Origin of the sequence: Paracoccus sp. M683, assembly GCF_007096355.1 — a bacterium.
In the GTDB taxonomy this organism is placed as follows: domain Bacteria; phylum Pseudomonadota; class Alphaproteobacteria; order Rhodobacterales; family Rhodobacteraceae; genus Paracoccus.
Genome location: NZ_VKDF01000012.1, coordinates 1 through 55,043 on the forward strand (window position 1 = coordinate 1; position 55,043 = coordinate 55,043).

57 protein-coding genes (1 of these 57 running past the window's edge) are annotated in these 55,043 nt (G+C 65.1%); 33 read left to right on the forward strand and 24 right to left on the reverse strand.

Annotation, left to right across the window (positions count from 1 at the left end; translation table 11 throughout):
- Positions 1-1,380: elongation factor Tu (gene tuf, locus FNJ84_RS17210; RefSeq protein ID WP_143794545.1), on the forward strand; the 1,380-nt coding region annotated here is incomplete at its 5' end.
- 95 nt (positions 1,381-1,475) lie between these two features.
- On the opposite strand, the gene FNJ84_RS17215 is transcribed toward tuf, so the two are convergent.
- The gene (locus FNJ84_RS17215; protein WP_143794546.1) at positions 1,476-2,336 is read right to left on the reverse strand and encodes a DMT family transporter; all 861 of its coding nucleotides are present in this window, start codon (positions 2,334-2,336) and stop codon (positions 1,476-1,478) included.
- Positions 2,337-2,453: 117 nt separating this feature from the next.
- Here FNJ84_RS17215 and FNJ84_RS17220 point away from each other — a divergent pair, with 117 nt between their 5' ends.
- From FNJ84_RS17220 to FNJ84_RS17230, 3 genes are all read left to right on the forward strand, one after another.
- Positions 2,454-3,845 carry a PLP-dependent aminotransferase family protein gene (locus FNJ84_RS17220; RefSeq protein WP_143794547.1) on the forward strand — a complete coding sequence of 464 codons (1,392 nt, stop codon included), beginning with the start codon at positions 2,454-2,456 and terminating at the stop codon, positions 3,843-3,845.
- A 110-nt stretch (positions 3,846-3,955) separates the two neighbouring features.
- On the forward strand, positions 3,956-4,648 hold the full coding sequence (locus FNJ84_RS17225; protein WP_143794548.1) for an alpha/beta hydrolase: 693 nt from the start codon (positions 3,956-3,958) through the stop codon (positions 4,646-4,648).
- A gap of 118 nt (positions 4,649-4,766) precedes the next feature.
- Complete coding sequence (locus tag FNJ84_RS17230; RefSeq protein ID WP_143794625.1) at positions 4,767-5,060, forward strand: ribbon-helix-helix domain-containing protein; 294 nt, start codon at positions 4,767-4,769, stop codon at positions 5,058-5,060.
- Positions 5,061-5,085: 25 nt separating this feature from the next.
- On the opposite strand, the gene FNJ84_RS17235 is transcribed toward FNJ84_RS17230, so the two are convergent.
- The gene (locus FNJ84_RS17235) at positions 5,086-6,141 is read right to left on the reverse strand and encodes an endonuclease/exonuclease/phosphatase family protein (protein WP_255471271.1); all 1,056 of its coding nucleotides are present in this window, start codon (positions 6,139-6,141) and stop codon (positions 5,086-5,088) included.
- On the reverse strand, positions 6,132-6,737 hold the full coding sequence (gene leuD / locus FNJ84_RS17240) for a 3-isopropylmalate dehydratase small subunit (protein WP_143794549.1): 606 nt from the start codon (positions 6,735-6,737) through the stop codon (positions 6,132-6,134). Before leuD ends, FNJ84_RS17235 begins: the two co-directional genes overlap by 10 nt.
- A 78-nt stretch (positions 6,738-6,815) precedes the next feature.
- Here leuD and FNJ84_RS17245 point away from each other — a divergent pair, with 78 nt between their 5' ends.
- Entirely contained in the window at positions 6,816-7,568 is a 753-nt protein-coding gene (locus FNJ84_RS17245; protein ID WP_143794550.1) for a hypothetical protein, read from the forward strand.
- A gap of 94 nt (positions 7,569-7,662) precedes the next feature.
- On the opposite strand, the gene leuC is transcribed toward FNJ84_RS17245, so the two are convergent.
- Positions 7,663-9,099 carry a 3-isopropylmalate dehydratase large subunit gene (leuC, locus tag FNJ84_RS17250; protein WP_143794551.1) on the reverse strand — a complete coding sequence of 479 codons (1,437 nt, stop codon included), beginning with the start codon at positions 9,097-9,099 and terminating at the stop codon, positions 7,663-7,665.
- A 246-nt stretch (positions 9,100-9,345) separates the two neighbouring features.
- Between leuC and FNJ84_RS17255 the strand changes: the two genes are divergently transcribed.
- The 7 genes from FNJ84_RS17255 (at position 9,346) to FNJ84_RS17285 (ending at position 16,490) form a co-directional block, all read left to right on the forward strand.
- A complete protein-coding gene (locus FNJ84_RS17255) occupies positions 9,346-10,701 on the forward strand; it encodes a mechanosensitive ion channel domain-containing protein (protein WP_185968580.1) in 1,356 nt (451 codons plus the stop codon).
- Between the two features lie 14 nt (positions 10,702-10,715).
- Positions 10,716-11,201, forward strand: coding sequence for a ribosome silencing factor (gene rsfS, locus FNJ84_RS17260; protein ID WP_143794553.1), 486 nt, complete (start codon positions 10,716-10,718; stop codon positions 11,199-11,201).
- 6 nt (positions 11,202-11,207) lie between these two features.
- On the forward strand, positions 11,208-11,675 hold the full coding sequence (gene rlmH / locus FNJ84_RS17265) for a 23S rRNA (pseudouridine(1915)-N(3))-methyltransferase RlmH (RefSeq protein WP_143794554.1): 468 nt from the start codon (positions 11,208-11,210) through the stop codon (positions 11,673-11,675).
- A 174-nt stretch (positions 11,676-11,849) separates the two neighbouring features.
- A complete protein-coding gene (gene gpmI / locus FNJ84_RS17270; protein ID WP_143794555.1) occupies positions 11,850-13,364 on the forward strand; it encodes a 2,3-bisphosphoglycerate-independent phosphoglycerate mutase in 1,515 nt (504 codons plus the stop codon).
- Complete coding sequence (locus FNJ84_RS17275; protein ID WP_143794556.1) at positions 13,361-14,539, forward strand: murein hydrolase activator EnvC; 1,179 nt, start codon at positions 13,361-13,363, stop codon at positions 14,537-14,539. The genes gpmI and FNJ84_RS17275 overlap by 4 nt, the downstream gene beginning before the upstream one ends.
- A gap of 14 nt (positions 14,540-14,553) precedes the next feature.
- On the forward strand, positions 14,554-15,984 hold the full coding sequence (locus FNJ84_RS17280; protein WP_143794557.1) for a S41 family peptidase: 1,431 nt from the start codon (positions 14,554-14,556) through the stop codon (positions 15,982-15,984).
- The gene (locus tag FNJ84_RS17285; RefSeq protein WP_143794558.1) at positions 15,981-16,490 is read left to right on the forward strand and encodes an RNA pyrophosphohydrolase; all 510 of its coding nucleotides are present in this window, start codon (positions 15,981-15,983) and stop codon (positions 16,488-16,490) included. The genes FNJ84_RS17280 and FNJ84_RS17285 overlap by 4 nt, the downstream gene beginning before the upstream one ends.
- 50 nt (positions 16,491-16,540) lie before the next feature.
- On the opposite strand, the gene FNJ84_RS17290 is transcribed toward FNJ84_RS17285, so the two are convergent.
- Together FNJ84_RS17290 and FNJ84_RS17295 are read right to left on the reverse strand one after the other, a co-directional pair.
- Positions 16,541-17,803 carry a lytic murein transglycosylase gene (locus FNJ84_RS17290; protein WP_143794559.1) on the reverse strand — a complete coding sequence of 421 codons (1,263 nt, stop codon included), beginning with the start codon at positions 17,801-17,803 and terminating at the stop codon, positions 16,541-16,543.
- Between the two features lie 89 nt (positions 17,804-17,892).
- Positions 17,893-18,231, reverse strand: a complete 339-nt coding sequence (locus FNJ84_RS17295) for a hypothetical protein (protein WP_143794560.1) — start codon at positions 18,229-18,231, stop codon at positions 17,893-17,895.
- A gap of 44 nt (positions 18,232-18,275) precedes the next feature.
- Between FNJ84_RS17295 and FNJ84_RS17300 the strand changes: the two genes are divergently transcribed.
- A complete protein-coding gene (locus tag FNJ84_RS17300; RefSeq protein ID WP_143794561.1) occupies positions 18,276-18,746 on the forward strand; it encodes a YbaK/EbsC family protein in 471 nt (156 codons plus the stop codon).
- Between the two features lie 75 nt (positions 18,747-18,821).
- Complete coding sequence (locus FNJ84_RS17305) at positions 18,822-19,646, forward strand: aldo/keto reductase (RefSeq protein WP_143794562.1); 825 nt, start codon at positions 18,822-18,824, stop codon at positions 19,644-19,646.
- Positions 19,647-19,662: 16 nt separating this feature from the next.
- On the opposite strand, the gene FNJ84_RS17310 is transcribed toward FNJ84_RS17305, so the two are convergent.
- Positions 19,663-20,460: an alpha/beta hydrolase gene (locus FNJ84_RS17310; RefSeq protein ID WP_143794563.1), complete on the reverse strand. Its 798-nt coding sequence runs from the start codon at positions 20,458-20,460 to the stop codon at positions 19,663-19,665.
- A gap of 60 nt (positions 20,461-20,520) precedes the next feature.
- Here FNJ84_RS17310 and kynU point away from each other — a divergent pair, with 60 nt between their 5' ends.
- The 4 genes from kynU to FNJ84_RS17330 all read left to right on the forward strand — a co-directional run bounded on the left by kynU (position 20,521) and on the right by FNJ84_RS17330 (position 27,095).
- Positions 20,521-21,708: a kynureninase gene (kynU, locus tag FNJ84_RS17315; RefSeq protein WP_143794564.1), complete on the forward strand. Its 1,188-nt coding sequence runs from the start codon at positions 20,521-20,523 to the stop codon at positions 21,706-21,708.
- A 67-nt stretch (positions 21,709-21,775) separates the two neighbouring features.
- Positions 21,776-22,894 (forward strand): efflux RND transporter periplasmic adaptor subunit, encoded by a 1,119-nt coding sequence (locus FNJ84_RS17320; protein WP_143794565.1) that lies wholly within the window; start codon positions 21,776-21,778, stop codon positions 22,892-22,894.
- Positions 22,891-24,003, forward strand: a complete 1,113-nt coding sequence (locus FNJ84_RS17325) for an efflux RND transporter periplasmic adaptor subunit (RefSeq protein WP_143794566.1) — start codon at positions 22,891-22,893, stop codon at positions 24,001-24,003. The genes FNJ84_RS17320 and FNJ84_RS17325 overlap by 4 nt, the downstream gene beginning before the upstream one ends.
- Entirely contained in the window at positions 24,000-27,095 is a 3,096-nt protein-coding gene (locus FNJ84_RS17330; RefSeq protein ID WP_143794567.1) for an efflux RND transporter permease subunit, read from the forward strand. The genes FNJ84_RS17325 and FNJ84_RS17330 overlap by 4 nt, the downstream gene beginning before the upstream one ends.
- Here the strand turns inward: FNJ84_RS17330 and FNJ84_RS17335 are convergent.
- On the reverse strand, positions 27,089-28,135 hold the full coding sequence (locus FNJ84_RS17335; RefSeq protein WP_255471272.1) for a TRAP transporter substrate-binding protein: 1,047 nt from the start codon (positions 28,133-28,135) through the stop codon (positions 27,089-27,091). The two genes, FNJ84_RS17330 and FNJ84_RS17335, sit on opposite strands and share 7 nt — an antisense overlap.
- Positions 28,136-28,254: 119 nt before the next feature.
- Entirely contained in the window at positions 28,255-29,058 is an 804-nt protein-coding gene (gene map, locus FNJ84_RS17340) for a type I methionyl aminopeptidase (protein ID WP_143794568.1), read from the reverse strand.
- A 104-nt stretch (positions 29,059-29,162) separates the two neighbouring features.
- Here map and FNJ84_RS17345 point away from each other — a divergent pair, with 104 nt between their 5' ends.
- From FNJ84_RS17345 to FNJ84_RS17355, 3 genes are read left to right on the forward strand one after another with little or no spacing between them, the layout of a single operon-like run.
- On the forward strand, positions 29,163-29,903 hold the full coding sequence (locus FNJ84_RS17345) for a molybdopterin-binding protein (protein WP_143794569.1): 741 nt from the start codon (positions 29,163-29,165) through the stop codon (positions 29,901-29,903).
- Positions 29,903-30,610 (forward strand): N-acetyltransferase, encoded by a 708-nt coding sequence (locus FNJ84_RS17350; RefSeq protein ID WP_143794570.1) that lies wholly within the window; start codon positions 29,903-29,905, stop codon positions 30,608-30,610. The genes FNJ84_RS17345 and FNJ84_RS17350 overlap by 1 nt, the downstream gene beginning before the upstream one ends.
- Positions 30,591-31,481 (forward strand): BadF/BadG/BcrA/BcrD ATPase family protein, encoded by an 891-nt coding sequence (locus FNJ84_RS17355; RefSeq protein WP_143794571.1) that lies wholly within the window; start codon positions 30,591-30,593, stop codon positions 31,479-31,481. Before FNJ84_RS17350 ends, FNJ84_RS17355 begins: the two co-directional genes overlap by 20 nt.
- On the opposite strand, the gene kynA is transcribed toward FNJ84_RS17355, so the two are convergent.
- The 12 genes from kynA to FNJ84_RS17415 all read right to left on the reverse strand — a co-directional run bounded on the left by kynA (position 31,478) and on the right by FNJ84_RS17415 (position 42,690).
- On the reverse strand, positions 31,478-32,299 hold the full coding sequence (gene kynA / locus FNJ84_RS17360; RefSeq protein WP_143794572.1) for a tryptophan 2,3-dioxygenase: 822 nt from the start codon (positions 32,297-32,299) through the stop codon (positions 31,478-31,480). The two genes, FNJ84_RS17355 and kynA, sit on opposite strands and share 4 nt — an antisense overlap.
- The gene (locus FNJ84_RS17365) at positions 32,296-33,915 is read right to left on the reverse strand and encodes an AMP-binding protein (protein ID WP_143794573.1); all 1,620 of its coding nucleotides are present in this window, start codon (positions 33,913-33,915) and stop codon (positions 32,296-32,298) included. Before FNJ84_RS17365 ends, kynA begins: the two co-directional genes overlap by 4 nt.
- Positions 33,916-33,930: 15 nt before the next feature.
- Positions 33,931-34,326 (reverse strand): RidA family protein, encoded by a 396-nt coding sequence (locus FNJ84_RS17370; protein WP_143794574.1) that lies wholly within the window; start codon positions 34,324-34,326, stop codon positions 33,931-33,933.
- Positions 34,319-34,708, reverse strand: a complete 390-nt coding sequence (locus tag FNJ84_RS17375; RefSeq protein ID WP_143794575.1) for a thioesterase family protein — start codon at positions 34,706-34,708, stop codon at positions 34,319-34,321. Before FNJ84_RS17375 ends, FNJ84_RS17370 begins: the two co-directional genes overlap by 8 nt.
- On the reverse strand, positions 34,708-35,841 hold the full coding sequence (locus FNJ84_RS17380) for an acyl-CoA dehydrogenase family protein (protein ID WP_143794576.1): 1,134 nt from the start codon (positions 35,839-35,841) through the stop codon (positions 34,708-34,710). Before FNJ84_RS17380 ends, FNJ84_RS17375 begins: the two co-directional genes overlap by 1 nt.
- A 51-nt stretch (positions 35,842-35,892) precedes the next feature.
- Positions 35,893-36,705, reverse strand: coding sequence for an enoyl-CoA hydratase family protein (locus FNJ84_RS17385; protein WP_143794577.1), 813 nt, complete (start codon positions 36,703-36,705; stop codon positions 35,893-35,895).
- A 2-nt stretch (positions 36,706-36,707) separates the two neighbouring features.
- Positions 36,708-37,139, reverse strand: a complete 432-nt coding sequence (locus FNJ84_RS17390) for a MarR family winged helix-turn-helix transcriptional regulator (protein ID WP_143794578.1) — start codon at positions 37,137-37,139, stop codon at positions 36,708-36,710.
- On the reverse strand, positions 37,136-37,861 hold the full coding sequence (locus tag FNJ84_RS17395) for an SDR family NAD(P)-dependent oxidoreductase (protein ID WP_143794579.1): 726 nt from the start codon (positions 37,859-37,861) through the stop codon (positions 37,136-37,138). Before FNJ84_RS17395 ends, FNJ84_RS17390 begins: the two co-directional genes overlap by 4 nt.
- A 136-nt stretch (positions 37,862-37,997) precedes the next feature.
- The gene (locus FNJ84_RS17400) at positions 37,998-40,283 is read right to left on the reverse strand and encodes a bifunctional salicylyl-CoA 5-hydroxylase/oxidoreductase (protein ID WP_143794580.1); all 2,286 of its coding nucleotides are present in this window, start codon (positions 40,281-40,283) and stop codon (positions 37,998-38,000) included.
- 42 nt (positions 40,284-40,325) lie between these two features.
- The gene (locus FNJ84_RS17405; RefSeq protein WP_143794581.1) at positions 40,326-41,015 is read right to left on the reverse strand and encodes a CbiX/SirB N-terminal domain-containing protein; all 690 of its coding nucleotides are present in this window, start codon (positions 41,013-41,015) and stop codon (positions 40,326-40,328) included.
- Positions 41,012-41,575, reverse strand: a complete 564-nt coding sequence (locus FNJ84_RS17410) for a DUF4202 domain-containing protein (RefSeq protein WP_143794582.1) — start codon at positions 41,573-41,575, stop codon at positions 41,012-41,014. Before FNJ84_RS17410 ends, FNJ84_RS17405 begins: the two co-directional genes overlap by 4 nt.
- Positions 41,576-41,685: 110 nt before the next feature.
- Entirely contained in the window at positions 41,686-42,690 is a 1,005-nt protein-coding gene (locus tag FNJ84_RS17415) for an FAD-binding oxidoreductase (RefSeq protein WP_143794583.1), read from the reverse strand.
- A gap of 28 nt (positions 42,691-42,718) precedes the next feature.
- Here FNJ84_RS17415 and mnmD point away from each other — a divergent pair, with 28 nt between their 5' ends.
- Positions 42,719-43,393: a tRNA (5-methylaminomethyl-2-thiouridine)(34)-methyltransferase MnmD gene (gene mnmD / locus FNJ84_RS17420; protein WP_143794584.1), complete on the forward strand. Its 675-nt coding sequence runs from the start codon at positions 42,719-42,721 to the stop codon at positions 43,391-43,393.
- A 6-nt stretch (positions 43,394-43,399) separates the two neighbouring features.
- Positions 43,400-44,383, forward strand: coding sequence for an alpha/beta fold hydrolase (locus FNJ84_RS17425; protein ID WP_143794585.1), 984 nt, complete (start codon positions 43,400-43,402; stop codon positions 44,381-44,383).
- A gap of 22 nt (positions 44,384-44,405) precedes the next feature.
- Here FNJ84_RS17425 and FNJ84_RS17430 read toward each other — a convergent pair whose 3' ends face one another.
- Positions 44,406-45,131 carry a rhomboid family intramembrane serine protease gene (locus FNJ84_RS17430; RefSeq protein WP_143794586.1) on the reverse strand — a complete coding sequence of 242 codons (726 nt, stop codon included), beginning with the start codon at positions 45,129-45,131 and terminating at the stop codon, positions 44,406-44,408.
- Positions 45,132-45,137: 6 nt separating this feature from the next.
- Positions 45,138-45,710 carry a hypothetical protein gene (locus tag FNJ84_RS17435; RefSeq protein ID WP_185968581.1) on the reverse strand — a complete coding sequence of 191 codons (573 nt, stop codon included), beginning with the start codon at positions 45,708-45,710 and terminating at the stop codon, positions 45,138-45,140.
- 38 nt (positions 45,711-45,748) lie between these two features.
- Between FNJ84_RS17435 and FNJ84_RS17440 the strand changes: the two genes are divergently transcribed.
- The 5 genes from FNJ84_RS17440 to FNJ84_RS17460 all read left to right on the forward strand — a co-directional run bounded on the left by FNJ84_RS17440 (position 45,749) and on the right by FNJ84_RS17460 (position 49,671).
- Positions 45,749-47,017 carry a 4-aminobutyrate--2-oxoglutarate transaminase gene (locus FNJ84_RS17440; protein ID WP_143794588.1) on the forward strand — a complete coding sequence of 423 codons (1,269 nt, stop codon included), beginning with the start codon at positions 45,749-45,751 and terminating at the stop codon, positions 47,015-47,017.
- Between the two features lie 15 nt (positions 47,018-47,032).
- Positions 47,033-47,278 carry an MFS transporter gene (locus FNJ84_RS17445; RefSeq protein ID WP_143794589.1) on the forward strand — a complete coding sequence of 82 codons (246 nt, stop codon included), beginning with the start codon at positions 47,033-47,035 and terminating at the stop codon, positions 47,276-47,278.
- A gap of 33 nt (positions 47,279-47,311) precedes the next feature.
- Positions 47,312-48,238 carry an ABC transporter ATP-binding protein gene (locus FNJ84_RS17450; protein ID WP_143794590.1) on the forward strand — a complete coding sequence of 309 codons (927 nt, stop codon included), beginning with the start codon at positions 47,312-47,314 and terminating at the stop codon, positions 48,236-48,238.
- Positions 48,235-48,996 (forward strand): ABC transporter permease, encoded by a 762-nt coding sequence (locus FNJ84_RS17455; protein WP_143794591.1) that lies wholly within the window; start codon positions 48,235-48,237, stop codon positions 48,994-48,996. The genes FNJ84_RS17450 and FNJ84_RS17455 overlap by 4 nt, the downstream gene beginning before the upstream one ends.
- Before the next feature lie 159 nt (positions 48,997-49,155).
- Complete coding sequence (locus tag FNJ84_RS17460) at positions 49,156-49,671, forward strand: HdeD family acid-resistance protein (protein ID WP_143794592.1); 516 nt, start codon at positions 49,156-49,158, stop codon at positions 49,669-49,671.
- Here FNJ84_RS17460 and FNJ84_RS17465 read toward each other — a convergent pair.
- On the reverse strand, positions 49,668-50,165 hold the full coding sequence (locus FNJ84_RS17465) for a hypothetical protein (RefSeq protein ID WP_255471274.1): 498 nt from the start codon (positions 50,163-50,165) through the stop codon (positions 49,668-49,670). The two genes, FNJ84_RS17460 and FNJ84_RS17465, sit on opposite strands and share 4 nt — an antisense overlap.
- Before the next feature lie 81 nt (positions 50,166-50,246).
- Between FNJ84_RS17465 and rimO the strand changes: the two genes are divergently transcribed.
- The 5 genes from rimO to FNJ84_RS17490 all read left to right on the forward strand — a co-directional run.
- Positions 50,247-51,611 (forward strand): 30S ribosomal protein S12 methylthiotransferase RimO, encoded by a 1,365-nt coding sequence (rimO, locus tag FNJ84_RS17470; protein WP_143794593.1) that lies wholly within the window; start codon positions 50,247-50,249, stop codon positions 51,609-51,611.
- Between the two features lie 114 nt (positions 51,612-51,725).
- A complete protein-coding gene (mobA, locus tag FNJ84_RS17475; protein WP_143794594.1) occupies positions 51,726-52,337 on the forward strand; it encodes a molybdenum cofactor guanylyltransferase MobA in 612 nt (203 codons plus the stop codon).
- Positions 52,334-52,837 carry a molybdopterin-guanine dinucleotide biosynthesis protein B gene (gene mobB, locus FNJ84_RS17480; RefSeq protein ID WP_143794595.1) on the forward strand — a complete coding sequence of 168 codons (504 nt, stop codon included), beginning with the start codon at positions 52,334-52,336 and terminating at the stop codon, positions 52,835-52,837. Before mobA ends, mobB begins: the two co-directional genes overlap by 4 nt.
- A gap of 25 nt (positions 52,838-52,862) precedes the next feature.
- Positions 52,863-53,426 (forward strand): invasion associated locus B family protein, encoded by a 564-nt coding sequence (locus FNJ84_RS17485; protein ID WP_221932006.1) that lies wholly within the window; start codon positions 52,863-52,865, stop codon positions 53,424-53,426.
- A 110-nt stretch (positions 53,427-53,536) separates the two neighbouring features.
- A protein-coding gene (locus tag FNJ84_RS17490; protein WP_143794597.1) for an ABC transporter substrate-binding protein crosses the window boundary here: on the forward strand, positions 53,537-55,043 show its 5' portion. 92 nt of this gene lie beyond the right edge of the window; 1,507 of the gene's 1,599 nt are visible here — the first part of the coding sequence; the start codon lies at positions 53,537-53,539; its stop codon lies off the right edge, out of view.

The following is a 55,043-nucleotide window of genomic DNA, read 5'->3' on the forward strand; positions in this document are numbered from 1 at the left end:
ATGGCAAAGGCAAAGTTTGAACGTAACAAACCGCATGTCAACATCGGGACGATTGGTCACGTTGACCATGGCAAGACGACGCTGACGGCTGCGATTACGAAGTATTTCGGCGAATTCAAGGCCTATGACCAGATCGACGGGGCGCCGGAGGAAAAGGCGCGCGGGATCACGATCTCGACGGCGCATGTGGAATATGAATCGCCCACGCGTCACTATGCGCATGTGGACTGCCCCGGCCACGCCGACTACGTCAAGAACATGATCACCGGCGCGGCGCAGATGGATGGCGCGATCCTGGTGGTTAACGCCGCAGACGGCCCGATGCCGCAGACGCGCGAACACATCCTGCTGGGCCGTCAGGTCGGCATTCCCTACATGGTCGTCTACCTGAACAAGGTCGACCAGGTGGATGACGAGGAACTGCTGGAACTGGTCGAGATGGAAGTGCGCGAGCTGCTGTCCAGCTATGACTATCCGGGCGATGACATTCCGATCATCAAGGGCTCGGCTCTGGCGGCGCTGGAAGGCCGTGACCCGGAAATCGGCGAGAACTCGATCCGTGCGCTGATCGAGGCCGTTGACAGCTATATCCCGACGCCCGAGCGCGCCGTTGACCAGCCGTTCCTGCTGCCGATCGAGGACGTGTTCTCGATTTCGGGCCGCGGCACGGTTGTGACCGGCCGGATCGAGCGCGGCGCTGTGAACGTGGGTGACGAACTGGAAATCGTGGGCATCCGCGACACCAAGAAGACCACCTGCACGGGCGTTGAAATGTTCCGCAAGCTGCTGGATCGCGGGGAGGCTGGCGACAACGTCGGCGTTCTGCTGCGCGGCATCGACCGTGACGGCGTCGAGCGTGGTCAGGTTCTGGTGAAGCCGAAATCGGTGACGCCGCACACCACGTTTGAAGCCGAAGCCTACATCCTGACCAAGGAAGAGGGTGGCCGTCACACGCCGTTCTTCGCCAACTACCGTCCGCAGTTCTACTTCCGCACGACGGACGTGACCGGGACGGTGAAGCTGCCGGAAGGCACGGAAATGGTGATGCCGGGCGACAACCTGAAGTTCGAGGTCGAGCTGATCGCCCCGATCGCGATGGAAGAAAAGCTGCGCTTCGCGATCCGNATCCTGACCAAGGAAGAGGGTGGCCGTCACACGCCGTTCTTCGCCAACTACCGTCCGCAGTTCTACTTCCGCACGACGGACGTGACCGGGACGGTGAAGCTGCCGGAAGGCACGGAAATGGTGATGCCGGGCGACAACCTGAAGTTCGAGGTCGAGCTGATCGCCCCGATCGCGATGGAAGAAAAGCTGCGCTTCGCGATCCGCGAAGGCGGCCGCACGGTCGGCGCCGGCGTGGTGTCGAAGATCATCAAGTGATGACGTCGGGTGCGTGCTTGCACGCACCTTGCCGGGACAAGAACAAGGGCCGCTCCGAAAGGGGCGGTCTTTTTCGTTACGGCGGCTGCGGGCGATCAGGCATAACGCCGCGCGCCCGCCACGCAGGTGACGACCAGCAGGGTAACGACGATCATGGATGCGTCGACCGGCTCGCCCAGCAGAAGGCCGGCGAGAAGCAGCCCGAAGAACGGTTGCAGCAATTGCAACTGCCCCACTTTCGCAATGCCGCCAAGCGCCAGGCCGCGATACCAGAAGACAAAGCCGATCATCATGCTGAAAACGGACACATAGCCCAGGCTCAGCACGCCCTGAGTGGTTGCCGCCTGGAACCCCTGCGGCCATGTCAGCCAGACCAGCGCCAGCATCGCGGGCAGTGACAGCAGCAGGGCCCAGGAAATCACCTGCCAGCCGCCAAGGCGCCGCGACAACACCGCCCCCTCGGCATAGCCCAGCCCGCACAGGACGATCGCGGCCAGCATCAGCAGATCGCCGGCCATCGTGCCGCCATCGCCCTGCGTCCAGGCATAAAGGGCGACAGCCAGACTGCCCGCGCCGGAAAAGATCCAGAAGACGGGGCGGGGCCGTTCACCGCCCCGAACCACGCCGAAGATGGCGGTGGCCAGCGGCAAAAGCCCGATGAACACGATCGAATGTGCCGAGGTGATCTGCTGCAAGGCCAGTGCCGTCAGCAGTGGAAATCCAAGAACCACCCCGATCGAGACGATGCACAAGCCACCCAGATCGGCCCGCGAGGGTCGGCCCTGCCGCAACAGCACCAGCAGCAGTCCGGCCAGCATTGCTGCGATGACCGCGCGGGCCGAGGTCAGAAACATCGGCCCGAAATCAGCGACCGCGACCCGTGTTGCCGGCAATGACCCGCTGAAAATCAGCACGCCAAGAAACCCGCTTGCCCAACCGTCATATGCCTTGTTCATCAACTGCCCCTTTGCTTTGATGCGCGGTATAGGCGGAATGCGCTGGCCAGGGCAGGGACGAAGCAATACAATTCAGCCAAACTGTATTGCCTTAATCACCCATACGATTGGACGGCCATGGCGCAGGCCCCACGCACCGAAAAGGTCATGCAGGCGATCCGCAGCCGGTTGGCCATGCGGACGTTGCTGCCGGGCGAGCGGCTGCCCTCGATCCGTGCTTTTGCGGCAACGATGGGGGTTTCGCCATCGACCATTGTTGAAGCCTATGATCGGCTGGCGGCCGAGGGCATCATTCACGCACGGCCGGGTTCGGGTTTTTATGCTTCGGGGGTGGCGCCATCCATGCAGATGCGCGAGCCGGGTCCCAGTCCCGCGCGTGAGGTGGACCCGTTCTGGGTGTCGCGACAGGCGCTGGACGCCCCCGAAGGCACCGACCGGCCCGGCTGCGGCTGGCTGCCACCGGATTGGATGCCGCATCAGGCGATCAGCCGCGCCTTGCGCGAGATTGCGCGGGGCGAGCCGTCGGTGCTGACGGATTATGGCAACAGTCGCGGGACCTTGTCCCTGCGTCGGCAACTGGCGCGCCTGTTCGCGGAAGATGAACTGTCGGTCAGCCCTGATGCGATCCTGCTGACCGGCTCGACCTCGCAGGCGTTGGATCTGATCTGCCGCTATCTGCTGCGGCCGGGCGATACGGTGCTGCTGGACGATCCCTGCTACTTCAACTTTCAGGCTTTGCTGCGGGTCTACAAGCTGCGCATCGTCACCGTGCCCATGACGGCGAGCGGACCGGATCTGGCCGCCTTTGCCGAGGTGCTGCAAACCCAGGCGCCACGGCTGTATATCACCAACAGCGCGTTGCATAATCCCACCGGCGCAACGATGTCGGCGCAGGTGGCGCATCGGCTGCTGGGGCTGGCAGCGGCGCATGACCTGACGATCATCGAAGACGAGACCTTTGCCGCGCTGGAACCCGAACGCTCGGCCCGGCTGGCCACGCTTGACGGCCTGGAGCGGGTGATCAGGATCGGTGGTTTTTCCAAAACCCTTTCGGCATCCATCCGCTGCGGCTATGTCGCCGGTCAGCCCGACCTGATCGAGGCGCTGACCGATCTTCAGGTGGCAACGAATTTCGGTGGCCCCGGACCTTTCGCGGCCGAGCTTGTGCAGGCGACGCTAAGCGATGGCAGCTATCGCAAGCATCTTGCCGGAATCCGACAGCGTCTGGCGCGCGCCCGGAAAGAGACGGCCCGCAGGCTTGAAGGGCTGGGTATCACGCCGTGGCTGCTGCCGCGGGGCGGGTTTTACCTGTGGTGCCAGTTGCCCGATGGCCGCGACGCGGCGCGGATTGCGGGTCTTGCGCTGCGGTCGGACGTGGTGCTGGCGCCCGGCAATGTGTTCAGCCCGGCGCGATCCGCAGCAGGTTTCATGCGGATCAATGTCGCGCAGATGTCGGCGCATGCGCATGATGTTCTGGCGCAAGCCTTGGCAGAGCCACCGGCAGCATAAATGGTCAGGCCTGTCATCGCGACGGGCTTGCACGTCCGATCGTGAAGTCACTTTACCGGTTTTGCGTTCCATGCAACTCTGCCCGGGTGTAGCCAAGAGGAGGGATTTCCATGCAGCGTCCGGCCATCGTTCTTGTTCACGGTTTCTGGGGTGGGGCGGCTCATTGGGCCCATGTCATCACCCAATTGCACAAACGCGGTTACCACGACCTGCATGCGGTCGAGAATCCGCTGACCTCACTGGCTGACGACGTGGCCCGCACCCAGCAGATGATCCGGCAGATGAAGGGCCCGGTGCTGCTGGTCGGGCATTCCTATGGCGGCGCGGTGATCACCGAGGCTGGCGACATGCCGCATGTGGCCGGGCTTGTCTATGTCGCAGCCTTCGCGCCCGACGCCGGCGAAAGCCCCGGCGGGATCAGCCAGGCGAACCCGCCCGAGGCCTTTGGCAATATCCAGCCCGACAGTGACGGCTATCTGTGGGTGGCGCAGGACAAGTTCCGCGAAAGCTTCTGCCAGGATCTCGGCGAGGACGAGGCGCGGATCATGGCCGTCACGCAAAAGGCACCAAAGGCCAGCACCTTTGGCGATGCGATCAGCGCACCCGCCTGGAAGGTGAAGCCAAGCTGGTATCAGATATCGACCCATGACCGGATGATCCATCCCGACAATCAGCGGATGATGGCGGCACGGATGAACGCGAAAGACACCATCAGCCTTGCGTCCAGCCACGCCTCGCTTGCCTCGCACCCGGCCGAGATCGCGGATCTGATCGACAGCGCCGTCACGGCCACCGGCACCTGACGCCGCCGCAAAGCGGCGCCACATCGTCGCCTTGCGGCGGCGGGTGGCGCCTGTCTCGTTGACCGGGCGGCACTTCTGCCGCAAGATCAGGCAATCTCCATCACCCGAGATCAAGCTGATGTGCCAGATCTTTGCCGGACAGGATCCGGCCCGATATGAAACAGAAACCCGGCGGCTGCGGCTGAACGGGCAGTCGACCTCGATCCGTCTGGAGCGCGCTTTCTGGCGGATCCTGGACGGAATAGCCCTGCGCGAGGGGGTCTCGACCCCCGCCTTCATCTCGAAGCTGCATTCCGAGGTGCTGGAACTGCATGGCGAGGCGCGGAACTTCACTTCGTTGCTGCGATGTGCCTGCACGATCCATCTGGGCGAATACGACCGGGACGAGGCATTGCGGATCGCCGCCGAATAACCCGGCCCGTCGATCCCTCGGTCGGTCAGGGAAGGGCCAGATCGACCCAGACCAGCCGATGCCGCGATGCCCGCGCCACGATCGCGCCCGCTTCGGTTTCGGGATCGGGCCACAGCACGCCGGCGGCGATGACCGTCAGCCCCTGCGAGGGCAGGACATAATCGGCACGCAGATTGCCGGGGCCATCGGCATCGGCCCAATCCGCCGTGTCCAGCGCCGGGTCGCCCTTCTGCGTGGCATTGGCGCCGTCCTGCGGCGGCTGCCAGTCACCCTTGGGAAGCGGGTCTTGCGCCACGCCCAGCAGGGCTTGCAAGGCCTCGGGGCGGCCATCGCCATCGGCGGGGTCGATGTTCAGATTGCCCAGCAACACGAAACGGCCATCCGAAGGCAGGTGACGCAGCCAGAAGGCGGCCTCGTCATGGTTGCGCCGGCCGTTGCGATCCTCGGGGCCGTCAAAGACCGGGGGGGTGGCGGACCATGCCAGCAGGTGCAGGGGACGGCCCTGAACCATCAGCGGCACGTCCCAATGGGCAGTGGATGACAGGCGCTGGATCGCGGCGGCTTCGGGCGAGGTGTCCGGCATCAGATTGCCGGGCAGGTCACGCCACAGAAAGGCGCTGTGGTCAGTGACCTGACCCAGGGGCAGGCGCGAAAGCACCGCCATGCCCGATTGCCCGGTGAAAAAGCCAAAGCCCTGGGCATCATCGGCCGTGCCGCTGCGCCCGTCGCCATCCAGGTCGATGCCCGTCGCCATGCCGCTGTTCGGCCGCGCGGCAAAGCGATGCGGCATGTCCCAGCCCGCCTCGGCCAGCAGGGCGGCAAAACCCTCTAGCGCGCGGCCGTCATGGTCCCAGTCAAAGCCCGTCAGCAGCACCGCGTCGGGTCGTGCCATCGCAATTGTTGCGGCAGAGGCCATGACCTGTTCGTCGCGATCCTCGATATCGGCCAACAGCAGGCCCGGCCCCTTGCGCGACAGGTCCGGCCCATAGCTGGCGATGCGCAGGGTGTCGGCTTGTGACAGTGCCGGGATCAGCGCCGGCGCCATCAGGGACAGCGCCAGCAATGCGGTCCTCAGACCCAAGGACGGGCCTGTGCCATCTGGGATTCGAACCGGTCGATGGCGGGGGCCTTTTCCATGGTCAGGCCAATATCATCCAACCCGTTCAGCAGGCTGTGCTTGCGATCGGGGTCGATGTCAAAGGCAAAGACCTGCCCGTCCGAGCTGGTGACCGTCTGCGCGTTCAGATCGACGTTGATCCGGGCATTGGCGCCGCGGCGGGCGTCCTCCATCAGCGCATCCACGGCCTCTTGCGGCAGGACGACGGGCAGGATGCCGTTCTTGAAGCAGTTGTTATAGAAGATGTCGGCAAAGCTGGTCGAGATGACGCAGCGAATGCCGAAATCCAGCAGCGCCCAGGGCGCATGTTCGCGCGACGAGCCGCAGCCGAAATTGTCACCGGCCACGATGATTTGCGCCTGCCGATAGGCCGGCTGGTTCAGGACGAAATCCGCGATCTCGGTGCCGTCCTGATTATAGCGCATTTCATCGAACAGATTTTTTCCTAAACCGGAACGTTTGATTGTTTTCAGAAACTGCTTTGGAATTATCATGTCCGTGTCAATATTGACCAAGGGCATGGGCGCGGCGATTCCGGTTAATGTCGTGAACTTTTCCATGTCTGACCTTTACTCTGGGCTTGGGCGAGATTGGGTCGCCGGGGCGACACAAAAGATAATCTGGGCGGGGTGCCGGAAATGACGCAGATCTTCGACTGTCTTGGGCAGGGTTGGACACCGGTGATTGGTGATCCTACCATATTCGGATGGCTGACGGTCATATCCTATCTGATCTGCGCGGTTCTGGCGGCGATGGTCTGGAACAGCCGGCACGAGCGGACCCTGCGCCGGTTCTGGGCCATCGTGATGGTGCTGATGCTGGCTTTGGCGCTGAACAAGCAGCTTGATCTGCAAACGGCCTTTACCGCCACGGCGCGTTGCTGGTTCGAAACGATGGGCTGGTATGATGTGCGCCGTTTCGCGCAACTGGTTTTCATCATCGTGCTGATCGCGGCCGTATTCCTGTTGTATCGGCGCGGCACGATCCTGATGCGGCGGCACCGCAGGACGCACGGGCTGGCCCTGCTGGGGCTTGGCATTGTCGCGGCCTATGTGGTGATCCGGGCCAGCAGCTTTCACCTGGTCGACCTTCTGGGCAGCAAGTCGGTGATGGGCATCAGCATGAATTTCCTGCTGGAGAATATCGGGCTTCTGCTGATCGCGATCAATGCCATCGGCCTGCTGAGCGGGCGCATCCGTCCCGGTGAACGGCGCGCGGCGGCCGCTGCCCGACAATCGGCCTCTGTCGCCGCCGGTGCCGCCCGTGTCGCCGGCGGGCAGCGCCCCCTTGCCGGCGGGGTGCCGCAACAGACGCCCGGCCCCGAGGGCGGCAAAAGCACACAGGCAACCAAGCCGCCCCCCGGTTTCCCGTTGGAACCGCGCGGCCACTAAGCTAGCCAGGACGGCCGGGCGGGCATGGTCATGCCCGCAGCGCCCGGATGCGACATCAGGTTTCATGTCGTGACGGTCCCTGCCGCGCCGCCGGTCAGGCGGGCTCTGCCTGACCCGTCAGCGCACGCACATCGGTCAGTCGGCCGGTCACGCCAGCCGCTGCCGCCATGGCCGGCGACATCAGATGCGTGCGACCCTTATAGCCCTGACGCCCCTCGAAATTGCGGTTCGAGGTGGCCGCGCAGCGTTCGCCCGGTGCCAATTGGTCAGGGTTCATGCCAAGGCACATGGAACAGCCCGCAAGGCGCCATTCAAAACCGGCATCCTTGAAGATCTGGTCCAGCCCTTCTTCCTCGGCTTGCAAACGCACCAGACCCGAGCCGGGCACGACCATGCCTCGCACGCCATCGGCCAGCTTGCGGCCCCTGAGAATGGCGGCGGCAGCGCGCAGATCCTCGATCCGGCCATTGGTGCAGGAACCGATAAAGACCGCGTCGATGGCGATCTGGTCCAACGGGGTGCCGGGCGTCAGGCCCATATAGTCAAGGCTGCGGCGGGCGGCCTCGATCTTGCCGCCGGTGAAATCCTCGGGCGAGGGGACGGTGCCGGTGATCGGCAGCACATCCTCGGGGCTGGTGCCCCAGGTGATGACGGGGGTGATGTCCTCGGCACGGATCGTCACGACCTTGTCGAAATGCGCGTCATCGTCGGATTTCAGCGTCTTCCACCAGTTCACCGCCGCTTCCCATGCCGCGCCTTTCGGGGCGTGGGGACGGCCCTTCACATAGGCGAAGGTGGTTTCATCCGGGGCGATCAGCCCGGCGCGGGCGCCGCCCTCGATCGCCATGTTGCAGACGGTCATGCGGCCTTCCATCGACAGCGCACGGATCGCCTCGCCGCAATATTCGATGACATAGCCGGTGCCGCCGGCGGTCCCGGTCTTGCCGATCACAGAAAGGGTGATGTCCTTGGCGGTCACGCCCGGCGGCAGGGTGCCGGTGATTTCCACCTTCATGTTCTTGGATTTCTTCTGGATCAGCGTCTGCGTGGCCAGAACATGTTCCACCTCGGACGTGCCGATGCCATGGGCCAGTGCCCCAAAGGCACCATGGGTCGAGGTATGGCTGTCACCGCAAACCACGGTCATGCCGGGCAGGGTCCAGCCCAGTTCCGGGCCGATGATATGCACGATCCCCTGGCGGATATCGTCCACCGGGTAATAGGTCACGCCGAATTCGCGGGCATTGCGGTCAAGCGCCTCGACCTGGATGCGCGAATCCTCATTGTCGATATGGGTTTCGCGATCGGCGGTGGTGGGCACGTTGTGGTCGGGCACGGCGATGGTCTTTTCCGGCGCCCGGACCTTGCGACCCGACATGCGCAGCCCCTCGAAGGCCTGCGGGCTGGTCACTTCATGAACCAGATGGCGGTCGATATACAGCAGGCAGGTGCCATCCGCAGTCTGGTCGACCAGATGGGCGTCCCAGATCTTGTCGTAAAGCGTGCGGGGTTTGGCATTGTCTTGGGTCATGGCTGTCTCTTGCTTTTTGCAACGGCTGGAGGATCGGCGGATGTGACGGGCATGCGCCCTCAGACCCGCGCGGTCACGCCCAGGATTTCGCCATAGAAGCGGCCCGGCAGGCGGGCGCGGTCATGGATGTCGAAATAGATAAAACCAGACATGAGGGGCAATCTAGTGCGCTTCGGACCATCCGGCAAGGATCGTCTTGCCCCACTGGCCGAATGCAGTGTTATGATCCACCAAAGGAGGACAGGAATGGACCAATTGACCCCGGATATCGTCAACGCGGCCGAGGGGCTTTGGTCGCATGTCCGGCTGTTCGCCCAGTCCATGCTGGCACCCTGGCGGTTGTATCAGCTGCTGGGCATTGTTGCGCTGGCCGTTCTGGCCTGGCTTGCCGCCTGGCTGACCGCGCCCCGGCTAAGCGATTGGCTGCGCAGCCGTGAAGGCTGGCGCAAATGGCAGCTGCGGTTGGGGTTGATGGTCGGACGGCGCCTGCGCCTGATCTTTTTCGCGATTTTTGCCTGGGCCACTGTCGCTGTGATGCGGGAACTCACCTGGCCCTCGCGCAGCCAATTGATCGCGCTTGCTGCGGTGGTCTCGACCGCCTGGCTGGTGATCAGCTTTCTGGTGCGCGTCATCTCGAACCCGTTTTTGCGGCGTATCGTCACTTGGGGCGCGTGGGTCTGGGTGACCTTGTATTTCCTCAAACTTCTGGACCCGACTTCGCATTTTCTGGAAAGCGTCGCGATCAGCTTTGGCGAGTTCCGGCTGTCGGCCCTGACCGTCATCAAGGCGCTGGCCATCACCGGGCTGATGATCGGAGGCGCCCGCTTCCTGTCGCGGACCGTGACGGGGCGGTTGGCCAACAACAGCGATATCTCGCCCTCGATGCGGGTGCTGACGGCCAAGTTGTTGCAGGTGGTGCTGTTCACGCTGGCTGTCATCATCGGGCTGAAGGCGGTAGGCTTTGACCTGACGGGCCTTGCGGTCTTTTCCGGCGCGGTCGGGGTCGGCATCGGCTTTGGCCTGCAAAAGGTGGTTTCGAACCTGGTTTCGGGCGTCATCATCCTGCTGGACAAATCCGTCAAGCCCGGCGACGTGATCAGCATCGGCGACACGTTCGGCTGGATCGAGGAACTGGGCGCACGCTATGTCAGCGTCGTCACCCGCGACGGCAAGGAATATCTGATCCCGAACGAGGATCTGGTGACCGGGCAGGTGGTGAACTGGTCGCATACCAACAATTTCGTGCGGCTCGACCTGAAATTCGGCACCTCATATGATGATGATCCCCATGAGGTCAGCAAGATCGCCATCAACGCCGCCATGACGGTCAAACGGGTGATGGCGCAGCGCACCCCGGTCTGCTGGATCACCGGATTCGGCGACAGCTCGGTCGATTATGTGCTGCGCTTCTGGATCACCGATTCCGAGGGCGGGCTGACCAATGTGCGTGGTCAGGTGTTTCTGGCGCTGTGGGATGCGTTCAAGAAACATGGCATTTCCATCCCCTTCCCACAGCGCGAGGTGCGGCTGCTGAACGATGCCATCGCCGTGGCGGATGGCAATTCGGTTACGTCCCGTCCCGAATTCGTGACCGGCGATTGAGATGGGGCGAAAAAATGCTATCTTTGAAGCATCCCCTGCGCCGGGGGCGATCGGCGCGCAGACCGGAGGATCAAACCCTGTCCCAACACGCAACGCCGGCTGAAACGCCGGCCGCGACCGCAGCGGCAACCGACCTGAGCAGCGATCAGGTGCTGGCCCGCATCCTGACCTCGCTGGAAGATGACAAGGCCGAAGATATCGTGCAGATCGACCTGCGGGGCCGTTCCGCCATGGCGGATCACATGGTCATCGCCTCGGGCCGAAATGCCCGTCAGGTCGCCACCATCGCCGAAAAACTGGCCGAACGGTACAAGCAGGCGACCGGTCGCACGGCCCGGATCGAGGGCAAGGATACCGGCGATTGGGTGCTGATCGACACGGACGATGTCGTCGTCCATGTGTTCCGCCCCGAGGTTCGGGAATTCTATCAGCTGGAAAAGATGTGGATGCCGGCCGATGTGCTGGCCCGCGAACGGCCGACACAGCCTTCGGGGCACTAAGGCCGCATGAAGATCGTGATCGCCGCCGTCGGGCGGCTGCGCAAGGGGCCGGAATCGGCGCTGGTCGCCGATTATCTGGACCGCTTTGCCAAGACCGGCCGGGGGCTTGGCCTTCCTGTCGTGAGCCTGACCGAAATCGACGACCGCAAGGGCGGCGGCATGGCGACCGAGGCCGATCTGCTGACCCGCGCCATCCCCGAGGGCGCGGCGCTGATCGCGCTGGATGAACGCGGCGATCAGCCCAGTTCGCCGGAATTTGCCGCGCGTCTGGCCGGCTATCGCGACCAGGCAAGGGATGTCTGCTTTCTGATCGGTGGCGCCGACGGGATCGACCCGGCGCTGCGGGCGCGTGCGGATTGGCAGATCAGTTTCAGCCGCATGGTCTGGCCGCACATGCTGGCCCGCGTCATGCTGGCCGAACAGCTTTACCGTGCCTCGACCATTCTTGCGGGGGGGCCTTATCATCGGGTCTAGAAAAGGGGGCTTTGCCCCCGCCGCGCGATGCGCGACTCCCCCAGGATATTTCTGCACGGATGAAGGCCGCCTCGCTTTGATCGAAATATCCCGGGGTCCGGGGCAGCGCCCCGGTCCGGTGGTTGCCGAGACGCGCCGTCAGGCGTAATGAGACCAAAAACGCATGAGGCAGCGATGACCAAACCCGTGGTTCTGTGCATTCTCGACGGCTGGGGCATTTCCGACCGCCCCGAGCAAAGCGCCCCCGATCAGGCGAATACGCCCAATTACGACCGCTTGATGCGCGACTGTCCCAATGCAACGCTGACGACCTTTGGCCCTGATGTCGGCCTGCCCTCGGGCCAGATGGGCAATTCCGAGGTCGGGCATACGAATATCGGCGCGGGCCGTGTCGTCGCCATGGATCTGGGCCAGATCGACCTGGCCATCGAGGATCGCAGCTTTTTCGGCAATGAAACCCTGGGCAGCTTCATTGCGGCGCTGAAGGCCAGCGGTGGCACGGCGCATCTGATGGGCGTGGTCTCTGATGGTGGCGTGCATGGCCATATCGCGCATGTGCTTGCCGCCGCGCAGGCAGTGGCAGGGGCGGGCGTGCCGGTGGTGATTCACGCGATCACCGATGGCCGCGATGTGCCTCCGAAATCGGCGATGGGTTTCGTCACCGAATTGCAGGGCAATCTGCCCGAAGGCGCGCGCATCGGCACCGTCATCGGCCGCTATTACGCCATGGACCGCGACAATCGGTGGGAACGGGTCAGCCGTGCCTATGACGCGATGATCCATGGCGAGGGCGAGGCTGCACCAGCCGCTGACCAGGCCGTCAGCATGGCCTATCAGCGGGGCGAGACGGATGAGTTCATTCAACCCTTCATCATCGACGGTTATAACGGTGCCGAGGATGGTGACGGGTTCTTCTGCCTCAATTTCCGGGCCGACCGCGCGCGCGAGATCCTGTCAGCCATCGGCCAGCCCGATTTCGACGCCTTCCAGACTGGTGAACGCCCCCAATGGGCGGCGCTTCTGGGTATGGTCGACTACTCCACCCGGCATGACGAATTCATGACGGCCGCCTATCCCAAGCGGCAGGTGGCCAATACGCTTGGGGCCTGGGTCGCGGGCAAGGGGCTGAAACAGTTCCGCCTGGCCGAGACCGAGAAATATCCTCATGTCACCTTCTTCCTGAATGGCGGGAAAGAGGCGCCAGAGCCGGGCGAGGACCGCTTCATGCCCTCCAGCCCCAAGGTCGCGACCTATGATCTGGCGCCGGAAATGGCCGCAGCCGAGGTGACGGCCAAGCTGGTCGAGGTGATCGAGGCCGGCTATGATCTGATCGTGGTCAATTTTGCCAATCCCGACATGGTCGGCCATACCGGCAGCCTGCCTGCCGCGATCCGCGCCTGCGAGGCGGTGGATGCGGGGCTGGGCGCCATGCTGGCGGCGCTGGACCGCGTGGGCGGGGCGGCGGTGATCTGCGCCGATCACGGCAATTGCGAAACCATGATCGACCCGGTGACCGGCGGCCCCCATACCGCCCATACGATCAATCCGGTGCCGGTGATCGTCTATAACGGCCCCGCTGATGCGCATCTGCGCAAGGGCCGGCTGGCCGATCTTGCGCCGACCGTTTTGCAGCTGATGGGGCTGGATCAGCCCGCCGAGATGACCGGGAAAAGCCTGATCGTCACATGAACCGCCTTCTTGCCCCTTTCGTTCTGGCCCTGACGCTGGTCTTCCCGCCCATGATGTCCACAGCCGCCGCGCAAACTGCCGGCGACGCCCGTGCCATGGCCGAGGCCGCCGCCGCCCAACTGCGCGACTCGGTGGCCAAGCTGGCCGACGCGCTGGAGGCCGATGACCAGGTCACGGCGCTGGCCGAGGTGATCCGGGGCTATGAACAGGGGCAGGCCGCGCTGCGCGAGGGGCTGCGCCAGGCCGCTTTGCGCGAGGCCGAGCTGCGCGACCGGTTCGAATCGCAGCGCGAGAATCTGTCGGATGTGCTGGGCGTCATGATGGCGATGGAACGCTCGCCCGAGACGGCGTTGCTGCTGCATCCGGCGGGCGGGGTGGCCACGGCGCGGGCGGGCATGATCCTGTCGGCGGTGACGCCGGGTCTGCGGGCCGAGGCCGACCGGCTGCAAACCGACCTGGACGAGATTGCCGCGGTTCGCGAATTGCAGGCCAGCGCGGCGGTGATGCTGGACGAGGGACTTGCCTCGGTGCAAGAGGCGCGGCGGCTGCTGGCCAGCGCCGTGACCGACCGATCCACCATGCCCTTGCGTTTTGGCGACAATCCCGAGGAATTGCAGCAATTGCAGGCATCGGCCGACAGTCTGGACGAATTTGCCCGCGGCATCGCCGGGATGGAGGATGATGTCGGCCCGCCCATGGAGGATTTCGCCGGTGCGCAGGGCAGCTTGCCGCTGCCGGTCACGGGCGAGGTCGTCCGCTATTACAACGAGACCGATGCCGCAGGTGTTCAACGGCCGGGCATTCTGATTGCCGCCGCGCCCGCCTCGCTGGTGACGACGCCCTGGCCGGCAACGATCCGCTATCGCGGGCCCTTGCTGGATTACGGCAATGTGATGATCGTTGAACCGGCTCGCGGTTATCTTCTGGTTTTCGCGGGCCTGGATCAGGTGTTTGGTGAGGTGGGCGATGTGCTGGCCCTGGGCGAGCCATTGGGCCTGATGGGCGGGTCCGAGGCGCGCGCCGCCGAGTTCGGGGCGCAATTTGTGGCAGATGCCGCGCGGGGCGGGGGTGCAGGACGCAGCGAAACCCTGTATGTCGAGTTGAGGCAGGGCGGAGAGACGCTCGATCCGGCCGAATGGTTCGTCATGAACCCGGTCGTAGAGCCGCAGGAATAAAGGCAAGGATCGGAATGAAACATTATCTGATGGCAGGGCTGGGCGGCGTCGTTGCGGGGGCGCTTGTGACCACCCAGATCGCTGGCCCGCTGATCGCGCAAGAGGCCGAAAGCAATGCCTCGATCTATGAGCAGCTGGAACTGTTCGGCAATGTGTTTGAACGGGTGCGGTCCGACTATGTCGAGGCGCCCGACGAGAAAAAGCTGATCGAGGCCGCGATCAACGGCATGCTGACCTCGTTGGATCCGCATTCCGGTTTCCTGTCGGCCAATGACTATGAAGACATGCAGACCCAGACCCGCGGCAGCTTTGGCGGCCTGGGGATCGAGGTCAGCCAGGAGGACGGGATCGTCAAGGTGGTCTCGCCCATCGACGACACCCCCGCCAGCGAGGCGGGCGTGCAGCCGGGCGATTTCATCACCCATGTGAACGGCGAATCGCTGATGGGGCTGACGCTGGACGAGGCCGTCGACAAGATGCGCGGGCCGGTCGGTTCGGAAATCACCGTGACCATCCTGCGCCAGGACACGCCCGAGCCGTTCGACCTGACCATGACCCGCGACACGATCAAGCTGACGGTCGTGAAAACCCGGATCGAGGGGCATTCGGTCGTGCTTCGCGTCTCGACCTTCAATGACGAGACCTATGACACGCTGGAAAGCGAGTTGAACAAGGCCGTGGAAGAGGCTGGCGGAATCGACAAGGTCACCGGTTTCGTGCTGGATCTGCGCAACAACCCCGGTGGCCTGCTGAACCAGGCGATCAGCGTCAGCGACGCCTTCCTTGATGCCGGCGAGATCGTCAGCACCCGTGGCCGCAAGCCTGAGGAAAGCGAACGCTGGAATGCCGAGGCCGGCGATATGGCGCAGGGCAAGCCGATGGTCGTCCTGATCAATGGCGGCTCTGCCAGCGCGTCCGAGATCGTGACCGGCGCGCTTCAGGATCATCGCCGCGCCATCGTCGTGGGCGAAAAATCCTTTGGCAAGGGGTCGGTCCAGACGGTCATGCCCGTCACGTCTGACAGCGCCATCCGCCTGACCACCGCGCGTTACTATACGCCGTCGGGCCGCTCGATTCAGTCGCTGGGGATCAATCCCGACATCATCGTCGCCCAGCCTCGCCCTGATCCCGCTGCGACCGAGGAGGAGAATGAACCGCTGAGCCGGTCGAACTTCTCGCGCTCCGAGGCGGATCTGCGCGGTGCGCTGAACAATGATTCGATCAGCGAGGAAGAGCGCAAGCAGATCGAGGAAGAGGCCGCCCAGGTCGAGGCGACCGCGAAGCTGCGCGAAGAGGATTACCAGCTGGCCTATGCGGTCGACATTCTGAAGGGCTTGTCAGCGGTGAATTTCCACGCCGGCGATGTTGCCCGCAGCGACACGCCCGCCGTGACCGGCGAAGGATCGGGCGCGGCCGAGGATAACGAAGGCGCAGCCACCGAATGAGCCCTGCCGACATTCCCGTCCGGCAGGGGCCGGGCGGTTTGCCCTATCGCCCCTGCGCGGGTGTGGTTCTGGTCAATCGCGACGGTCTGGTCTTTGCCGGCCGTCGGATCGACAATCCGGGCCACGCCTGGCAGATGCCACAGGGCGGGATCGACAAGGGCGAAACACCGCGCGATGCGGCGCTGCGCGAATTGGTCGAGGAAACCGGCGTCTCGCCCGATCTGGTCACGGTCGAGTCCGAAACGGCCGATTGGGTCACCTATGACCTGCCGCCGGAATTGCTGGGCAAGGTCTGGAAGGGCAAATATGGCGGGCAGATCCAGAAATGGTTTCTGCTGCGGTTCAATGGCCGCGACACGGATGTGCGGATCGACACGGATCATCCCGAGTTCAGCGAATGGTGCTGGCAGCCTGCCGCGGACCTGACCGCCGGCATCGTGGCGTTCAAGCGCGGCGTTTATGAACAGGTCTTTGCCGAGTTCGGGGACCGCCTGAAAACCGGCTGACAAGCCGGGTCGGATCCGGGCGATATCTGGCTGACATCGCCCGCATTCATTCAGCCGCGCAATTGTGCCAGAAGCCGCGCATCGGCATAGCCATCGGGTGTTGCGCCGACGGATTGCTGGAAGGCGCGGATCGCCTCGGTCGATTTGCTGCCCAGTTTGCCGTCGATCTCGTCACGATAGAAACCGCGGCTGGTCAGCAGCCGCTGGATCTCGGCCTTTTCGGCATTCGACAGGACCCGGTCGCCGCGCGGCCAACTGCCCTGAACGCCGCTGCGCCCGGCAATGCGGTCGCCCAGCAGGCTGACGCCAAGCGCATAGCTGTCCGAGGTGTTGTAATCCAGGATCGCCCGGAAATTGTCGGAAATCAGGAAGGCCGGCCCGCGCGCGCCCGCTGGCACCAGGATCGAGCCCGACCAGCCCGGCATGCCCGTGCCATTGGCCGTGCGCACGCCCATGGCGGCCCAGCTGCCGCCCGCCTGGCGCTGATTCTTGCCCGACAGCGCATAGTTGAAATTCGCCGGCAGCACGACCTCGACCCCCCAGGGCATACCGGGCCGCCAGCCCGCCTGCCGCAGATAGGCCGCCGTCGAGGCCAGCGAATCGGTGGGGTCGTTCGACCAGATGTCGCGCCGCCGGTCGCCGTTGAAGTCGACGGCATGGGCCAGATAGGACGAGGGCATGAACTGCGTATGCCCCATCGCGCCGGCCCAGCTGCCGACCATGCCCTCGGGCGAGATGTCGCCAGACTGAATGATGCGTAGCGCCGCGATCAGCTCGTTGCCAAAGAACTGCCCGCGCCGGCCGTCATAGGCCAGGGTGGTCAGTGCCGGGATGATCCGGGTCGAGCCGCGATTGGCGCCGAAATTCGATTCCATCCCCCAGACCGCCAGGACGATCTCGCGCGGGACGCCATAGCGGCCTTCGATGGCTGCCAAGGTGCCCGACAGCTGCGCCGATTTCTCGCGGCCGGTGCTGATCCGGCTGCCCGAGGCGGCATCGTCCAGATAGGCCCAGATCGGGCGCGAAAACTCGCTTTGCCGGCGGTCCAGCGCGATGATGTCGGAATGATAGCTGGCCAGCGCCATGGACCGGTCAAAGGTTGCGGGCGCAATGCCCGCCGACAGGGCCGTGGGGCGGAACTGCTGGACCCATTGGCGCAGCCCTGCCTCGCTTGCGGTCGATCCGGCGGGGCGTTGCGGAATGGTCACCTGCGCGCCGGCCATGCCGGGGCTGCGGCCCAGTGGCGCGCCGCAGGCCGAGACGGCAAAGACGAGAGAGGTCGCCAGAAGGATGCGGAAGGTCGAGCGTTTCATGGATTTCGCCTGTCTTTTGACTGCTGCGTTTCTGTTTTGTCAGTCAGTCTAGCCCAAGCGAATCGGGATGAATAGGGCGCGCGGCGCGGTCAGTGCCTGTCGTCATCGGCGCCGGGGCCGTCGTCGAAAAACGGGTCCATCTGCGCGATGATCACAGCATTCTCGGACAGGGCGCGGTCCATCAGGGCGCGCTCTTCGTCGGGGATTTCGTGGCCCTCGGCAAGGCGTTCGTCCAGCGTGCCATAGCCGGTCACGTCCAGCGGGGCCAGATCGGCCTGTTTCAGGATCGCCACGGTTTCGCGGACGGCCTCGGCCTCGTCCTTGCCGGCGGCATAACAGACCAGCGCCGCCCCGGTCGCGCCCTTTGGCAAACCATCGCCGGGGTTGCGCCCGACTTCGACCAGCAATGTATAGACCTGTTGCGCCATCGCCTTATCCGCTGTCAAATACTGAAGGTTACAGGAGATCGGACATGAGCAAAAGCTTGGCAAGGGTCAAGGCCGCGCTGGAACAGGCAGGCGAGGCCGCCGAGGTGCTGGAAATGGGCGAAAGCACCCGCACCGCCGAGGATGCCGCACGGGCGGCGGGCTGTTCGGTCGACCAGATCGCCAAGTCGATCATCTTTCGCGGCGAGGAAACCGGCCATGTGGTGCTGTTTCTGACCGCTGGCGGCAATCGCGTCGATCCGGCCAAGGCGGCAGCCGTGGCGGGGCAGCCCTTGGGCAAGGCAGATGCCGGCCTGATCCGCGAGGAAACCGGCTTTGCCATTGGCGGCGTGGCGCCCGTTGGCCATGTAAAGCCCGTGACGGCCTATTTCGATCCCCGGCTTGGCGATTTCGATCAGGTCTGGGCGGCGGCTGGCACGCCGCGTCATATCTTTGCCATTGCGCCCGGCCGGTTGCTGGCCATCACCGGGGCCGAGCCTGCGGATTTCGTTGCATAGGGCGTCGCATTTGTCATTGGGGCGTCCATCACCATCAACACTGTCATCCTGCCGCTGCGCAGAACGGAGGGAAAGATGATCCAGTCCAGACTTACCCTGAACGATGGCACAGTCATGCCGCAGCTGGGCCTTGGCATCTGGCAGGTGCCCGACGCCGACACGCCCGCACTTGTGACCGAGGCGATCCGCATCGGCTATCGGCTGATCGACGGGGCGGCGGCCTATCAGAACGAATCTGGGCTGGGCGAGGGGATCCGCAACTCGGGCCTGTTGCGCGATCAGCTGTTCGTCACCTCGAAACTGTGGAACAGCGATCAGGGGCATGACGCCACCCTGCGCGCCTTTGATGCGACGATGGAACGGCTTGGGCTGGACTATCTGGACCTGTATCTGATCCACTGGCCGGTGCCCTCGGCCGATCTTTATGTCGAAAGCTGGAAGGCGCTGATCCGCCTGCAGGACGAGGGGCGCGTCCGCTCGATCGGGGTCGCGAATTTCCACGAGCCGCATCTGCGCCGGCTGGTCGAGGAAACCGGCATCACCCCGGCCCTGAACCAGATCGAACTGCACCCGACGCTGTCACAGGTGCCTCTGCGCAAGGTCAACCGCGAATTGGGCATCATCACCCAAAGCTGGACGCCTCTGGGGCGCGGCGACTTCGACCTGGCTCAGGTGCGCGCCATTGCCGACCGTCTGGCTTGCACGCCTGCGCAGGTGGTGCTGCGCTGGCATTTGCAGCACGGGCTGTCGGTGATCCCCAAATCCGTGCGGGTCCAGCGCCTGTTCGAGAATTTTCAGGCCCTCGACATCGAACTGACCTCGGATGACATGGCTGCGCTGGATCGGCTGGATCAGGGCCAGCGGACAGGCCCGGATCCTGACAGTTTCGATATGCGCTGATCGGGACGCCCTGCGATCAGCCGGGCTGGCCGGTCAGCGCGCGGGTCAGCGGGCTGTCGGCCAGGGTCAGCGGCGCGATCACGTCGAAATGATGCCGGCCGGGGTCGATGACCAGATCTGTCGCCACGCCCAGGCCCGCCCAGATATCGGCCAGCAATCGCGACTGGCGGATGAACTCGGGCCGCTCGGCGCCGCCGACCCAGGTGATGACCGGGATGCCGGGACGCGGGGTCAGCAGGGCGGGGCTTTCGGCCTGGGCCTCGGCGGCGTCGATGTGCAGCGTGTCGTTCATTGCTGTGCGCATCAGCGGGCGCAGATCGGCCAGCGCCGAGATTGGCAGACAACAGCGCACCCGCGCGGCCACCGCATCGGGCAGGGTGCCGTCCTGACAGATCATCCGCGCCGCCAGATGCCCGCCAGCCGAATGCCCGGTCAGCACGATCGGCCCGCCGATGCGACTGGCGGCTTGCGTGATCTCGCCGGCCACATGGGTGGTGATCTGGGCCAGCCGCACCGTAGGCGTCAGCGGATAGCCGGGCATGGCCACCGCCCAGCCCCGCGCCAGCGGTCCGGCGGCCAGATGCGACCAATAGCTTGGATCGGAATGCAGCCAATAGCCACCATGGATGAACACGGCCAGCCCCTGCGGCGTGCCGGCGGGCAGGAACAGCTGACCCCGGCCCAGTGGCTCGGCGCGGGCGGTTTCGCGAAAGGCTGCGGCCTCGGTCGCGAATTGCTGGGGATAGGTCTCGCCCTTGGGGATATTGGGTGTGTTCGCATAGGCGTCATCCCAGTCAGTCACTTGATACAGCATGGTTTCATCCCCCTTTCGCGCAACAGAACCGGCTGATAGCCTTTGGTCAAGGGGGCCGTCATGACCGATTTCAACCACACTCGCGCCGGGTTTCATCTGCCCGAGGGCGTCACCTATCTGGATGGCAATTCGCTGGGGCCGATGCCCGTTGCGGCGGTGCAGCGGGTGGCCGCGATGATGCGCGACGAATGGGCCGAACAGCTGATCCGCGGCTGGAACAGCGCCGGCTGGTATGTGCAGCCGCGTCACGTGGGTGACCGGATCGCCCGGCTGATCGGCGCGGGCGAGGGGCAGGTGGTGATGGGCGACACCCTGTCGATCAAGGTGTTTCAGGCGCTTAGCGCGGCCCGCGCGCTGCGCCCCGAACGGCGGGTGATCCTGTCGGATGCCGGCAATTTCCCTTCGGATCTTTATGTCGCGGAAGGGCTTGCCCGTGCCGTGGACGCTGAATTGCGCGTGGTCGCGCCCGAGGCCGTGGCCGATGCCATCGGGCCCGATCTTGCGGTGCTGATGCTGACCGAGGTGGATTATCGCACCGGCCGGCGTCACGACATGGCCAGCCTGACCGAAAGGGCACATCAGGCCGGGGCGCTGACGGTTTGGGATCTGGCCCATTCGGCGGGGGCGGTGGATGTCGACCTGCTGGGCGCAGATGCCGATTTCGCCGTGGGCTGCACCTATAAATACCTGAATGGCGGCCCCGGCGCGCCTGCCTTTATCTGGACGCATCCGCGGCTGGCCGATGCCGCGCAGCCGATCCTGCAAGGCTGGATGGGTCATGCCGCGCCCTTTGCCTTTGATCTGGATTATCGCCCCGCCGGCGGGATCGAACGGATGCGCGTGGGCACGCCCCCGGTCATCGCGATGACCGCGCTGGATGCGGCGCTGGACATCTGGGACGGGGTCCAGATGGCCGATCTGCGCGCCCGGTCCATCGAATTGACGCAGCGTTTCATCGCCGGGGTCGAGGCCAACTGCCCGGATGTGGCGCTGAACTCGCCCCGCGATCCATTGCTGCGCGGTTCTCAGGTCAGCTTCCGTCATCCGCAGGCCTATGCGGTGATGCAGGCGTTGATCGCGCAGGGGATCATCGGTGATTTCCGCGCCCCTGACGTCCTGCGTTTTGGATTCGCGCCGCTGTATAACGACGAGCGCGATGTGGATCACGCGGTCGAGGTGCTGGCGCAGCTGCTGCGCGACGGATCCTGGGATCAGCCGCATTTTCATCAGAAGGCTGCGGTGACCTAACGTAAGCCGGGCTTCCCAAGGGATCACAAATCCATCACAACAAATCGATTCTACGGGGAGACCGGCGATGAAAACCCGATGTCTGTCGATTTTTCTGCTGACGCTGGGGGTTGCGGCCTCTGTCGCGCGCGCCGATCAGCCCATATCGGTCCAGTTCGTGCCGGTCCAATCGGCCGAGCTGACCTTTGAAATGTCGCTGACCGGCACATTTGCAGCCAAGGACGCGGTCGATCTGGGCTTTCGCCAGGGTGGTCGCGTGACCGAGGTGCTGGTGGACGAGGGCGACCGCGTGCGTGCCGGGCAGGCGCTGGCCTATACCGATCCGGTGCAGCAGGATCAGGCCCTGTCGGTGGCCGAAGCCAGCCTGTCCTCGGCTCGGGCGACCGAGGCGCAGGCGCGGCAGGCATTCGACCGGGCCGAGGCGATGCTGGAACGTGGCGTGGGCACGCGCGCGGGCCGTGATCAGGCGCAACAGGCGCTGTCACAGGCCGAGGGCGCGGTTCGCCGGGCCCGGTCGCAGGCCGATCAGGCGCGCCGTGCGGTCGAGGATACAGTGCTGCGCGCACCGCAGGATTCGGTGGTGACCGCGCGTGATGTCGATGCCGGCCAGATCGTCGGCGCGGCGCAGGCCGTCATCTCGTTGGCGGTGCTGGGCGGGCTAGAGGCGGTTTTCCAGACCCCCGATGTGCCCAAGCTTGATCGGGCCATGGGCGCCGAGGTTGTTCTGGAGCCGATCGACGTGGATGCGCCCGACCTGATCGGCCGTGTCATCGAGATCGCGCCTCTGGTCGATCCCCAGACCGGGACGGTGACCCTGCGGGTGCGGGTTCAGGAAACGGGGCAGGACGCTGAAATGGATATCGGGCTGCTGGGGGCTGCGGTGCGTGGCACCGTGCATTTTCCGGCCGGTGCGGCCATCGCCGTGCCCTGGACGGCATTGACCCGCGATGGCGATCAGCCGGCGGTCTGGGTCGTGAACGCCGAGGGGCGTGCGGATCTGACCCAGGTGCAGATCGAGCGTTTCGCCAATGGCGAGGTTCTGCTGAAGGGCGGCGTGGCCGAGGGGCAGGTTGTCGTCGGTGCGGGTTCGCAGATGCTGTATCCCGGACGGCCCGTGCTTGATGCCGGGATCGCCCCGGAAACCGTGATGCCAGCGGCCACCATGGCGCCGGAGGCCGAAGAATGATCGCAAGAACCCTGCCGGCTGTGCTGGCCGCCCTCGCCAGCCTTGGGCCGATCACAACCGGGTCTGCTGCGGCCTTCCAGCTGCCTTGGGCCATCGCTGACGAGGCAGCCGCTGCCGGCGCTCCGCGCCCGGTGGTGACCGAAATCGTATCGGACAGCGACATAAAGGCGCGATCCGTGCCAGGCATCGTCGCGGCGCGCAATCAGGTCACATTGGCGTTTCAAACCTTGGGTCGGCTGGTGGCCCGCCATGTCGAGCTGGGCGATGACGTGAAGGCCGGCGAGATTCTGGCGGAACTGGATCCCGATGATCTGGAAGACAATGTCCGTGCCGCCAGCGCCGCGCTGGATGCGGCCGAGGTCCAGCTGTCGACCACTCAGGCCACGGCGGAACGCACACGTGCACTTGCGCAGCGCAACGTTGCCTCGACCGCGCAGCTGGAAAAGGCCGAACAGGCCCTGGCCGCCGCCGCGGCTGCCGTCGAGCAGGCCCGTTCCGAACTGATCCGCGCCCGCGATGCCGAGGGGTTTGCCCAGATGGCCGCACCATTTGACGGGGTGATCAGCTCGGTTCTGGCCAATCCCGGCGCGGTGCTGAATGCGGGCGACGCGGTGGTGCAGCTGTCGGCGCAGGACAGCCGCGAGGCGGTCATCGACCTGCCCGAAGCCGCGCTGTCCGAGATGAAAGACGCGGCCGTCTTTACCGTCTGGCAGGATGATGACCCGGCCACCGAAACCCGTGGCACCATCGACCGGATCGAGCCTCTGGCCGATATGGCGACGCGGACGCGGCGGGTGCATCTGTCGCTGGAACAGGGCAGTCACCTGCGGTTGGGCAGCCTGATCCGGGCGCGTCTGGCCGGTGAAACCGACATCGCCATGACCCTGCCCGAACAGGCGGTGTTCAGCCGCGACGGGCAGGCTCATGTCTGGCGCGTGGCGCGGCAGGGCGATCAGGCCACGGTCGCGGCCGTGCCGGTGACCTTGGGGGCCTCGTTGCAGGGCAGGGTTTTCGTCAATGCCGGGCTGGAACAGGGCGACGAAGTTGTCATTCGCGGGGTGAACTCGCTTAACGAAGGTCAGCAGGTTGGCGAAAGGGTAGAACCATGAGCCGTTTCAACCTGTCGGACTGGGCGCTCAGCCATCGCAGCTTCGTCTGGTATCTGCTGATCGTGTCGATGATCGCCGGGGCGATCAGCTATGCCAATCTGGGGCGCGAGGAAGACCCGAATTTCACCATCAAGACGATGATCATCGGCGCGGCTTTGCCCGGCGCCACCATCGACGAGACGCTGAAACAGGTCACCACCCGGATCGAGACCAAGCTGGAGGAGCTGGATGAACTGAAATTCACCCGTTCCGTCACCACGCCGGGGCAGTCGGTGGTCTATGTCGAGCTGCTGCCGACCATTCGCGGCCCGCAAGTGCCCGAGGTCTGGAAGCGCGTGCGCCAGATGATGTCGGATATCCGCGCGGATTTCCCGCAGGAATTTGCCGGTTTTCAGTTCAATGACAATTTCGGCGATGTCTACGGCAATATCTATGCCTTCACCGCGGACGGCTTCAGCCAGCGTGAATTGCGCGACCGGGTCGAGGCGATCCGCAAGCAGGTCGCGGCGTTGCCGGCCGCCGGCAAGACCGAATTGCTGGGCGATCAGAAAGAGGAAATCTATCTGGAGTTCTCGACCACGCGATTGGCTGCCCTGGGGCTGAACCAGCAACAGGTCATGGCCACGCTGGCCAGCCAGAACGCCATCGCGCCATCGGGGGTGATTCAGGCCGGCGATGAACGGGTGCTGGTCCGTGTGGGCGGGCAGTTCGACGATGCCGAGGCCATTGCCGCCGTCAACCTGCGCGTGGGCGAGCGGTTCTTCAACATGGCCGATGTGGCCACCGTCCGGCGCGGCTATCAGGACCCGCCCGAAAATCTGTTCCGCTATGACGGCCAGCCCGCCATCGGCTTGCAGGTCGGCATGCGCGAGGGCGAGAATATCCTGAAGTTCGGCGAGGAACTGGACGCGCTGATGACCGGCATCGCCGCCGATCTGCCCATCGGCATCGAGATGGCCAAATTCGCCGACCAGCCCCATGTGGTGAAAGAAGCCGTGGGCCATTTCATCACCGCCCTGGCCGAGGCCGTGGCCATCGTGCTGGCCGTCAGCTTTGTCAGCCTTGGCCTGCGCGCCGGGCTGGTGGTGACGCTGACCATTCCGCTGGTTCTGGCCATCACCTTCTTCATCATGGATCTTTACGGCATCACCTTGCAGCGGATCTCGCTTGGCGCCCTGATCATCGCGTTGGGCCTGCTGGTCGATGACGCGATGATCGCCATCGAGACGATGATCTCGCGGCTGGAACTGGGCGAGAACCGCCGGCAGGCGGCCAGCTATGCCTGGACCTCGATCGCCTTCCCGATGCTCAGTGGCACGCTGGTCACCGTTGCGGGTTTCATCCCCATCGGGCTGAACAGCTCGGCGGCAGGCGAGTTCACCTTTTCGCTGTTCGTGGTGATCGCGGTGTCACTGGTCGTCAGCTGGGTTGTGGCGGTGCTGTTCGCGCCGATCCTTGGCGTGACCTTCCTGCCCAGGACAATGCATCACGACGCTGCGAATCCGGGCCTGCTGCGGCGCGCGTTCCGCAGCCTGCTGCTGGTGGCGATGCGGCTGAAATGGCTGACCATCGCGATCACCTTCGCGATTTTCGCGATCTCGGTCTGGGGCATGCGCTTTGTGGAACAGCAGTTCTTCCCCACTTCGGACCGTACCGAAATCATCGTCGATATCGGCGAACGCCAGAACGCATCCATCGCCAAGACCACCACCGATATGGACCTGTTGGAAACCCAGTTGCAGGGGGATCAGGACGCGCTGTTCTGGACCTCATATGTCGGGCGCGGTGCGCCGCGTTTCGTCTTGTCCATGGAAGTGCCGACCGCAGGGCCGCATATGGGCCAGATCGTCATCCAGACCCCTGATCTGGAGGCACGCGACCGTCTGAAAGCCAAGCTGATGGCCTTTGCCGCGACACAGATGATCGGCACCGATGTCTATGTGAAGAACCTGGAAATCGGGCCGCCGGTCGGCAAGCCGGTGCAATATCGCGTCAGCTCGCCCGACATAGACCAGGCGCGGGACGCAGCGCGGGGACTGGCCGCCGTACTGGCGACCGAGCCGCGCCTGCGCGACATTGCGCTGGACTGGAACGAGCCGGCGCGCGTCGTCCGGCTGGTCGTCAACCAGGACAAGGCCCGCCAGATCGGCGTGACCAGCCAGGATATCGCCGTGGCGCTGGCCACGCTGTTCTCGGGCCAGACGGTGACGCAGCTGCGCGATGACATCTTTCTGATCGACATCATCGCGCGCGGCGACGAAGAGGATCGCGGTTCACTGGATTCGATCAGGAACCTGCAATTGTCGACCGGAACCAACGGCCATATCCCGCTGGCCACGCTTGCCACGCTGGAATACGGGACCGAACAGCCGCTGATCATGCAGCGCGACGGGATGCCCACGGTGACGGTCAAGGCTGCTATCAATGGCGCTGAGCAGCCGGCTACGCTGGTCGAGGCGCTGGCGGGCCGGGTTGCCGAATATCAGGCCGGTCTGCCCCGGCAGGTCAAGGTCATCGTCGGCGGCACGGTCGAGACCTCGGGCGAAAGCCAGGAACCGATCGCGGCGGTTGTGCCGGTGATGATCCTGATCATGGCGCTGCTGGTTATGGCGCAGATGCAAAGCTTCCGGCTGTCCTTGATCGTCTTTGCCGCCGCGCCTCTGGGGTTGATCGGGGTCGTCGCGGTGCTGGTGCCCTTTGGCGTGCCGATGGGGTTCGTCGCGATCCTGGGGATTCTGGCGTTGATCGGGATTCTGATCCGCAACTCGATCATCCTTGTCCACGAGGTTCAGGCCTTGCTGGCCAAGGGCTATTCGCGGTGGGATGCGGTTTACCACGCATCCGACAGCCGCGCGCGGCCGATCCTGCTGACGGCGGCGGCGGCATCGCTGGCGCTGATCCCGATTTCACGGCAGGTCTTCTGGGGGCCGATGGCCTTTTCGATGATGGGCGGCATCATCGCCGGCACGCTGGTCACGCTGGTCTTTGTGCCGGCGCTGTATTGCGCGGTCTTTGGCGTCAAGCCACCAAAGGACGGGGACCAGCCGTCACCACCGAAAGAAGCAATCAGCGCCGCGGGGCCGGGTCAATAGGCCCGCGCCCCCGGCAGATCGCGCGTCACCTGAACCGCCGCGCGCGCGTCACTCAGCAGCCCCTGCGCATCCAGCCCTTTCGCGGTCATGTCGGTGGCCCAACCGGCGATCACCTGATCGCCAAGCTCGTGCATCTGCCGGGTTACCTCGGGCGATAGCTGGGTGATGGCATTGCCGGCCTGCTCCATCTGCCTGCGGCCCTCGGCATCGCCAATGTCCAGCGCGCGGCCGGCCCATGCGCTTGTCGCGAAGCCGGAATTGGCGTCGATCACCAGCTTCAGGTCGTCGGGCAGCGCGTCATAGGTCGCCTGATTCATGCCCCAGACCAGAAACAGGTTATAAAAGGACATCTCGCCCGCCACATCCGTATGGGCCGGCGCCAGTTCGTTCAGCTTCAGCGAGGGCGCCAGTTCCCAGGGGATCACGCCGCCGTCCAGAACGCCCTTGGCCAGCGCCTCGGGGAAGGCGGGAACGGGAATGCCGATCGCCGTCGCCCCCAGCTTTTCCAGCAGCAGCGCCGCGGGGCGCGAGGGGCCGCGCAGTTTCAGCCCGCGAAAATCCTCCAGCGCCACCACCGGATCACCGCGCTTGTGGATGATGCCGCGCCCGTGCATCTGCATGGCGATGACCTTGACGCCCTGAAAATCGTCCAGCAGGTGTTTTTGGCCATAGACCCAGGCGGCGCGGCTGGCCTCTTCGGCGGATTTCGTGGTCATGAAGGGCAGTTCCAGCGCCTCGACCTTGGGGAAGCGGCCGGGCTGGTAGCTGGGCGCAAACCAGGCGCCGTCAACCACGCCGTCGCGGACCATGTCGAACAGCTCTTGCGGGGTGCCGCCCAGCTGCATCGAGGGGTAAAGCTCGATCTTGATGCGGCCGCCGCTGTCACGTTCGATCTTTTCGGCCCAGGGCTGCATGAAATTCACCGGGCTGGCCGACATGGGCGATACATAATGCTGAAAGCGCAGCGTCACCTGTTCTGCCTGGGCCGGCAGGGCCGTCAGCAGGGTCAGCGCAAGGGCAAGGGGGCGAAGGATGGGCAAGGGGTGGCTCCTGTCATTCGTCGAACGCGCCGCAGGCGAGGGTGCTGCGGCGCGGCGAAGATAGGAGTTATGCCGTTGATGTCAAAGCGAAAGAATTGAACAGTCGTTCGCTGGCGGGTCTAGCCCAGATCGGGGAAGAATTTGCCGCCGGGCGACAGGGTAAAGATCTCGAACCCGGTCGCGGTGACGCCGATCGAATGTTCGAACTGTGCCGACAGGGATTTGTCGCGGGTCACGGCGGTCCAGTCATCCGCCAGGATCTTGGTGTCGGGCCGGCCCAGATTGATCATCGGCTCGATGGTGAAGAACATGCCTTCCTCCAGCGTCGGGCCTTTGCCGGCGCGGCCGAAATGCAGCACGTTGGGGGGCGCGTGAAACACCCGGCCCAGCCCGTGACCGCAGAAATCGCGCACCACCGACATGCGGTGCTTTTCCGCATGGCTCTGGATCGCCGCGCCGATATCGCCAAAGGTATTGCCGGGCTTCACGGCCTCGATCCCGAACATCAGCGAATCATGGGTGACCTGCATCAGTCGCTGCGCCTTGATCGGCGCGCGGCCGGCGACATACATGCGGCTGCTGTCGCCATACCAGCCGTCGATGATCACGGTGACGTCGATATTCAGGATATCGCCATCGGCCAGCACCTTTTCGCCGGGGATGCCATGGCAGACGACGTGATTCACGCTGATACAGCTGGCATGCTGATAGCCGCGATAGCCGATGGTGGCGCTGACCGCGCCTTCCTGTTCCACACGATTGCGGATAAAATCATCCAGCGCGCCGGTGGTCACGCCCGGCTGGACCATCGGGCCGACCTCGTCCAGGATCTGTGCGGCAAGGGTGCCGGCCTTGTGCATGCCGGCGAAATCCTCGGGCGCGTGGATGCGGATGCCTTCTCGGGTGATACGGCCTTCGTTCATGGGCTTAAACCTTTCGCTTATCGCCTAGATAGCGATGGAAGGCGGCTTGTTCCAGCCCTTCGGCCCGGCGTAAAAGACCTGCGAACCACGCGAAAGGGCCACCGATGCAATCCGACAACCCCACCGCCGCAATTCTGGTGATCGGAGACGAGATCCTGTCGGGCCGCACGCGCGAGGGCAATGCGCATCATCTGGCGCAGGTGCTGAACGCCACCGGCTTTGACCTGCGCGAGATCCGCGTGGTGTCGGATGACCACGATCAGATCGTCGCGGCCGTCCGGGCGTTGGATGGCAACCTTGGCGGTGCCTATGACCTGTTGTTCACCAGCGGCGGCATCGGGCCGACCCATGATGACATCACCGCCGATGCGGTCGCCGCCGCCCATGGCACCACGGTTCAGGTCGATGCACAGGCCCGCGCGCTGTTGCAGGCGCGCTGCGACCGCATGGGGGTGGAGCTGAACGAGAACCGCCTGCGGATGGCGCGCATTCCTGTTGGTGCGACCCTGATCGACAACGCCGTTTCCGCTGCTCCGGGTTTTTCCATCGGTCATACTCATGTGATGGCCGGCGTCCCCGAGGTGTTCCGCGCCATGGTCGACTGGCTGATCCCGAACCTGCCCGGCGGGCGCCCGGTGCAGTCGCTGTCGGTCGAGGTGCGTCGCGGCGAAAGCGACGTGGCCGAGGGGCTGGCCGAGGTCGCCAAGGGTTTCCCCGACCTGTCGCTTGGGTCCTATCCCTTCCGCGACAATGATGTCTGGGGCACGCATCTGGTGGTGCGCGGCCTTGACGCGGCCCGCGTGGCCGAGGGCATGGACGCGCTGAAGCGGCGGTTGTCGCTGTGATGGACGCCGTGCTTGCCCAGGCGTTCGAGACCACCTGGCCCGCCGCAGAATATGCCGATGCCGGCGGCTTTCGTCTTGGCCGGGCGCCGGGCGCAGGTGGCAGGGTCAATTCGGCGCGCCGGGCCGGTGACTGGACGCAGGCGGATCTGGATACCGCCATCGCCATCTTTGGCGACTGGCAGCAGCGGCCGGTCTTTCGGGTTCTTGACGATGATGCCAGCCTGATCGCGGCCTTGGAAAAGCGTGGTTTTCAGCGCAACAATCCCACCGCGATCATGACCTGCCCCATTGCCGCGCTGACCGACCGGCAGGTGCCGCCGGTCACGGCCTTTGCCGTCTGGCCACCGCTGGCCATCCAGCGCGAGATCTGGGCCGCCGGCAATATCAACGCCGCGCGCCAGCAGGTGATGGAACGGGTGCCCGCGCCGCGAACCTCGATTCTTGGCCGGATCAAGGATCGGGCGGCGGGTGCGGGTTTTGTCGCCATTCACGGCGATGTGGCGATGGTCCATGCGATCGAGGTTGCGCCGGACTGGCGCCGCGCGGGCATGGCCGGCTGGATGATGCGGCAGGCGGCGATCTGGGCCGAGGAACAGGCTGCTGCCCGGATCGGGCTTGCCGTCAGCCGCGCCAATGAAGGGGCGGTGGCGCTGTATCGCGGGTTCGGGTTCGACGAGGTTGCCGGCTATGGCTATTACGAAGTCTGACTCCACAGGGTTCGCGCTGGCGCTGGATGGCGGCGGCACCGGCTGCCGGGCAGTGCTGATCGACGCCAGCGGGCGCGAGATCGGCCGGGGGCAGGGCGGACCGGCCAATGTGAACTCGGACCGGCAGGGGGCGCTGGCCGCGATCACGCAGGCCTGCGATCAGGCCTTGGCCGGGCGGGTTGCGCCGGATCAGATTTCAGCGGTGCTGGGGCTTGCGGGGGCCGAGGTGTCGGGCGCGCGGAACTGGCTGGTGCCGCAACTGCCCTTCGCGCGGGTCCAGGTGGTGCAGGATGCGGTCACGGCGATGGTCGGTGCGCTTGACGGTGCCGAAGGGATCGTTGCCGCGCTTGGCACCGGCTCGGTCTATGCGCGGCGCTGGCAGGGGGGCGATCTGGTGGTCGGCGGGCGCGGCCCGATCCTTGGCGATCAGGGCGGCGGCAATTGGCTGGGCCGGCACTTGCTGGCGCGCACGTTGCAGGCGGCGGACGGTTTTTTGCCGATGACGCCGCTGCTGGCCGATATGCTTGCGCAGATGGACGGTGTGGCCGGGATCATCACCTTTGCCGCCACTGCCCGCGCTGCCGAATTTGCCACCCATGCCCGCGCGGTGGTCGAGCGTGCCGATGACCCTGCCGCCGCCGCGATTCTGGCCGATGCCGACAGGATCATTGCGGACAGCATTGACCGGCTGCAACCCGACGCGACCCAGGGCGAGCCCCTGCCGGTGGCCTTCAATGGCGGGCTGGGACGCATCTTTGCCGGCCGCCTTGCCGGGCGCTGGCCAATGGTCGAGGCCAAGGGTAGCCCCTTGGACGGTGCCATCCTGATGGCGCGGGAACTGGCGTCCGGGGCGGCCAGACAGCCGGCTTAAAGATCGGTGCGCAATTCCCACAGATCGGGAAACAGCACCACTTCCAACATCCGGCGCAGATAGCTGACCCCGCCGGTGCCGCCGGTGCCGCGCTTGAAGCCGATGATGCGTTCTACCGTGGTCACATGGTTGAAGCGCCAGCGGCGAAAGTAATCCTCGAAATCGACCAGCTTCTCGGCCAGCTCGTAAAGTTCCCAATATGTCGAGGGGTTGCGATAGACCTCGGCCCATGCCACCCGCGCCTTGGGGTCGGGTTGATGCGGCTGGTCCAGCGCCTCGCGCGGGGGCACGTCAAAGCCCGCCGCCGCCAGCCGCGCAAGGACCGTGTCGTAAAGGGATGGGCGTGCGACCTCTGCCATCAGCGGGACGATCAGTTCGGGGCGGTGTTCATGCGGGCGGATCATCGGCATGTTGCGATTGCCGGCGACGAATTCGATCATCCGGTATTGCTGCGACTGAAAGCCGCTGCTTTCGCCAAGCGAGGGGCGGAACTCGGTATATTCACTGGGCGTCATGGTGCGCAGCACGTCCCATGCGCTGTTCAGCTGCTCCATGATCCGGGCCACGCGGGTCAGCATCTTGAAGGCCGGTTGCAGATCGCCCGAGGCGATGCGGGTGCGGGCGGCGTTCATCTCGTGCAGGGCCAGCTTCATCCACAGCTCGCTGGTCTGGTGCTGGACGATGAACAGCATCTCGTCATGGGCCTGAGACAGCGGATGCTGGGCGTTCAGCAGTGCATCCAGCCCCAGATAGTCGCCATAGGACATGCGGTCCTTGAAGGACATGCGCGCGCCTTCGCTTTCGGGATCATAGCTCATGATTTCAGCCTGAAACGTTGGATCTTGCCGGTCTGCGTCTTGGGCAGCGCATCGGTAAAGATCACGCTGCGCGGGTATTTATAGGGGGCGATCATGGCCTTGCAATGCGCCTGCAAACGCTGGACGGTGGCCTGATCGGGGGCAACGCCGGCTGCCAGCACCACATGCGCCTGCACGATCTGGCCGCGTTCGGCGTCAGCCACGCCAATCACCGCGCATTCGGCCACATCGTCATGGGCCAGCAGCGCGGCCTCGACATCCGGCCCGGCGATATTATAGCCGCCCGACAGGATGATATCGTCGCTGCGCGCGGCAAAGTGGAAGCGCCCGTCCTCATCCTGCCAGAAGGTGTCGCCGGTGATGTTCCAGCCGTTCTGGACATAGTCCCCCTGCCGCGTGTCGTTCAGATAGCGGCAGCCGGTCGGCCCGATCACCGCCAACCGCCCCGGCTCGCCCCGCGCGACCTCGGAACCATCCGCATCGACGATGCGGGCGCGATAGCCGCCGACGGGCCGCCCGGTCGTGCCGGGATGGCTGTCGTCAAAGCGGTTGGTAATGAAGATATGCAAAAGCTCTGTCGAGCCGATCCCGTCCAGCATCGGCTTGCCGGTCTTGGCGCGCCATTCCTCCCAGACCGGGCCGGGCAGGGTTTCGCCCGCACTGACGGCGGCGCGCAGGCTGGAAAGGTCGGCACCTTCCTCCATCGCGCGCAGCATCACGCGATAGGCGGTGGGCGCGGTAAAGCAGATCGTGGCGCGATGGGTCTGGATGATCTCGATCAGGTTCGGCGGCGAGGCGTTTTCCAGCAGCACCGCACTGGCGCCAAAGCGCAGCGGAAACACCGCCAGCCCGCCAAGGCCAAAGGTGAAGGCCAATGGAGGCGAGCCGACGAACACATCATCCGGCGTCACGCCCAGCACCTCTTTCCCGTAACCATCGGCGATGATCAGCAGGTCGCGGTGGAAATGCATGGTCGCCTTGGGCTCGCCCGTCGTGCCGCTGGTGAACCCCAGCAGCGCCACATCGTCGCGGCCGGTGCGCACGGGATCAAACCGCACCGGTTTGGTCAGCGCCGCCCGGTCCAGTTCGGCATCGTGATTGGCGGTGCCGTCAAAGCCCACCACGGTCCGCAGATGGGCCGAGCCCTTGGCCGCCGCGACAAGCTCATCCATCAGCCGGGTGTCACACAGCGCATGCGTCACCTCGGCCTTGTCGATGATCTTGGTCAACTCGCCCGCGCGCAGCATCGGCATGGTATTCACGACCACCGCCCCGGCCTTGGTCGCGGCCAGCCAGCAGGCCACCATCGCCGGGTTGTTCGCGGATCGGATCAGCACCCGGTTCCCCGGCCTGACCCCGTAATCGCTGACCAGCGCATGGGCCAGCCGGTTGGTCCAGTCCGCCAGTTCCTTATAGGTCCGCGCCCGGCCATTGCCGATCAGCGCATTGCGGTCGCCAAAGCCGTGATCGACCATGCGGTCGGTCAGTTCGGCGCCGATATTCAGCCAGTCGGGATAGTCAAACCCGGAAAGGTCGATCTGCGGCCAATCGGCCGGCGCGGGCAGGTTGTCGCGGGCAAAGCTGTCCTGATGCCCGCTTGGTCCCAGATGTTGCATCTTCGCTTCTCCCGCTTAGTCAGGAATAACGGCGGTGGCCTCGATCTCGACCTTGGCGCGGTCCTCGACCAGCGCCACGACCTGCACCAGCGCCATGGCCGGGTAATGCCGCCCGATCGTATCACGATAGGCCGCGCCTATCTCGCGCAGCGCATCCAGATATTCGCGCTTGTCGGTCACATACCAGGTCAGCCGCACCAGATGTTCGGGGCCCGCGTCGCCTTCGGCCAGCACGGCCAAGACATTTTCCAACGCCTGCCGCACCTGAGCGGCGAAATCGTCGCTTTGAAACTGCTGATCGGCATCCCAGCCCACCAGCCCGCCGGTAAAGATCATCCGCCCACGCGCCGCGATCCCGTTGGCGTAACCCACGGCGCGCTTCCAATGGGCGGGGTGCAGTTCCTCATGCATGATCGGCCTCCAATATCTTGCGGATGGTGTCGGGGATGGCCGAGGGCTTGAACCCGGCCTCCATCCAGACGACGGTAACCCGCGCGTCGATCCGGTCCTCGGCATTCAGGCGAAAGCGGATGCTGCTGCGCCCCAGATGCTCGACGCCGAGAACCCATTCCACCCGGTCGCCAAGCCGCGAAGGCTTGCGGAAATCCATCTCAAGCCGCACGGCGGGAATGCCCTGACCGGCGGCCACCATCTGGTGAAAGGGATGCTTCAGCACGTCGATGAAATAATTTTCCACGACGTGATTCACCATCTCGGCATAACGCGGGTAAAAGACGATCCCCGCCGGGTCGCAATGGCAGAATTCGATCTGGATCACGCGGGAATAAGCCATCAGTTTCCTCCCAATACGCTGCGCGCAATGACCAGCTTCTGCACGTCGCTGGCCCCTTCATAGATGCGCAGCGCCCTGATCTCACGATAAAGGCTCTCGACCGCCATCCCGACCCGCACCCCGTCGCCGCCGAACAGTTGCACCGCCTGATCAATGACGGATTGCGCAGCCTCGGTGGCATAAAGCTTGGCCATCGCCGCCTCGCGGGTGATCCGCGCCGCACCCCGATCCTTAGCCCATGCAGCGCGATAGACCAGCAGCGCGGCGGCATCCACCTTCAACGCCATATCTGCGATATGCCCCTGAACCATCTGCAACTCGGCCATCGGCGCGCCGAACAACTGCCGTTCGGTCACCCGCGCCATCGCCTCGTCCAGCGCCCGCCGGGCAAAGCCCAAAGCCGCCGCCCCGACCGTCGGCCGGAAATGATCCAGCACGGTCATCGCGATCCGGAACCCACCGCCCGCCTCGCCGATCAGCGCCTCCTCGGGCAGCCGCAGATTGCTCAGGCGCAGATGCGCCAGCGGATGCGGCGCCATGACCTCGATCCGGCTGACGACTTCCAACCCCGGCGTATCGGCGGGCATCAAGAAGGCCGACAAACCCTTCGCGCCCGCAGCGTCGCCCGTCCGAGCAAAGATCACATAGACATCCGCAATCCCGCCATTCGAGATATAGGTCTTGTCGCCGTTCAGAACCCAATCCGCCCCATCGCGAACCGCCACGGTGCTGGTCCGAGCCACATCGGACCCCGACCCCGGCTCGGTCAGCGCAAAGCCCGAAATCGCAGCGCCTTCCCGCGTGCGCCCCAACCATTCCCGCTGCTGGGGCGAGCCGAACAGCGTCACCGCCCCCATCCCCAGCCCCTGCATGGCAAAGGCAAAATCCGCCAACCCGTCATGCCGCGCCAGCGTCTCGCGGATCAGGCAGAGGCTGCGGATATCCAGACTGTCTCCGCCCGAGTGCTGCAACCAACCACCCGCCCCAAGCGCCGCCACCAGCCCGCGACAGGCCGCATCCACATCCCCATGATCGACCGGCAGATTGGCCGAGGCCCAGGCCTCCAGCCCCGCCGCCAATTCGCGATGCCGATCCTCGAAAAACGGCCAATCCAGAAAGCTTTGATCCATCATCCGTGCCCAAATATCCTGCGGGGGTCCGGGGGTGCAAAACCCCCGGCTCCGTCAGTTCCCCTCGAAAACCGGCGTCTCCTTGGCGACGAAGGCCCGATAGGCCCGCTCGAAATCGCGGGTCTGCATGCAGATCGCCTGAGCCTGCGCCTCGGCCTCGATCGCCTGATCCAGCCCCATGTTCCATTCCTGGTTCAACTGCGTCTTGGTGATCCCATGCGCCCAAGTAGGCCCCGCCGCGATGGCTCGCGCCAACTCCATGGCCGCCCCTTCGACATCCTCATGCAGACTGTTCCAGAAGCCCCACCGCTCGCCCTCTTCGGCGCGCAGCACCCGGCCCGTATACAGCAGTTCGGCCGCCCGGCCCTGACCGACGATCCGGGGCAGCATCGCGCAGGCCCCCATGTCGCAGCCCGCCAGCCCGACCTTGGTGAACAGGAACGCCGCCTTGGCCGAGGGCGCCGCCAGCCGTAGATCGCTGGCCATCGCCATGATCGCCCCCGCACCGACGCAAATCCCCTCGACGGCGGCGATCACCGGCTTGCCGCAATGGATCATCGACTTGACCAACTCCCCGGTCATCCGGGTAAAGGCCAGCAGTTCGGGCATCTCCATCCCGACCAGCGGTCCGATGATCTCATGCACATCGCCGCCGGAACTGAAATTCCCGCCATTCGAGGCCAGCACGACCACATCCACATCACTCGCATGGGCCAGCGCGCGGAAGGTTTGCCCCAATTCGGCATAGCTGTCGAAGGTCAAGGGGTTCTTGCGCTCGGGTCGGTTCAGCCGGATCACGGCGATGCGGTCGGTCACGCGCCACAGGAAATGTTGCGGGACCAGCCCCGCCATCTGGATCGGTTTCATCTTTATCCCTTTCCCGCCCGCGCCAATATCTCGCGCATGGTCTCTAAATCGCTGTCGCTCAGGCCATCGAAAATCGCATCGACCTCGGCCTCATGCCCCTCGGCCATCGCCTCGAATGCGGCCAGCCCGGCGGGCGTCAGCCGCACGCGGATGCGGCGGCGGTCGCCATCCTCGGCCTCGCGCCGGGCCATGCCATCGGCCTCCAGCCGGTCGACCACGGCGGTCGCGTTGCCGTTCGACACCAGCAGCATGCGCGACAGTTCCGACATGGTCACGCCCTCGCGCCGCCGCCACAAGGCCGCCATCACGTCGAAACGCGGCAGGGTGGTCGCATGTTCGCGGCGCAGATAGTCGCGCAGGCGGTTCTCGGCGGCGCGGGTGACGCCCAGCATCCTGATCCACAGCTTCAGCCGGCGCTTGGAAAGCTCGCTCATGCGCTTTCGCCCCCGTCCAGCACGATGGCCTGCCCGTTCACGCTGCAAGCCGCGTCCGAGGCCAGCCACATCGCCGCCGCCGTCACCTCCGCAGGCGCGATCAGCCGCCCCTGAGGGTTCCGCCCGGCCAGCGCCGCAATGGCCTGATCGCGGCTTCGCCCGGTCTTTTCCATGACATTGGCAATGCTGCGCCCGGTCATCTCGGTATCCAGATAGCCGGGGCAGATGGCGTTGGCGGTGATGCCCTTCTTCGCCACCTCATGCGCCAGAGACCGCACCAGCCCCATGACCCCATGCTTGCTGGCCGCATAGGGCGCGGCATAGGCCGCCCCGCGAATGCCGGTGATCGAGCAGATGGCGATCAGCCGCCCGCCCTCGGCCATCTGCGCCAGACCATGCTGGAAGGTAAGGAAAACCCCGGTCAGGTTGGTGGCAATCATGCGGTTCCAGTGATCCAGCGTGACCTTGGCGAAAGGCGCTGCCTCGGCCACGCCGGCATTGGCGATGACGATCTGGCAGGGGCCAGCCTCGGCAAAGATCGCGGCGATCTGGTCAGGGTTGCTGACATCGCCGGTGATGGCGCGGATATTGCCGCCCGCGACCCGGTCCAGCGTGTCGCGGTTGCGCCCGGTGATGACGACCTCGTGCCCGGAGGCCGCGAAGGCGCGGGCCATGTCGGCGCCGGTGCCGGTGCCGCCGCCGGTGATCAACACGCGGCTCATGGGTGGCCTCTCAAAGTGCTGCGGTTCAACCGTTCCGCCCGGTGGGCATCACCGGGCAGCGCCCGACCGCCCCTCCGGGCGGGCGCTTCGCTTTCCGCCCGCGGCCGGTCGCTGCCCTCATTTTGCAGCACAACCGTCAAACCCGGATCTCCTCGGCTTCGCGTTCGGCCAACCGCCAGGCCTGATCCCGGCCCGCCAGATAGGGCAGGGGCCAATCAGTCCCCTTGTCGCCCAGCTTCACCGCCGCGCGCAGCGTCCAATAGGGATCGGCGAGGTGAGGCCGCGCAAGGCAGACCAGATCGGCGCGGCCCGCCATCAGGATGCCATTCACATGATCCGGCTCATAGATATTGCCCACGGCCATCGTGGCGATCCCGGCCTCGTTGCGGATGCGATCCGAAAACGGCGTCTGGAACATCCGGCCATAGACAGGCCGCCCCTCGGTGCTGGTCTGCCCGGCGGAGACGTCGATGATATCCGCCCCCGCCGCGCGGAACAGGCGCGCGATTTCCACCGCTTCCTCGGGCGTCACGCCATGATCGCCGACCCAATCGCAGGCGCTGATGCGGACGGACATGGGCTTTTCGGCGGGCCAGATGGTGCGCATGGCGGCAAAGACCTCCAGGGGCCAGCGCATGCGGTTTTCCAGCGAGCCGCCATAGTCATCCTCGCGCCGGTTCGAGACGGGCGAGATGAAGCTGCTGATCAGATAGCCATGGGCCGCGTGCAACTCGACCATGTCGAACCCCGCCCGCGCGGCCATCTCGGTCGCGGCGACGAACTGGTCGCGGACCTGATCCATATCGGCGCGGGTCATAGCCTGTGGCACGGCATTTCCCGCCGCCCACGGGATCGCGCTGGAGGAAAGCAGCGGCCAGTTGCCCTCAGGCAGGGGCTGGTCCATCCCTTCCCACCCGATCCGGGTGCTGCCCTTGCGGCCCGAATGGCCGATCTGGCAGCAGATTTTCGCGTCGGTTTCCTGATGCACGAAATCGGTGATCTCGCGCCATGCCGCCTCGTGCTCGGGGGCATAGAGGCCGGGGCAGCCCGGCGTGATGCGGCCCTCAGGCGAGACGCAGGTCATCTCGGTATAGACCAGCCCGGCGCCGCCCTTGGCGCGTTCGCCGTAATGGACCAGATGCCAGTTGGTCGGGCGACCATCGACGGCCTTGTATTGCGCCATGGGCGAGACGACGACGCGATTTTTCAGCGCCATGTCGCGTAGCGCGAAGGGGGCGAACATCGGCGCGCGGCCGGGCTGACCGCCAGCCTGTTCCTGAAACCAGTCCTCGGCGCGGGCGACCCAATCGGGGTCACGCAGGCGCAGGTTTTCATGGCTGATCCGCTGGCTGCGCGTCAGCAGGGAATAGGTGAACTGGATCGGGTCGAGGTTCAGGTAACGCTCGACCTGCTCGAACCATTCAAGGCTGTTGCGGGCGGCGGATTGCAGGCGCAGGACCTCGAGTCGCCGTTCCTCTTGATAGCGTTCAAAGGCCGCTTCCATCGTCGGTTCGGAATGCAGGTATTCGGCCAGCGCGATGGCGCTGTCAAAGGCCAGCCGCGTGCCCGAGCCGATCGAAAAATGTCCCGTCGCCGCTGCATCGCCCATCAGCACGACATTGCCGTCATACCAGCGATCACAGATGACGCGGGGAAAGTTCATCCACACCGCCGAGCCGCGCAGATGCGCCGCATTCGAGATCAGATCATGCCCGCCAAGGTGACCCTCAAAGACCTGACGACAGGTTTCAACGGTCTGCTCCTTGGTCATGTCCGCGAAGCCGAAATTATCCCATGTCTCTTGGCCGCATTCGACGATGAAGGTCGCGGTCTCGTCGTCGAATTGATAAACATGCGCCCAGACCCAGCCATGGGGCGTCTTCTCGAAGATGAAGGTAAAGGCGTCGTTGAATTTCTGGCGGGTGCCGAGCCAGATGAACTTGGCCAGCCGCATGTCGATATCGGGCTTGAAGGTCGCCGCATATTCCGTGCGCACACGGCTGTTCAGCCCGTCCGAGGCGACGATCAGGTCGTAATCGTTGCGGTAATCCTCGGCGCTGGTGAATTCGGTCTCGAAGCGCATCTCGACGCCCAGCTCCGCCGCGCGGGCCTGCAACAGCGTCAGCATCTTCTTGCGCCCGATGCCAGCAAAGCCATGCCCGCCCGAGACATCGCGCCGCCCCTCGCGGATCACGGCTATATCGTCCCAATAGATGAAGTTCTGCCGGATGGCCTCGGTCGATTGCGGGTCGTTCTTCTGCATGCGTTCCAGCGCATCATCGGACAGGACAACGCCCCAGCCAAAGGTGTCATTGGCGCGGTTGCGCTCGATCACCGTGACCTGATGGGCCGGGTCGCGCAGCTTCATCGACATGGCGAAATAAAGACCCGCAGGCCCGCCGCCGAGGCAGAGAATCTTCATGAAGGCACCTCCCATGCGCGGGAAAGTGGCATGGGTGCGAAATTATTTCAAGTTTGAAATTTCTGCGCGGAGGGCATCGGCGATGAGGCGCGGAACCTGTGGGTTCAGCCCGATGGGGTCGAGGCGCGGGCCGGTGAAACCGGCCTGGTCCAGCGCGTTCGGAAGGTCGTCAAGCACGTGATCGGCCTTGAGCGCGAAAAGCGGCAGGCTGACGGCGCGGGTCAGGCCACGGGCAGCGTCGGCGATGAAGGGGGCCTGTTCGACAAAGCCGGTGACGACGCGGGCGAAATCGGGGGCGAGTTGCGCGGCCAGTGCCGAGGTGATGGTGAAACTCGCCTGTGAACGCTGAGAGCCGTGGGCGGTCAGCAGCAGTGTTGTGTCCTGTGGCTGCCAGCCTTGCGTTGCGGCGGCGGCATGGGCGGTGGCCACGATCAGCGGGGGCAGGGCGGGGTCGGTGCCGAAGGGGCGCAGGATGCGGGCACCCGTCGCGCCGACCTTGGCGAGGCGGCGGGGCAGTTCGGTGCCGGTGAACCAGCCTTCGGCCATGAACATGGGATAGATCAGGCTGTCAGGATCGGCGGCTGTGGCCAAGGCACCGGGCATGGCCAGCGTGGCGCCTGCGACGGGGCAGCCGGGGTTTTCGGAGGCGACCTGTGCGGCAAGGTCACGGATCGCCTGCTCCTGCGGCTCGGGGTCGCCGGGCTGGCCGTGCGAGACGATGACGGCCTTCATTCGGCGCGGAAATATTGCGCGAAATGGTCCGGCATGGGGAATTCCTGTAAGGCGCGGGCGCGGCCCTCGGGCGACATCTTCGCGGCGGTTTTCTCGATGATGCGGGGCATTTTATCATCGGGCTGCTCGGCCATGAAATCGCCCAGATACCAGCGGATGAAGGTGAAACAGATCACATCCTCCAGCGCCTGCACCTCGGGGTCGCGCTTGATCCCCTGCTTGGTCAGCATCTTGCGGACGCGGTCGATGTCGTCGCCGTGATAGCCGGCCTCTTCCATGATCCCGCCGACCCGGTCGGCATGGCGGCGGCCCTGTTCGGTGCGCCAGTGCAGATAGCCGGCGCGGTCCATGGGATAATCGTGGCGCGGCAGTTTCCAGCGCTCGATATGCTGGCCCCGGCAGGCGATTTGCAGCGGCTCGCTGGCATCGGGGACCAGCCGGACCTGTTCCTCGGTCATGCGCTGGCCGTAAAGCAGCGCGGCGGGGTGGCCGTGTTCCAGCGTGGGGTCGTGGGCATTGGCCTTGTCGATGGCAGCGAAGGCGGTTTCAAGCGGGGTCATGGTGGTCCTCCGGGCTGTGCTGACAGTGTCGCAGGGGCGCGGGGTGGTCGCAAGCGGGGATGTGGCCCGCGGGGGCGCTTCGCCCCCCGCACCCCCCGAGGATATTTGGATCAAAGCGAGGGCAGAAGCCGGAAATCGGCGGGGATGGCATCTTTGCCGTCGAGGATCAGGTCGGCCATGATCGCGGCGATCTTCGGGGCCATGCCGAAGCCGATCTTGAAGCCGCCATTGGCGACATAGTGGCCGGGGCGGCCCGGCCAGGCACCCAGCAGCGGGGCGCGGGATGTCGAGCGGGGGCGGATGCCGGCCCATGTCTCGATCAGGGGGGCGTCGGCGAGTGCTGGGCACAATGTGCGGGCGCGGGTGATCAAGCTGTGGATCTGGTCGTCGGGGCGGTCATGGGTGAAGCTGTTCTCGCTGGTCGAGCCGATGGCGGTGGTGCCGTCGTCATGGGGGACGATGTAGAGCCCATCGGCGAAGATATGCGGGCTGGCGGGCAGGGCAAAGTCCAGCAATGCCGACTGGCCCTTGACGCCCTTGCCCTGATTCAGGCTCAGCAGGCCAGGGGTCCCCGTCGCCCAGAGCACGGGGCCGGGCAGGCTTTCGGGGGCGGGGTGGTTTTCGATCACCTCGCCGCCTTTGGCGCGGATTGCGGCGGCAAGCGCTGCAAGGGCCGCGCGCGGGTTCAGCCGGGCCGTCAGGTCGTCATGCAGCCACAGGCCGGGAGTGGCCAGCGGCGTCTGGGGTGCGTCGGTCAGGTGCATGCCCAGATCGGCGGGCCAACGGATCGCGGCGGCCTCGATCCGGGGGCCGAGCGCCTGCGGGTCGGTCACGGGTTGCAACCTGCCGGTGCGGGCGAAGCCGGTGGGCTGGCCGGATGCGCGCTGCACCTCGGCCCAAAAGGCGGGGGCGATCAGCAGGCTGTCCAGCTGAAAGGCCTTCTTGTCGTTCCAGTTGTCGGGCGCATGGGGGGCCAGTGCGCCGATATGGCCGCCGGATGCGCCCGCGCCGATCCCGCGGGCCTCATGGACGCGGACCCGCGCACCGCGCCGCGCCATTTCCCATGCGCAGGCCAGGCCGAAGATGCCGCCGCCGATCACAGTTACGCTTGCCAAGCCCCGCGCCTTTCCCATAGCTGCCAGCATGAACGAGTTACCTGATCGCGGGACGCGGGACCAGCCGGAGCTGGACTGGAAAGAGGGCGGCGTGCCGGTCTCGACCCGGTTCGACGATCCCTATTTCAGTCTTGCCGGCGGTCTGGCCGAGACAGGCCATGTCTTTCTGGCCGGCAACGACCTGCCGGCGCGGCTGCGGCCCGGCTTTCATGTGGCCGAACTGGGCTTTGGCACGGGGTTGAACCTGCTGGCGCTGGCGCGAATCGCGACTGTGCCGCTGCGGTTCACCAGTTTCGAGGCATTTCCGATGAGCGCGGTGCAGATGGAGCGCGCCCATGCGGCCTTTCCCGAGCTTGCCGGGCTTGCGGCGCAGTTGCGGGCAGGTTGGCCGGGGCGTTCGATGCAGGTCGGGCTGGTCGAGGCTCGGGTCGTCATCGGTGATGTTCGCCAGACGCTGCCGGCATGGGACGGCCAGGCGGATGCGTGGTTTCTGGATGGGTTCTCGCCCGCCAAGAACCCCGAGATGTGGGGCGAGGATGTTCTGGCCGAGATCGGCCGACACACGGCGCCATGCGGCAGCTTTGCCACCTATACGGCGGCAGGTCATGTGCGGCGCGGGCTGGCTGCGGCGGGTTTCACGGTTGAACGGCGGGCGGGGTTTGCCGGCAAGCGGCACATGTCGGTTGGGATTTTTCAGGGGTGATTGCCGATGCGCAGGGTGTTGTATTTCTTTCTTGGGCTGCTGATCGGGGTCGTGCTTGTCGCGGCCGGATTCCGGGTGGCGGCGGCGCTGCGCGAGAGCGATCCCTTGCAGGTCGTCTTGCCGGCCGAGGGGCGGATCGTCCAGACCGATGCTGGTGCGCTGCATGTCATCGAGATGGGGCCGCCCGATGGGCCACCTTTGCTGTTTCTGCATGGAACCGCGGCCTGGTCGGGTTTGTGGCAGCCGGTGCTGGGTGCAATGGCTGCGCAAGGGTATCGGGCCATCGCGCTGGACATGCCGCCCTTTGGCTTTTCCGAACGCAGCCCCGGTGACAGCCATGACCGGGCCGCCCAGGCCGCGCGTATTCTGGCGCTGCTGAAGGCATTGCAGGTGCGGCCGGTGCTGGTCGCCCACTCCTTTGGTGCCGGGCCGGGGGTCGAGGCCGTCATGCAGGCGCCCGATGCCTTTGCCGGATTGGTCGTGGTCGACGGCGCGTTGGGGATCGGCGGCGCGGCCGGGTCCGCCGATCTGCCCCTGCCGCTGAAGAACCGCTTTCTGCGCGAGGTGATTGTGGCGAATACCGTGACCAACCCGTTTCTGACGCGGCGGCTTCTGGCCTCGTTCCTGCATGTGAAATCCGCCGCGACCGAGGAGGTCGCCACCGTCTTGCGGCAACCGATGACGCGGCAGGGCAGCACGGCGGCCTTTGCGGCGTGGCTACCCTCGTTATTGGTGCCCGATCGGGGGGCGCAAAGCGTGCGGGCGGCCAGCTATGGCGCGTTGTGTCTGCCCACGGTGTTCCTGTGGGGGGCCGAGGATACCGTCACACCGCTGGATCAGGGGCGCGAGGCGGCGGCGCTGGTGCCGGGGGCCGCGTTGCTGGTGATGTCCGGGGTGGGGCATATTCCGCAATTGGAGGCACCGGATGTATTCCTGACGGCATTGGGCATGGCGCTTGACCGGGTCGAGGGGCGCGGGCCGACCTGCTAGCATGCGCTGGCATCGCGACCCGTCAGCGCCGCACCTGCGGGATGCGGCTTGGCGGATAGGCGATGGCGGGGTGCGGAGGGTGGCCATGGGTGCGCTGCCAGAAATTCGGCCCGCCGCGACGCAGGAACAGGGGCAGGGCCAGGATCGTGCCGGCCAAGAAGCCGCCTGCATGGGCCCAATAGGCCACGCCGCCCTCGGCCCCAAGGGTGGCAAAGCCGCCAAGGATCTGGATGCCCAGCCACAGGCCCAGCATCACCCAAGCGGGCAGGGTAAAGATCTTGATGATAATGACGATGATCACCAGCACATCGACGCGGGCACGCGGAAACAGTAGCAGATAGCCACCCATGACCCCGGCAATCGCGCCCGAGGCCCCGACCATCGGCACGCCCGATGACGGGTCGGGGATGATCTGCGCGAATGCCGCCGCCAAGCCGCAGGCCAGATAGAAGGCCAGAAACCCCAGATGTCCCATCTGGTCTTCCAGATTGTCACCGAAGATCCACAGAAACAGCATATTGCCGCCGATATGCATCAACCCGGCATGCAGGAACATATGCGTGACCAGCCCCGAAAGCAGATAGCCCTCGGTCACGGCGGCCGGATACAGCGCCAGCCGCTCCCACAGGCCCAGCATGTTTCCCGCCCATGGCATCGTCAGCAGGAACATGACGACATTCACGATGATCAGCCCGATGGTGACATAGGGCGTGCGCATGGACGGGTTGTGATCGCGAATGGGGAACATCCAGGGTCAGCTTCCCGCCGGCCTGCGGCGCAGGATCATCAGTTGTTGCCCGCCGCCGATCACCTGAACGGTGCCCGGTTGTGCCCCCCGCGAGATGTTCCTGGCCTGGCCCACGGCCTGATAAAGCGCCGCGTCCAGCCGCATGCCCGGTTCCTCGCACCCGATCAGGGTCGATATGCCGCCTTGTGGATCGCCCGGCAGCCCCAGGGGCGCAAAGACAAGCCCGCCTGCGGCATTGCATCCCTTAAAGCTGACGCTGTCGCCGGCCACACGGATGGTTGCCTGACCGGCGTTCAGCCCCATCCCGTTCAGGATCAGCACATCCCAGGCCGACCCATTCGGCATCAGCATATGCGCCTGGGCACTGCCCGAGGGCAGCGGCAGGTCAGCGGACGCCGCCCCGGCCGGAGGCTGCGATACGGGCGCGCAGCCAGCGGCGGCAAGTGACAGCGCAAGAAGAATGACGCGCAATCCCATCGGCTTGATCCCCCGTTTCAACGGCTCTGATCCTGACCCGCCAGCGCCGGCAAGGCAAGCGCGACGATCCGTGCGCTTGCCGGGGCTGGACAGTTGGCGCAAGGCGGATATCCTCGCGGCCGAGTTTCAGGAGAGACGCCATGACCACCATGACCGACCGCAAGAATGCCGCCATCTCGCGCGGCGTCGGGATGACCACGCAGATCTATGCCGACCGTGCCGAGAATGCCGAAATCTGGGACAAGGACGGCAACCGCTATATCGACTTTGCCGCCGGGATCGCGGTGGTGAATACCGGCCACCGCCACCCCAGGGTGATTGCGGCGGTCAAGGACCAGCTGGATCGTTTCACCCATACCTGCCACCAGGTCGTGCCATACGAGAACTATGTCGCCCTGGCTGAACGTCTGAACGCATTGGTCCCCGGCGACTTCCCGAAAAAGACCATTTTCGCCACGACGGGGGCCGAGGCGGTGGAAAACGCCGTGAAGATTGCGCGCCACTATACCGGCCGTCCGGGCATTGTCAGCTTTGCAGGTGGCTTTCACGGCCGCACCTTCATGGGGATGGCGCTGACCGGCAAGGTCCAGCCCTATAAGGCCGGCTTCGGGCCGATGATGAATGATGTCTGGCACCTGCCTTTCCCCAACCCGCTGCATGGCGTGACCGAGGCCGACGCGCTGGCCGCGCTTGACCGCCTGTTCAAGGCCGATCTGGAGCCGGGCCGGGTCGCCGCCATCATCGTCGAGCCGGTTCAGGGCGAAGGCGGCTTCTATGAGGTGCCGGCCGGTTTCATGCAGAAGCTGCGGCAGGTCGCCGACCAGCACGGCATGCTGCTGATCGCGGATGAGGTTCAGACCGGATTCGCCCGCACCGGCAAGCTGTTCGCGATGGAACATCACGGCGTCGCGGCCGATCTGACGACCATGGCCAAGGGTCTGGGCGGCGGCTTCCCGATCAGCGCCGTGACCGGCCGCGCCGAGGTGATGGACAGCCCCAATCCGGGGGGTCTGGGTGGCACCTATGCCGGCAACCCGATCGCGGTGGCCGCAGCGCATGCCGTGCTGGACGTGATCGAGGAAGAGGGGCTGAACGAACGTGCCACACGCCTTGGCCAGCGGCTGAAGCAGCGCCTTGCGGCGTTGCAGGACGAGGTGCCGGAAATCATCGACATTCGCGGCCCCGGCTTCATGAACGCGGTCGAGTTCAACCTGGCCGGCACCGACAAGCCCAACCCAGATTTCGCCAACCGCGTGCGGGAAGAGGCGTTGAAGCGCAACCTGATCCTGCTGACCTGCGGGGTGTATGGCAACGTGATCCGTTTCCTTGCGCCGCTGACCATTCAGGATGCGGTTTTCGACGAGGCGCTTGATATTCTGGATGAAAGCGTCAAGGCCGCGCGCACCTGATCGCTCGCCTCGCGCTTGCGGCTGGTCGCCCAGGCTGGCGCGCCGGTGCATCGGCGCAGCGTGGTTTCGGGCGCGATCACTGCGGCCAATTTCGTCGGGCCATTCCTTTCGCCCATTGTCATACAGCCCTTGATCACCCATTTGGGCTATCGCGGTGCCTGTATGACAGGGGCGGTGGCTCTGGCCGTATTGGCGGCGGTGCTGGTGCTGACGCCAAGGCAGCAATCGCGCGTAATGGACAAGCCCGCCCGCACCGCATAGCGTCGCGCGGCACAAAACCCGAGGAGCCGCGACATGGGCGCGATCATCGAAGTCGATCACATCTCGAAGCAATATGGCAGCGGCACCAAGGCGCTGGACGATGTCAGCCTGACCATCGAGGAAGGCGAAATCCTGGCGCTGCTGGGACCGAATGGCGCGGGCAAGACCACGCTGATCTCGATCATCTGCGGGCTGGTCGTGCCGACCGGCGGCACTGTCCGTGTGGGTGGTCATGACATCCGCAGCGACTGGCGGGCGGCGCGCGAACTGATCGGGTTGGTGCCGCAGGAAATCTCGCTGGATCTGTTCGAGACTGTCGAGAACAGCGTGAAATTCTCGCGCGGGCTTTATGGCAAGGGCACCGATGCGGCCTATGTCGAACAGGTGCTACGCAGCCTGACCCTGTGGGACAAGCGCGATGCGCAGATCCGCGAGCTTTCGGGCGGGATGAAGCGCCGGGTCCTGATCGCCAAGGCGCTGGCGCATCGCCCGCGCGTGCTGTTTCTGGACGAGCCGACGGCCGGCGTCGATGTGACCCTGCGGCGCGAGATGTGGCAGGTGGTGCGGCAGCTGCGCGAGGATGGGGTGACGATCATCCTGACGACGCATTACCTGGAAGAAGCCGAGGAAATGGCTGACCGGGTGGGTGTCATCAACAAGGGCCAGCTGCTGCTGCTGCGCCCGAAATCCGACCTGATGGGCGAGTTCGGCTGCAAGACCCTGACGATCGAGATGGATCAGCCGCTGACCGCGCTGCCCGAGGGGCTGCGTGATCGCGACCTGATCCTGTCGGAGGACGGGCTGACCATCGGTTACAACTATGACACCCGCAGCGGGCGCAGCGGCATCGGCCGGCTGCTGGCCGATCTGTCGGCTGCGGGTATTTCCGTGCGCGACGTGGCGACGACTCAGTCCAGCCTGGAAGAAGTTTTCCTGAATCTGGTGGAGGAAAAGGCATGAACTGGCAGTCTGTCCGCGCCATCTACAAGAAGGAAATGATGCGGTTCTTCCGCACGCTGACGCAGTCGATCGCCTCGCCGGTGATCTCGACCACGCTGTATTTCGTGGTCTTCGGCGCCGCCATTGGTGGGCGGATCCAGTCGGTCGAGGGCATTCCCTATGGTGCCTTCATCGTGCCGGGCCTGATGATGCTGACGGTGTTGCAGCAATCGGTGGCCAATGCCAGCTTCGGCATCTATTTCCCCAAATTTTCTGGCACGATCTATGAACTGCTGGTTGCGCCGACCGGCTGGATCGAGGTTGCCCTGGGCTTTGTCGGCGCAGCGGCGACCAAGGCGATTTTCGTGGCGCTGCTGATTCTGGGCACCAGCTATTTCTTTGTCGACATGTCGGTGCAGCATCCGGTCTGGATGATGGTGTTCCTGATCCTGACAGCGGTGTGCTTTTCGCTGCTGGGCTTCATCATCGGGCTGTGGGCCAAGAATTTCGAGCAGTTGCAGATCATCCCGATGATGGTGATCACGCCCTTGGTCTTTCTGGGCGGGGCCTTCTATTCGGCCAATATGCTGCCGCCGTTCTGGGAACAGGTCGCCAAGCTTAACCCGGTGCTTTACCTGGTTTCGGGCTTTCGCTGGGCCTTTTTCGGGCTGGCCGATGTGCCGGTGGGGGTGTCTCTGGTCGCGGTGGCGATTATGACGGTGCTGCTGCTGGCGGCGATCCGCTGGATTTTCCTGACCGGCTGGCGGCTAAGGGAATAGGCGCGGCAACCGGCGGCGATACCGCTGTTGCCGGCGCGCCATCGTTGCCCATGCGGCACAGGTCAGACGGGAATCGTCGGGTACGGATACACGTCATGATGGACAGGCCCCTGTAGGCATGGGACATTTTTCCCGTGTAACCAATGACGGAGGGACATCATGGGTTCTCGTATTTTCTGGATCATCGTCGGCGTGATTTCAATTCTGGCAGGGATCTTTGCCCTGGCCAATCCGCTGGCGGCAACGCTGACCGCGAATATGCTGGCGGGTTGGGGCTTCCTGATCGTCGGCGTGCTTCAGATCGTCGCTGTATTCCGGGCCGAAGGCTGGGGCGCGCGGATCTGGGCCGGTATCCTGGCGATTGCCTTCATCATCGTCGGCATTTCGCTGCTGGGCGAGCCGCTGTCGGGCGTCATCTCGCTGACGATCATGGTGGGGATCCTGTTCATGATCACCGGCATCGCGCGGATCATCATGGCCTTTTCGCTGCCGCGCGGCGGCGGGTTCTGGATGGTGCTGCTCAGCGGTGTGCTGGCCGTGATCCTGTCGTTCATGATCTTCGCGAACTTCCCCGCCTCGGCACTGTCCATCCTGGGCATCCTGCTGGCGGTCGAGCTGATCTCGAACGGGGTGGCGATGATCGCCCTGGGGTCGATCGACAGCCGCGAGGTCTAGGAACGCGGGCAATATCTCATCTGCGGGTCCAGTTGCAAATACTGGGCCGCGCTCATCTTGTGCATATCCAGCGAATATTGCCACTTGGCCAGCCAATGACGGCGGACATCGCCGCGATAAAACTGCGCCATGATATCGGCGACCAGCGGCGGAATGATCGAGGTGCCGGGCAGGCGCGGTGCGTGGAAGCCCACCGTTGCCCGCGGGGCAAGGCAGGCATTGGGCAGCGACAGATAGATGGTGCAGGCCGACCGGCAATAGCCGCGAATCCGCACCAGCTTGCCCGAGGCTTGCAGCCGCTGCCGGCGTGATACGGCGTCCATCACATTACCGCCGGAATCGTTGATGATGTCGATCACACCCTGCGCGGCGGCGGGCGTGGGGGGCAGCGCGGCCATCGGCAGCGACAGCGCAAGGACAAGCGAGACAAGGCGAAGGGCACGGGTCAACATGCCGTCAATCTGCGTCAGGTCCGAGCCTGTGAAAACCCACATTGCCGCGAGCGGTGCTTTCAGGTGCATTTTCTGTCCCTCTGCGCCCTTTTCCCATGGCCGAGGGCCTTATATATGGCGGTGATGACCCCGAATCCTCCTGATCTTCGCCCCGACCTTGCCCGCGCGCGCATCCCTGATGAACGCCGCGACGGCCAGCCCACCATCGGCATGGTCAGCCTTGGCTGTCCCAAGGCGCTGGTCGACAGCGAGCGCATCCTGACCCGGCTTCGGGCCGAGGGCTATGCCATCAGCCCCGATTATCAGGGCGCGGATGCGGTGATCGTGAACACCTGCGGCTTTCTGGACAGCGCCAAGGCTGAATCGCTGCAAGCCATCGGCGAGGCCTTGCAGGAAAACGGCCGGGTCATCGTGACTGGCTGTCTGGGGGCCGAGCCGGAATATATCACCGGCGCCCATCCCAAGGTTCTGGCCGTCACCGGGCCGCATCAATACGAATCGGTGCTGGACGCCGTCCATACCGCCGTGCCGCCCGCGCCCGATCCCTTTATCGACCTGTTGCCGGCCTCGGGTGTCAGCCTGACTCCGCGCCATTACAGCTATCTGAAGATCTCCGAGGGCTGTAACCACCACTGCAAATTCTGCATCATCCCCGACATGCGCGGCAAGCTGGTCAGCCGCCCCGCCCATGCCGTCATCCGAGAGGCGGAAAAGCTGGTCGATGCAGGGGTGAAAGAACTGCTGGTGATCAGCCAGGACACCAGCGCCTATGGCCTGGATCGCCGCCATGCCGAGGAACGCGGCCATCGCGCGCATATCGTCGATCTGGCCCGTGATCTTGGCGGTCTGGGGGCCTGGGTGCGGTTGCACTATGTCTATCCCTATCCCTTCGTGCGCGATTTGATCCCGCTGATGGCGGATGGCCTGGTGCTGCCCTATCTGGATATTCCGTTCCAGCATGCCCATCCCGACACATTACGCCGGATGGCGCGACCTGCGGCCGCGGCGAAAACCCTGGACGAAATAGCCGCCTGGCGCGCGGTCTGTCCCGATATCACCCTGCGCTCGACCTTCATCGTTGGCTATCCCGGCGAGACCGAGGCAGAGTTCCAGACCCTGCTGGACTGGCTGGACGAGGCGCAACTGGATCGTGTCGGTTGCTTCCAATACGAAAACGTCAAGGGCGCGCGCGCGAATGACCTGCCCGACCACGTCGCGGCAGAGGTCAAGCAGGACCGTTTCGACCGCTTCATGCAGAAGGCTCAGGCGATTTCCGAAGCCAAGCTGGCCGCGAAGGTCGGCAGCCGCATCGAGGTGATCGTCGACGAGGTCGATGCCGAGGGCGCCACCTGCCGCACCAAGGCCGATGCGCCGGAAATCGACGGCAACCTGTTCATTGATCAGGGGCATGAGGCGCTGAAACCCGGCGATATCGTCACGGTCACGGTGGACGAGGCCGGCGAATACGACCTGTGGGGCCGGCTGTAGCAGGGCCTTGCGGCGGCGCTGTGACCGCGCCAGACTGAACCGCATCATGCGACACAGCCTTTTCACGCCGATCCGTTCCGGTGCCGATGCCCCTCCTCTTTCCGCGAGGCGGGCATGACGGCGCGGCTGCCGGGCGTCGTTCTGGCGGGCGGTCAAGCCCGGCGAATGGGCGGCGGTGACAAGGCGTTGCGGCTGATTGCGGGGCAAAGCCTGCTGGACCGGGTGATCGCGCGGCTTGGGGCGCAATGCGCTCCTCTGGCGCTGAATGCCAATGGTGATCCGGCGCGGTTCGCGGGATTGGGGTTGCCGGTGCTGGCCGATGGGGTGCCGGGCTTTGTCGGGCCGCTGGCGGGGGTGCTGGCCGGGCTGGACTGGGCGGCGGGGCAGGGTGCCCCGGCCATCGTCACAGCCGCCGCCGACACGCCTTTCTTTCCCGATGATCTGGCGCTGCGGCTGCGTCAGGCGGTGGGCACGGGCGGCCTTGCGCTGGCCTTCAGCCCCGATGCCGATGGCGTGCCGCGCCAGCATCCGACGTTCGGCCTGTGGCCGGTCACCCTGCGCGAGCCGTTGCGCGCTGCGTTGCAATCGGGGCAGCGCCGCGTCGGGCAATGGGCCGCCGCACAGGGCGCGGTGCCGGTCGAATGGGCATCCGATCCGTTTGACCCGTTCTTCAACGTCAATACGCCGCAGGATTTGCAGCAAGCCGAAAGGATGGTGGCGAGATGAAGATCTTCGGGATTACGGGCCAGAAGAATTCGGGCAAGACCGACCTGGCCGGGCGGCTGATCGCCGCGTTCCGCGATCGCGGGTTGCTGGTCAGTGCGATCAAGCACAGCCACCACCCCGCCGATGTCGATATCGAGGGCACTGACAGCTTTCACCTGCGGGCCCAGGGGGCGCGGCAGGTGATTCTGTCCACCCCCGCCCGTTGGGCCCTGATGACTGAACTTCATGCGGCGGCCGAGCCGATGCTGACCGATCTGATCGCCCATCTTGAACCTTGCGATCTGGTTCTGGTCGAGGGCTATAAGACCGCGCCCCATCCCAAGATCGAATGCCACCGCCCCGAAACCGGAACGCCGCTGCTGGGGGCCGGATATGGCATTGTTGCGGTCGCCTCGACCGGGCGGCCCACGACCGATCTGCCGCTGCTGTCCCATGACGACACGCAGGCCATCGCCGATTTCGTCTGGTCCCATGCCGCGACCCTGCGCTATCAACCCTGACGACAGCTTTCACGATCAACCTGATATGAGACCGACCATGCGACATGTTCTGATTTCCGCCATTTTCGCCGCCGCGACCCTGCCCGCCCTTGCGCTGGCCCAGGATGCGCCGGCAGCCCCTGCCACCCCCGCGCAAGTGACGAACGGGCAGGTCTTTGGCGACTGGACCGTCCGCTGCGAGGCGCTTGGCGTGAATCGCACCCGCTGCATGCTGAGCCAGACCATCTCGGTCCGCGACAGCGGCGCGGTGCTGGCCGATCTTCTGGCATTCTGGACCGATGACGAGGACCAGCGCATTCTGGTGGCACAGGTGCCGGTTGGGGCGCATCTGCCCTCGGGCTTCGTGCTGCAACCCGAAGGCACGGAAGATGAGGCCGACCGGCTGGATTTCGTCTGGCAGACCTGTAATCCGCGCCTGTGCGAAGCCGTCGCCCTGCCCGACCAAGAGTCGCTGGACAAGCTGCTGGGTGCCGAACGGGTCCTGGCTGGTTATCGCCCCGCCGTAGGGGCCGAACCGGCGGTGTTCCCGATCTCGACCAACGGGCTGGTCGAGGGGCTGGAGGCGCTGAAACCCGCCGCAGCCGAATAGCGGCGCGTAAAACGGGGGCTTGCCAAACCGGCAGGCGATGGCCCAGTCTCAACGCATCAAGCTGGACCGCAGAGTTCGGCCCAGAAGGTCCAACCCAGGGAGACTAGGACATGAACAAGCTGCTGAACACGCGGGCGATTCTGCTGGCAAGCGCATTGGCCATCGCGCCCGCGGCCTATGCCGAAACGCCCGCCGATGTGTTGGTCGTGGCCCATACCATTGACGACATCATCAGCCTCGACCCGGCGCAGTCGTTTGAATTTTCGGGCAATGACGTCAGCAACAACACCTATGACCGGCTGGTCGATTTCGATCCGCTGGATCTGGACAAGGGCTTTCAGCCCAGCCTTGCCGAAAGCTGGGAGGTCAGCGAAGACGGCCTGTCGATCACCTTTACCATGCGCGAGGGCGTGACCTTCCATTCCGGCAATCCGGTCCGCGCCGAGGATGCCGCATGGTCGTTGCAGCGCGCCGTCAAGCTGGACAAGACCCCGGCCTTCATCCTGACCCAGTTCGGCTTTACCGCCGACAATGTCGAACAGAAAATCACCTTCGAGGGCAATACCCTCACCCTGACGATGGACAAGCCCTATGCCCCGTCCTTCGTGCTGAACTGCCTGACCGCCAATATCGCCAGCGTGGTCGACAAGGAACTGGTGATGCAGCATGTCGAGGGCGAGGACATGGGCAATACCTGGCTGTCCAATAACGACGCCGGTTCGGGCGCCTATGTGCTGGCCAGCTGGACGCCCAACGAGGCCGTGCAACTGACCGCCTATGAAGACTATTTCCAGGGCGCCCCCGCGATGAAGCGGGTCATCGTCAAGAACGTGCAGGAATCCAGCGCGCAGCGCCTGCAACTGGAAGCCGGCGACATCGACGTGGCCCGCAACCTGACGCCCACCGATGTCGAGGCCGTCAGTGCCTCGGAAGGGATCAAGATCCAGGACGAGCCGCGCGGCCGCATCCTGTATATGGGCCTGAACCAGAAGGACGAGGTGCTGTCGAACCCCGCTGTCATCGAGGCGATGAAATACCTGGTCAATTATCAGGGTATCGCGGACAGCTTCCTCAAGGGGCAGTTCATGGTGCATCAGTCCTTCCTGCCCTCGGGCTATCTGGGCGCGCTGGACGAGATGCCCTGGACCTATGACGTCGAGAAGGCAAAGGCCCTGATCGAAGAGGCCGGGATGTCCGGCAAGACCATCACCACCAAGGTCCGCGACCTGCGCGAATATGTGGACGTGGCACAGGCGCTTCAGGCATCCATGGCCGAGGCCGGGCTGACGCTGAACATCGAACAGATGACCGGCGCGCAGGTGCTGGACGCCTATCGCGCCCGCGAAGTGCCGATCTTCCTGGGCGAATGGGGCCCGGATTATTCCGATCCCAACACCAATGCCGCGACCTTCGCCTATAACCCCGATAACAGCGACGAGGCGAATGCGACCGGCCTTCTGGCCTGGCGCAATGCCTATGCCGTGCCGCAGGCCATGGGCGACGCGACCGTCGCCGCGACGCTTGAACAGGATGGCGACACCCGCGCGACCATGTATCAGGACATCCAGCGCCAATATCAGGCCGAGGCCCCGATCGTGCCGCTGTTCCAGCGGATCG

Coding starts and splice junctions, on each gene's coding strand:
- FNJ84_RS17385 (WP_143794577.1), bottom strand. CDS start 36,705: ATGAAACCGATCCAGATGGCGGGGCTGGTCCCGCAACATTTCCTGTGG.
- FNJ84_RS17225 (WP_143794548.1), top strand. CDS start 3,956: ATGCAGCGTCCGGCCATCGTTCTTGTTCACGGTTTCTGGGGTGGGGCG.
- FNJ84_RS17460 (WP_143794592.1), top strand. CDS start 49,156: ATGGGTTCTCGTATTTTCTGGATCATCGTCGGCGTGATTTCAATTCTG.
- FNJ84_RS17455 (WP_143794591.1), top strand. CDS start 48,235: ATGAACTGGCAGTCTGTCCGCGCCATCTACAAGAAGGAAATGATGCGG.
- FNJ84_RS17400 (WP_143794580.1), bottom strand. CDS start 40,283: ATGAAGATTCTCTGCCTCGGCGGCGGGCCTGCGGGTCTTTATTTCGCC.
- FNJ84_RS17285 (WP_143794558.1), top strand. CDS start 15,981: ATGAGCCCTGCCGACATTCCCGTCCGGCAGGGGCCGGGCGGTTTGCCC.
- mobA (WP_143794594.1), top strand. CDS start 51,726: ATGACGGCGCGGCTGCCGGGCGTCGTTCTGGCGGGCGGTCAAGCCCGG.
- FNJ84_RS17305 (WP_143794562.1), top strand. CDS start 18,822: ATGATCCAGTCCAGACTTACCCTGAACGATGGCACAGTCATGCCGCAG.
- FNJ84_RS17230 (WP_143794625.1), top strand. CDS start 4,767: ATGTGCCAGATCTTTGCCGGACAGGATCCGGCCCGATATGAAACAGAA.
- FNJ84_RS17485 (WP_221932006.1), top strand. CDS start 52,863: ATGAGACCGACCATGCGACATGTTCTGATTTCCGCCATTTTCGCCGCC.
- FNJ84_RS17430 (WP_143794586.1), bottom strand. CDS start 45,131: ATGTTCCCCATTCGCGATCACAACCCGTCCATGCGCACGCCCTATGTC.
- FNJ84_RS17410 (WP_143794582.1), bottom strand. CDS start 41,575: ATGACCCCGCTTGAAACCGCCTTCGCTGCCATCGACAAGGCCAATGCC.
- FNJ84_RS17465 (WP_255471274.1), bottom strand. CDS start 50,165: ATGTGGGTTTTCACAGGCTCGGACCTGACGCAGATTGACGGCATGTTG.
- FNJ84_RS17290 (WP_143794559.1), bottom strand. CDS start 17,803: ATGAAACGCTCGACCTTCCGCATCCTTCTGGCGACCTCTCTCGTCTTT.
- FNJ84_RS17310 (WP_143794563.1), bottom strand. CDS start 20,460: ATGCTGTATCAAGTGACTGACTGGGATGACGCCTATGCGAACACACCC.
- FNJ84_RS17440 (WP_143794588.1), top strand. CDS start 45,749: ATGACCACCATGACCGACCGCAAGAATGCCGCCATCTCGCGCGGCGTC.
- FNJ84_RS17370 (WP_143794574.1), bottom strand. CDS start 34,326: ATGCATGAGGAACTGCACCCCGCCCATTGGAAGCGCGCCGTGGGTTAC.
- gpmI (WP_143794555.1), top strand. CDS start 11,850: ATGACCAAACCCGTGGTTCTGTGCATTCTCGACGGCTGGGGCATTTCC.
- leuC (WP_143794551.1), bottom strand. CDS start 9,099: ATGACCCAAGACAATGCCAAACCCCGCACGCTTTACGACAAGATCTGG.
- FNJ84_RS17280 (WP_143794557.1), top strand. CDS start 14,554: ATGAAACATTATCTGATGGCAGGGCTGGGCGGCGTCGTTGCGGGGGCG.
- FNJ84_RS17220 (WP_143794547.1), top strand. CDS start 2,454: ATGGCGCAGGCCCCACGCACCGAAAAGGTCATGCAGGCGATCCGCAGC.
- FNJ84_RS17320 (WP_143794565.1), top strand. CDS start 21,776: ATGAAAACCCGATGTCTGTCGATTTTTCTGCTGACGCTGGGGGTTGCG.
- FNJ84_RS17255 (WP_185968580.1), top strand. CDS start 9,346: ATGGACCAATTGACCCCGGATATCGTCAACGCGGCCGAGGGGCTTTGG.
- FNJ84_RS17450 (WP_143794590.1), top strand. CDS start 47,312: ATGGGCGCGATCATCGAAGTCGATCACATCTCGAAGCAATATGGCAGC.
- FNJ84_RS17275 (WP_143794556.1), top strand. CDS start 13,361: ATGAACCGCCTTCTTGCCCCTTTCGTTCTGGCCCTGACGCTGGTCTTC.
- FNJ84_RS17345 (WP_143794569.1), top strand. CDS start 29,163: ATGCAATCCGACAACCCCACCGCCGCAATTCTGGTGATCGGAGACGAG.
- FNJ84_RS17380 (WP_143794576.1), bottom strand. CDS start 35,841: ATGATGGATCAAAGCTTTCTGGATTGGCCGTTTTTCGAGGATCGGCAT.
- kynU (WP_143794564.1), top strand. CDS start 20,521: ATGACCGATTTCAACCACACTCGCGCCGGGTTTCATCTGCCCGAGGGC.
- FNJ84_RS17395 (WP_143794579.1), bottom strand. CDS start 37,861: ATGAGCCGCGTGTTGATCACCGGCGGCGGCACCGGCACCGGCGCCGAC.
- mobB (WP_143794595.1), top strand. CDS start 52,334: ATGAAGATCTTCGGGATTACGGGCCAGAAGAATTCGGGCAAGACCGAC.
- rsfS (WP_143794553.1), top strand. CDS start 10,716: ATGCTATCTTTGAAGCATCCCCTGCGCCGGGGGCGATCGGCGCGCAGA.
- FNJ84_RS17245 (WP_143794550.1), top strand. CDS start 6,816: ATGACGCAGATCTTCGACTGTCTTGGGCAGGGTTGGACACCGGTGATT.
- FNJ84_RS17425 (WP_143794585.1), top strand. CDS start 43,400: ATGCGCAGGGTGTTGTATTTCTTTCTTGGGCTGCTGATCGGGGTCGTG.
- FNJ84_RS17405 (WP_143794581.1), bottom strand. CDS start 41,015: ATGAAGGCCGTCATCGTCTCGCACGGCCAGCCCGGCGACCCCGAGCCG.
- kynA (WP_143794572.1), bottom strand. CDS start 32,299: ATGAGCTATGATCCCGAAAGCGAAGGCGCGCGCATGTCCTTCAAGGAC.
- FNJ84_RS17390 (WP_143794578.1), bottom strand. CDS start 37,139: ATGAGCGAGCTTTCCAAGCGCCGGCTGAAGCTGTGGATCAGGATGCTG.
- FNJ84_RS17295 (WP_143794560.1), bottom strand. CDS start 18,231: ATGGCGCAACAGGTCTATACATTGCTGGTCGAAGTCGGGCGCAACCCC.
- FNJ84_RS17325 (WP_143794566.1), top strand. CDS start 22,891: ATGATCGCAAGAACCCTGCCGGCTGTGCTGGCCGCCCTCGCCAGCCTT.
- FNJ84_RS17375 (WP_143794575.1), bottom strand. CDS start 34,708: ATGGCTTATTCCCGCGTGATCCAGATCGAATTCTGCCATTGCGACCCG.
- map (WP_143794568.1), bottom strand. CDS start 29,058: ATGAACGAAGGCCGTATCACCCGAGAAGGCATCCGCATCCACGCGCCC.
- FNJ84_RS17215 (WP_143794546.1), bottom strand. CDS start 2,336: ATGAACAAGGCATATGACGGTTGGGCAAGCGGGTTTCTTGGCGTGCTG.
- FNJ84_RS17330 (WP_143794567.1), top strand. CDS start 24,000: ATGAGCCGTTTCAACCTGTCGGACTGGGCGCTCAGCCATCGCAGCTTC.
- FNJ84_RS17350 (WP_143794570.1), top strand. CDS start 29,903: ATGGACGCCGTGCTTGCCCAGGCGTTCGAGACCACCTGGCCCGCCGCA.
- mnmD (WP_143794584.1), top strand. CDS start 42,719: ATGAACGAGTTACCTGATCGCGGGACGCGGGACCAGCCGGAGCTGGAC.
- FNJ84_RS17300 (WP_143794561.1), top strand. CDS start 18,276: ATGAGCAAAAGCTTGGCAAGGGTCAAGGCCGCGCTGGAACAGGCAGGC.
- FNJ84_RS17355 (WP_143794571.1), top strand. CDS start 30,591: ATGGCTATTACGAAGTCTGACTCCACAGGGTTCGCGCTGGCGCTGGAT.
- leuD (WP_143794549.1), bottom strand. CDS start 6,737: ATGGAAAAGTTCACGACATTAACCGGAATCGCCGCGCCCATGCCCTTG.
- rimO (WP_143794593.1), top strand. CDS start 50,247: ATGACCCCGAATCCTCCTGATCTTCGCCCCGACCTTGCCCGCGCGCGC.
- rlmH (WP_143794554.1), top strand. CDS start 11,208: ATGAAGATCGTGATCGCCGCCGTCGGGCGGCTGCGCAAGGGGCCGGAA.
- FNJ84_RS17365 (WP_143794573.1), bottom strand. CDS start 33,915: ATGCAACATCTGGGACCAAGCGGGCATCAGGACAGCTTTGCCCGCGAC.